At 59.2% G+C, this 57671-nt stretch carries 51 protein-coding genes and 3 pseudogenes (2 of these 54 only partly in view); 24 read left to right on the forward strand and 30 right to left on the reverse strand.

Annotated features, from left to right (window positions below):
* The 3 genes in view from LG376_RS08495 to dapF are tightly spaced (at most 5 nt apart) and all read left to right on the forward strand, a layout consistent with a single transcriptional unit that may run on beyond the window.
* Positions 1-468 carry the 3' portion of a hypothetical protein gene (locus LG376_RS08495; RefSeq protein WP_225746834.1) on the forward strand. The gene continues 132 nt to the left of window position 1, outside the view, so the window shows 468 of its 600 coding nt (coding positions 133-600); its start codon lies beyond the left edge, outside the window; it ends in the stop codon at positions 466-468.
* A complete protein-coding gene (gene miaA, locus LG376_RS08500) occupies positions 468-1364 on the forward strand; it encodes a tRNA (adenosine(37)-N6)-dimethylallyltransferase MiaA (RefSeq protein WP_225746835.1) in 897 nt (298 codons plus the stop codon). Before LG376_RS08495 ends, miaA begins: the two co-directional genes overlap by 1 nt.
* A gap of 5 nt (positions 1365-1369) precedes the next feature.
* A complete protein-coding gene (gene dapF, locus LG376_RS08505) occupies positions 1370-2230 on the forward strand; it encodes a diaminopimelate epimerase (RefSeq protein WP_225746836.1) in 861 nt (286 codons plus the stop codon).
* Between the two features lie 46 nt (positions 2231-2276).
* On the opposite strand, the gene LG376_RS08510 is transcribed toward dapF, so the two are convergent.
* Together LG376_RS08510 and LG376_RS08515 are read right to left on the reverse strand one after the other, a co-directional pair.
* Positions 2277-2888, reverse strand: coding sequence for a hypothetical protein (locus LG376_RS08510; protein ID WP_274705874.1), 612 nt, complete (start codon positions 2886-2888; stop codon positions 2277-2279).
* 36 nt (positions 2889-2924) lie between these two features.
* Positions 2925-3722 (reverse strand): hypothetical protein, encoded by a 798-nt coding sequence (locus LG376_RS08515; protein ID WP_225746838.1) that lies wholly within the window; start codon positions 3720-3722, stop codon positions 2925-2927.
* Positions 3723-3797: 75 nt separating this feature from the next.
* Here LG376_RS08515 and hflX point away from each other — a divergent pair, with 75 nt between their 5' ends.
* From hflX to LG376_RS08530, 3 genes are all read left to right on the forward strand, one after another.
* On the forward strand, positions 3798-5291 hold the full coding sequence (hflX, locus tag LG376_RS08520; RefSeq protein ID WP_225746839.1) for a GTPase HflX: 1494 nt from the start codon (positions 3798-3800) through the stop codon (positions 5289-5291).
* A 31-nt stretch (positions 5292-5322) separates the two neighbouring features.
* A complete protein-coding gene (locus LG376_RS08525; RefSeq protein WP_225746840.1) occupies positions 5323-6603 on the forward strand; it encodes a uracil-xanthine permease family protein in 1281 nt (426 codons plus the stop codon).
* Positions 6604-6734: 131 nt separating this feature from the next.
* The gene (locus LG376_RS08530; protein WP_225746841.1) at positions 6735-7724 is read left to right on the forward strand and encodes an HNH endonuclease signature motif containing protein; all 990 of its coding nucleotides are present in this window, start codon (positions 6735-6737) and stop codon (positions 7722-7724) included.
* A 68-nt stretch (positions 7725-7792) separates the two neighbouring features.
* On the opposite strand, the gene LG376_RS08535 is transcribed toward LG376_RS08530, so the two are convergent.
* The 3 genes from LG376_RS08535 to LG376_RS08545 are packed head-to-tail and all read right to left on the reverse strand — an operon-like array spanning position 7793 to position 11219.
* Complete coding sequence (locus LG376_RS08535) at positions 7793-8062, reverse strand: HPr family phosphocarrier protein (RefSeq protein WP_005325102.1); 270 nt, start codon at positions 8060-8062, stop codon at positions 7793-7795.
* Between the two features lie 54 nt (positions 8063-8116).
* The gene (locus LG376_RS08540) at positions 8117-10240 is read right to left on the reverse strand and encodes a fructose-specific PTS transporter subunit EIIC (RefSeq protein ID WP_225746842.1); all 2124 of its coding nucleotides are present in this window, start codon (positions 10238-10240) and stop codon (positions 8117-8119) included.
* A gap of 13 nt (positions 10241-10253) precedes the next feature.
* Positions 10254-11219, reverse strand: a complete 966-nt coding sequence (locus tag LG376_RS08545; protein ID WP_225746843.1) for a 1-phosphofructokinase family hexose kinase — start codon at positions 11217-11219, stop codon at positions 10254-10256.
* Between the two features lie 198 nt (positions 11220-11417).
* Between LG376_RS08545 and ptsP the strand changes: the two genes are divergently transcribed.
* Entirely contained in the window at positions 11418-13106 is a 1689-nt protein-coding gene (ptsP, locus tag LG376_RS08550; RefSeq protein ID WP_225746844.1) for a phosphoenolpyruvate--protein phosphotransferase, read from the forward strand.
* Positions 13107-13127: 21 nt separating this feature from the next.
* On the opposite strand, the gene LG376_RS08555 is transcribed toward ptsP, so the two are convergent.
* Both LG376_RS08555 and lexA read right to left on the reverse strand, forming a co-directional pair.
* On the reverse strand, positions 13128-13910 hold the full coding sequence (locus tag LG376_RS08555) for a DeoR/GlpR family DNA-binding transcription regulator (RefSeq protein ID WP_049377410.1): 783 nt from the start codon (positions 13908-13910) through the stop codon (positions 13128-13130).
* A gap of 358 nt (positions 13911-14268) precedes the next feature.
* Complete coding sequence (gene lexA, locus LG376_RS08560) at positions 14269-14973, reverse strand: transcriptional repressor LexA (RefSeq protein WP_198493192.1); 705 nt, start codon at positions 14971-14973, stop codon at positions 14269-14271.
* Positions 14974-15703: 730 nt separating this feature from the next.
* Here lexA and nrdR point away from each other — a divergent pair.
* On the forward strand, positions 15704-16162 hold the full coding sequence (gene nrdR / locus LG376_RS08565; protein WP_005328590.1) for a transcriptional regulator NrdR: 459 nt from the start codon (positions 15704-15706) through the stop codon (positions 16160-16162).
* On the opposite strand, the gene hrpA is transcribed toward nrdR, so the two are convergent.
* Positions 16159-20046 (reverse strand): ATP-dependent RNA helicase HrpA, encoded by a 3888-nt coding sequence (hrpA, locus tag LG376_RS08570; RefSeq protein ID WP_225746845.1) that lies wholly within the window; start codon positions 20044-20046, stop codon positions 16159-16161. The genes nrdR and hrpA overlap by 4 nt on opposite strands.
* 106 nt (positions 20047-20152) lie before the next feature.
* Between hrpA and LG376_RS08575 the strand changes: the two genes are divergently transcribed.
* Positions 20153-21061, forward strand: a complete 909-nt coding sequence (locus tag LG376_RS08575) for a hypothetical protein (protein WP_225746846.1) — start codon at positions 20153-20155, stop codon at positions 21059-21061.
* A gap of 88 nt (positions 21062-21149) precedes the next feature.
* Here LG376_RS08575 and LG376_RS08580 read toward each other — a convergent pair whose 3' ends face one another.
* Positions 21150-22094, reverse strand: coding sequence for a hydrogen peroxide-inducible genes activator (locus LG376_RS08580; protein WP_198493189.1), 945 nt, complete (start codon positions 22092-22094; stop codon positions 21150-21152).
* 160 nt (positions 22095-22254) lie between these two features.
* Here LG376_RS08580 and LG376_RS08585 point away from each other — a divergent pair, with 160 nt between their 5' ends.
* Together LG376_RS08585 and LG376_RS08590 are read left to right on the forward strand one after the other, a co-directional pair.
* Positions 22255-22848, forward strand: a complete 594-nt coding sequence (locus tag LG376_RS08585; protein ID WP_023021385.1) for a peroxiredoxin — start codon at positions 22255-22257, stop codon at positions 22846-22848.
* Between the two features lie 97 nt (positions 22849-22945).
* Positions 22946-23470: a carboxymuconolactone decarboxylase family protein gene (locus LG376_RS08590; RefSeq protein WP_049377405.1), complete on the forward strand. Its 525-nt coding sequence runs from the start codon at positions 22946-22948 to the stop codon at positions 23468-23470.
* 89 nt (positions 23471-23559) lie between these two features.
* Here LG376_RS08590 and LG376_RS08595 read toward each other — a convergent pair whose 3' ends face one another.
* Together LG376_RS08595 and LG376_RS08600 are read right to left on the reverse strand one after the other, a co-directional pair.
* The gene (locus LG376_RS08595) at positions 23560-26103 is read right to left on the reverse strand and encodes an RNA helicase (RefSeq protein WP_225746847.1); all 2544 of its coding nucleotides are present in this window, start codon (positions 26101-26103) and stop codon (positions 23560-23562) included.
* A gap of 34 nt (positions 26104-26137) precedes the next feature.
* Positions 26138-27202, reverse strand: coding sequence for a PAC2 family protein (locus LG376_RS08600; protein ID WP_225746848.1), 1065 nt, complete (start codon positions 27200-27202; stop codon positions 26138-26140).
* Positions 27203-27445: 243 nt separating this feature from the next.
* Between LG376_RS08600 and LG376_RS08605 the strand changes: the two genes are divergently transcribed.
* A complete protein-coding gene (locus tag LG376_RS08605; RefSeq protein WP_225746849.1) occupies positions 27446-28531 on the forward strand; it encodes a DUF4192 domain-containing protein in 1086 nt (361 codons plus the stop codon).
* Positions 28532-28544: 13 nt separating this feature from the next.
* Here LG376_RS08605 and galE read toward each other — a convergent pair whose 3' ends face one another.
* The 9 genes from galE to LG376_RS08650 form a co-directional block, all read right to left on the reverse strand.
* Positions 28545-29528, reverse strand: coding sequence for a UDP-glucose 4-epimerase GalE (galE, locus tag LG376_RS08610; protein WP_225746850.1), 984 nt, complete (start codon positions 29526-29528; stop codon positions 28545-28547).
* Positions 29529-29530: 2 nt separating this feature from the next.
* On the reverse strand, positions 29531-30208 hold the full coding sequence (locus tag LG376_RS08615) for a metal-dependent transcriptional regulator (RefSeq protein WP_049377400.1): 678 nt from the start codon (positions 30206-30208) through the stop codon (positions 29531-29533).
* A gap of 222 nt (positions 30209-30430) precedes the next feature.
* Positions 30431-31444 (reverse strand): sigma-70 family RNA polymerase sigma factor, encoded by a 1014-nt coding sequence (locus LG376_RS08620; protein WP_225746851.1) that lies wholly within the window; start codon positions 31442-31444, stop codon positions 30431-30433.
* A 182-nt stretch (positions 31445-31626) separates the two neighbouring features.
* Positions 31627-32421: a helix-turn-helix transcriptional regulator gene (locus LG376_RS08625; RefSeq protein ID WP_350309211.1), complete on the reverse strand. Its 795-nt coding sequence runs from the start codon at positions 32419-32421 to the stop codon at positions 31627-31629.
* A gap of 145 nt (positions 32422-32566) precedes the next feature.
* Positions 32567-33940: an L-serine ammonia-lyase gene (locus LG376_RS08630; RefSeq protein WP_225746853.1), complete on the reverse strand. Its 1374-nt coding sequence runs from the start codon at positions 33938-33940 to the stop codon at positions 32567-32569.
* Positions 33941-33986: 46 nt separating this feature from the next.
* Positions 33987-35402, reverse strand: coding sequence for an HAAAP family serine/threonine permease (locus LG376_RS08635; protein ID WP_225746854.1), 1416 nt, complete (start codon positions 35400-35402; stop codon positions 33987-33989).
* 358 nt (positions 35403-35760) lie between these two features.
* Positions 35761-36204: a D-aminoacyl-tRNA deacylase gene (gene dtd, locus LG376_RS08640; protein ID WP_225746855.1), complete on the reverse strand. Its 444-nt coding sequence runs from the start codon at positions 36202-36204 to the stop codon at positions 35761-35763.
* A gap of 43 nt (positions 36205-36247) precedes the next feature.
* Entirely contained in the window at positions 36248-37819 is a 1572-nt protein-coding gene (locus tag LG376_RS08645) for a class I SAM-dependent methyltransferase (RefSeq protein WP_225746856.1), read from the reverse strand.
* Between the two features lie 15 nt (positions 37820-37834).
* Positions 37835-38209: a DUF3099 domain-containing protein gene (locus LG376_RS08650; protein WP_225746857.1), complete on the reverse strand. Its 375-nt coding sequence runs from the start codon at positions 38207-38209 to the stop codon at positions 37835-37837.
* Between the two features lie 137 nt (positions 38210-38346).
* Here LG376_RS08650 and LG376_RS08655 point away from each other — a divergent pair, with 137 nt between their 5' ends.
* A complete protein-coding gene (locus LG376_RS08655; protein ID WP_005325062.1) occupies positions 38347-38598 on the forward strand; it encodes a DUF3039 domain-containing protein in 252 nt (83 codons plus the stop codon).
* On the forward strand, positions 38595-40361 hold the full coding sequence (locus LG376_RS08660) for a DEAD/DEAH box helicase (protein WP_225746858.1): 1767 nt from the start codon (positions 38595-38597) through the stop codon (positions 40359-40361). The genes LG376_RS08655 and LG376_RS08660 overlap by 4 nt, the downstream gene beginning before the upstream one ends.
* Positions 40362-40409: 48 nt before the next feature.
* Here LG376_RS08660 and LG376_RS08665 read toward each other — a convergent pair whose 3' ends face one another.
* The 3 genes from LG376_RS08665 to ppgK all read right to left on the reverse strand — a co-directional run bounded on the left by LG376_RS08665 (position 40410) and on the right by ppgK (position 44545).
* Positions 40410-41483, reverse strand: coding sequence for an IS30 family transposase (locus LG376_RS08665; protein WP_370633406.1), 1074 nt, complete (start codon positions 41481-41483; stop codon positions 40410-40412).
* Between the two features lie 630 nt (positions 41484-42113).
* On the reverse strand, positions 42114-43586 hold the full coding sequence (locus LG376_RS08670) for an RNA polymerase sigma factor (protein ID WP_005325028.1): 1473 nt from the start codon (positions 43584-43586) through the stop codon (positions 42114-42116).
* 200 nt (positions 43587-43786) lie between these two features.
* The gene (gene ppgK / locus LG376_RS08675; RefSeq protein WP_225746859.1) at positions 43787-44545 is read right to left on the reverse strand and encodes a polyphosphate--glucose phosphotransferase; all 759 of its coding nucleotides are present in this window, start codon (positions 44543-44545) and stop codon (positions 43787-43789) included.
* Here ppgK and LG376_RS08680 point away from each other — a divergent pair.
* Both LG376_RS08680 and LG376_RS08685 read left to right on the forward strand, forming a co-directional pair.
* Positions 44544-45431 carry an inositol monophosphatase family protein gene (locus LG376_RS08680; RefSeq protein WP_370633373.1) on the forward strand — a complete coding sequence of 296 codons (888 nt, stop codon included), beginning with the start codon at positions 44544-44546 and terminating at the stop codon, positions 45429-45431. The two genes, ppgK and LG376_RS08680, sit on opposite strands and share 2 nt — an antisense overlap.
* A 112-nt stretch (positions 45432-45543) precedes the next feature.
* Positions 45544-45834: a DUF4193 domain-containing protein gene (locus LG376_RS08685; RefSeq protein ID WP_049377389.1), complete on the forward strand. Its 291-nt coding sequence runs from the start codon at positions 45544-45546 to the stop codon at positions 45832-45834.
* A gap of 111 nt (positions 45835-45945) precedes the next feature.
* On the opposite strand, the gene LG376_RS08690 is transcribed toward LG376_RS08685, so the two are convergent.
* On the reverse strand, positions 45946-46482 hold the full coding sequence (locus tag LG376_RS08690) for a DUF3093 domain-containing protein (protein ID WP_370633374.1): 537 nt from the start codon (positions 46480-46482) through the stop codon (positions 45946-45948).
* A gap of 64 nt (positions 46483-46546) precedes the next feature.
* Between LG376_RS08690 and dut the strand changes: the two genes are divergently transcribed.
* The 5 genes from dut (at position 46547) to dxs (ending at position 52036) form a co-directional block, all read left to right on the forward strand.
* The gene (gene dut / locus LG376_RS08695) at positions 46547-47020 is read left to right on the forward strand and encodes a dUTP diphosphatase (protein WP_225746861.1); all 474 of its coding nucleotides are present in this window, start codon (positions 46547-46549) and stop codon (positions 47018-47020) included.
* Between the two features lie 48 nt (positions 47021-47068).
* Entirely contained in the window at positions 47069-48016 is a 948-nt protein-coding gene (locus tag LG376_RS08700; protein ID WP_225746862.1) for a DUF3710 domain-containing protein, read from the forward strand.
* 17 nt (positions 48017-48033) lie between these two features.
* Complete coding sequence (locus tag LG376_RS08705) at positions 48034-48756, forward strand: DUF3159 domain-containing protein (protein WP_370633375.1); 723 nt, start codon at positions 48034-48036, stop codon at positions 48754-48756.
* The gene (locus LG376_RS08710) at positions 48749-49972 is read left to right on the forward strand and encodes a class I SAM-dependent RNA methyltransferase (RefSeq protein WP_225746863.1); all 1224 of its coding nucleotides are present in this window, start codon (positions 48749-48751) and stop codon (positions 49970-49972) included. Before LG376_RS08705 ends, LG376_RS08710 begins: the two co-directional genes overlap by 8 nt.
* A 138-nt stretch (positions 49973-50110) precedes the next feature.
* The gene (dxs, locus tag LG376_RS08715) at positions 50111-52036 is read left to right on the forward strand and encodes a 1-deoxy-D-xylulose-5-phosphate synthase (RefSeq protein WP_225746864.1); all 1926 of its coding nucleotides are present in this window, start codon (positions 50111-50113) and stop codon (positions 52034-52036) included.
* Between the two features lie 20 nt (positions 52037-52056).
* On the opposite strand, the gene LG376_RS08720 is transcribed toward dxs, so the two are convergent.
* Positions 52057-52923 carry an HRDC domain-containing protein gene (locus LG376_RS08720; protein ID WP_225746865.1) on the reverse strand — a complete coding sequence of 289 codons (867 nt, stop codon included), beginning with the start codon at positions 52921-52923 and terminating at the stop codon, positions 52057-52059.
* Positions 52892-53362, reverse strand: a complete 471-nt coding sequence (locus tag LG376_RS12690) for a cytochrome c3 family protein (RefSeq protein WP_370633376.1) — start codon at positions 53360-53362, stop codon at positions 52892-52894. The genes LG376_RS08720 and LG376_RS12690 overlap by 32 nt, the downstream gene beginning before the upstream one ends.
* Here LG376_RS12690 and LG376_RS08725 point away from each other — a divergent pair.
* Positions 53309-53518: pseudogene (locus LG376_RS08725) on the forward strand (helix-turn-helix domain-containing protein); the annotation flags it as partial. The gene LG376_RS12690 and the pseudogene LG376_RS08725 overlap by 54 nt on opposite strands.
* Positions 53519-53537: 19 nt before the next feature.
* Positions 53538-54757, forward strand: a pseudogene (locus LG376_RS08730) (IS30-like element IS1513 family transposase).
* Here the strand turns inward: LG376_RS08730 and LG376_RS08735 are convergent.
* Positions 54758-55156 (reverse strand): annotated as a pseudogene (locus LG376_RS08735) (ribonuclease D); the annotation flags it as partial. It lies immediately after the preceding pseudogene.
* Position 55157: 1 nt separating this feature from the next.
* Positions 55158-55817: a DUF3000 domain-containing protein gene (locus LG376_RS08740; RefSeq protein ID WP_370633377.1), complete on the reverse strand. Its 660-nt coding sequence runs from the start codon at positions 55815-55817 to the stop codon at positions 55158-55160.
* A 146-nt stretch (positions 55818-55963) separates the two neighbouring features.
* Between LG376_RS08740 and hemQ the strand changes: the two genes are divergently transcribed.
* Positions 55964-56665, forward strand: coding sequence for a hydrogen peroxide-dependent heme synthase (gene hemQ / locus LG376_RS08745; RefSeq protein ID WP_204608795.1), 702 nt, complete (start codon positions 55964-55966; stop codon positions 56663-56665).
* A gap of 110 nt (positions 56666-56775) precedes the next feature.
* Here the strand turns inward: hemQ and msrB are convergent, their stop codons facing one another.
* Entirely contained in the window at positions 56776-57198 is a 423-nt protein-coding gene (msrB, locus tag LG376_RS08750; RefSeq protein WP_005328550.1) for a peptide-methionine (R)-S-oxide reductase MsrB, read from the reverse strand.
* Between the two features lie 9 nt (positions 57199-57207).
* On the reverse strand, positions 57208-57671 hold the end of the coding sequence (locus tag LG376_RS08755) for a glycosyltransferase family 87 protein (RefSeq protein WP_225746866.1). The gene runs 688 nt beyond the window's last position; the window shows 464 of its 1152 coding nt (coding positions 689-1152); the start codon falls outside the window, past its right edge; the stop codon is at positions 57208-57210.

Raw genomic sequence — 57671 nt, forward strand, 5'->3', positions numbered from 1 at the left:
GAAGTAGATATCGTCGGCAGCCAAGATAAGCGCTGGTATACCGCCCATACCGGTAGCTTACGGGCCTGGGGTGCGGCCACGGACCTAGGCGGCGGCACCTTTCTTCCGGAGATCATGGCCCGGTACGTGCTGCACAGCGTGCCACAGCTTAATGCCCGCGCTAGCCGGGAGCACATCGGCCAGCCGGATCCGGCGGCGCTCACTATCGTTGTGGCAGATGGCAGCGCGGGTCTGACCGAGCGCGCCCCCTTGGCGCTCGTTCCCGGTGCCCAGGAAGCGCACGAGTGGTGCGAGGAGGTGCTAATGGGGGCGTCGGCAAGCAAGGCAGGCGAGTGGCTGTCCCAGCGCGGTGTGGTAGAGCCCGCGCTGTGGGAGGAGTTAGCAGGACTACAACCAAAGAAGGCGCAGTTGCTGGCCACCGACGCCACCCTGGGTGTTGGCCGCTACGTTGCAGGGTGGGAGGTCTAATGCGCCCAATTGCAGTCTTTGGACCTACCGCGTCTGGCAAATCCTCACTGGGGCTCGCACTTGCGCATGAACTAGACGGCGAGGTGGTCAACGTCGATTCCATGCAGCTCTACCGCGGTATGGACATTGGCACCGCCAAGCTCACCCCGGCCGAGCGCGAGGGAATCCCGCACCACCAGCTCGATGTGTGGGACGTGACCGAGACCGCTTCTGTGGCCCGCTACCAGCGCGATGCCATCGCGGACGTGGAAGGCATCATGGCCCGCGGCAAGACGCCAATCCTCGTCGGCGGCTCCATGCTTTATGCCCAAGCGCTTGTCGACGACTGGCAGTTCCCACCCACCGACCCCGCCGTCCGCGCCAAGTATGAGGCCCGGCGCGTAGAAATCGGTACCGATGCCCTGCACGAGGAGCTAGCGCAGGTGGATCCGGCCGCAGCCGCCATCATTGAAGATAAGGACCCACGTCGCACAGTGCGCGCCTTGGAGGTCATCGAACTGACCGGTAAACCTTATAAGGCTAGCCAACCGCCGAAGGACGCTCCGCCGCGGTGGGGCACCCGTTTGCTCGGCCTGCGCACTACCGCAGATTGGCTTAATCCGCGCATCGAGCTACGCACGCGCCAGATGTTTGAGCGCGGGCTCATCGAGGAAGTCGAGCGTCTCCAATCCCAAGGCTTGGTGGCCGATTCCACGGCCGGGCGCGCCATAGGCTATGCGCAGGTATTCCAAGCCCAGTGTGGCGAACTTACGTGGAATGAGGCCGTCGAGCGCACAATTACCGGGACACGGCGCTACGTGCGCCGCCAACGTTCCTGGTTCAACCGCGATAAGCGGATCATGTGGCTGGATGCCGCGGGCGATACGACCGCCCAGGCGCTGCGCGCGCTAGGGTAGGGAGCATGAAATTTGCCAAGGGTCATGGAACTGAGAACGACTTTGTCATCGTCGAGGACCACGCGGCCGCCACGCCGCTTGCCCCCGAGCGCGTAGCGGCGCTGTGCGATCGCCGCGCCGGTATCGGCGGCGATGGTGTGCTGCGCGTCGTGCGCGCGGATGCCTTGCTCGCGGCCGGGGAAATCGAGTCGCTGGCCGAGGGCATCGCGTCCAATGACTGGTTCATGGATTACCGCAACGCCGACGGTTCCGTGGCCGAAATGTGCGGCAATGGCACCCGCGTTTTCGCCCACTGGCTGCGCTCGCGCGGCCTGGTGGAAGAAGACGAGTTCACCATCGGTACCCGCGCCGGCGCCAAGCGCGTGACGGTGTACTCGTGCGATGAGCATGCGGCTGAGGTCACCGTGGAGATGGGACCGGCCGAAGTAACGGGTGTATCTACCGCGTCTATGGCCGGGGAGAGCTACGCCGGTCTAGGCGTTGACATGGGCAACCCGCACCTCGCGGCCGTGGTGCCAGGGCTGGACGCCGAGGGCCTTGCAGCCAAGACTTTCGAGCAGCCCATCATTGATGATTCTTTCTTCCCCGCCGGTGTGAATGTTGAGGTCGTGACCCCGCTGCGCGATGGCCACGTGCATATGCGCGTCTTTGAGCGCGGGGTAGGAGAGACCCGCTCTTGCGGCACCGGTACCGTGGCGGCCGCGACCGCCGCGCTTGCCGACGCCGCCGTTGACCACACCACCACCCCTCACGGCACCGTGCACGTACACGTCCCCGGCGGGGAAGTGACGGTGGACGTCTACGAGGGTGGTTCGCGCCTGACCGGCCCGTCCGCCATCGTCGCCACCGGCGAGACCTCCCTTTAGACCGCGTCGGGCCCGACGCGCGCGGTGCGCGGTGCGGGGTGAGTGCTTAGGCGCTGCGCCCTTCGCCTTCCTCTTTCTCGAATGCTTGCTCTTCGAGGGCTTGGCGGCGCAGGGCGCGATTTTTTACTTCGTTCTTTTCATACTTCGGCCCGAGCGCAAAAGCGGCGCGGCGGGCCGATAGCCATGTTTCCTTGAGCTCGCGAGCCCGTCCATCGGTCACCTTCAGCAAGGATTCCAGCTCGTTGGTGCTGACCTCTTCCGCGTTGACGCGCAGGTTCAACCGGCGCAGGAACCGTCGGGCGCCCGAAATTTCATAGTGGAAGGCTTCGATGGTGGGGTCGGAGCAATCCAGATCTAAAAGCGCCGGCCGGTAGAGCGTGCGGTCCGCGATCTTCTCGGCCGCCTCGGAGGACCGGAAGTCTTCGTACTCCGCCAAGACGTCCTCAATATCTTCGGCAGAGAGCCGAATAGAGCTGCGCAGCGCCGCCTGCTCCGAGGCATCCGGCCGTGCGTGGAGCATAAGCAGTGCCGCCGCGATAAGTAGTGCCGCGATGAAAACCCCGGGAAGTTTTAGGGTTGCCACAACCGCCACTGATCCGACCAGGATCAGCGCGAGAACCAGCACCCGCCGGTTTCTCGCATTTTCCGGAAAAGGCATCCACACAGCTATTCCACCAGGCCTTTGCGTCAGTTCTTAGTGGCCGCCGCAGCCGCAGCCACCAGAGCCACAACCGCAGCCAGCGCCGTCGCCGCAGCCACCGCTGGGCATTTCAATAGAAGCCGTCAGCAAGGCGGTGCCGGCCACGATAGAGTCCTTGGCCGGTAGCTCGTCGCCCCCCGCAGGCAGGCAGAGATCAAAGGGGAAAAGGCCATCCATGACGAGGTGGGCGAATTTCTCGCCGGTTAGCTCATTGGTACGCCACTCGGATTCCATGACGCGGGCCGCAAAGGTAGCGGCTGGGGTAGGAACCTCCGCGCCAGAGCCGGAGGAGATAACCTTCGCTCCTGCGGACTCAAAGAGCGCCGGGAATTCGCCCTCGGCCGCCTCATAGGCAGCGGCAGACTCGTAGGTGCGGACATCAAGGCCCATGGCGGTGAGGGAGATTTGCTGCCATTGCTGCAAGGGTTCGTCGGCAAGCAAAGGCCCCTGCGCCAAGTTCGCGGTGGCCTGGGCGATGGTGGTGCCGAAAGGATCGATAATCTCCAGCAGGGCGAGGACATCGTTGACCATCTCCACGTGGGCGAACCCCTGCGTAACGGCATTGAAGCCAATGAAAGTAGCAAAAGGTTCCACCGCGAGGATATTGAGCTGCGCGCCCGATGGATCGGTGAACTGAATCAGCTGACCACCGCGTACCTCGCCGGTAACGGCCAAGCGATCGCTAGCGATAGCGGCCTCGACGGCATCCTGCCAACGTTCGAAATTGAGGCCGATGGCCTGCATCTCGGTATTCTGCTTCACCCCAGTGTCCTTAACGTTCATGCCCGCCATTGTATCGCCTTGCGCAGCCAGCTAAGAATCCGCAATTCCCGCTTTCGGCCGCAACATGCCAAAATGAAAGGTAGTATGACCGAATTTTCCCAGCACAATAACGACGATCTCCTTGCCCGCGCATTCCGCGATAATGACGCCCCGGCCGCACCAGAGGCGACGCCCACCACCGGTGACCTTGACCTGGCAGAGCGCAACGCCTTCCGTCGCGTTACCCGTGAGACCACCATTCGCGCCGAGGACACCACCGATGGCTATGAGGTGGAGTACCGTAAGCTGCGCCTCGAGCGCGTCATCTTGGTTGGCGTGTGGACCGAAGGCACCGTGGCCGAAGTCGAAGCCACCATGGACGAGCTCGCGGCGCTGACCGAGACCGCCGGCGCCGAAGTAGTAGAGATGATCTACCAAAAGCGCGATAAGCCTGATCCCGGCACCTTCATTGGTTCCGGCAAGGTCAAGGAATTGCGCGATATCGTCGAGGCCACCGGCGCCGATACCGTGGTATGTGATGGCGAGCTCAACCCCGGCCAGCTCACCGCTCTCGAACGCGCGCTTAACACCAAGGTCATTGACCGCACGATGCTCATCCTTGACATCTTTGCCCAGCACGCCAAGTCCAAAGAGGGCAAGGCACAGGTCTCCTTGGCGCAGCTGGAATACCTCTATACCCATACCCGTGGTTGGGGCGGCAACCTTTCGCGCCAGGCGGGCGGCCGCGCCGGCTCCAACGGCGGTGTGGGCCTGCGTGGTCCCGGTGAGACCAAGATCGAGACGGATCGCCGTCGCATCCGCACGGAGATGGCTCGGTTGCGCAGGGAGCTGCGCGCTATGAAGACCGCCCGTGAGGTCAAGCGTTCCAAGCGCCAGCGCTCAACCATCGCGCAGATAGCCATTGCCGGTTACACCAATGCTGGAAAGTCCTCGCTCATCAACGCCATGACCGGCGCCGGCGTGCTGGTGGAGGACGCACTTTTTGCCACCTTGGATCCCACCACCCGCCGTGCCACGCTTGCCGACGGCCGCCAAGTCGTCTTCACCGACACCGTCGGGTTTGTCCGCCACCTGCCCACGCAGCTGGTCGAGGCCTTCAAATCCACCCTGGAAGAGGTACTTGCCGCCGATATTATGTTGCACGTGGTCGATGGCTCTGACCCATTCCCGCTCAAGCAGATTGAGGCGGTCAACCAGGTCATCTATGACATTGTGTCCGAAACCGGCGAGCAGGCCCCGCCCGAGATCATCGTGATCAATAAAATCGACCAGGCCGACCCGCTGGTGCTCGCCGAGCTGCGTCACGTACTCGACCACGAGGACGTCGTCTACGTATCCGCGCGCACGGGCGAGGGAATCGACGAGCTTACCGCGCGCGTAGAGCTCTTTCTCAACGCCCGCGATAGCCACGTCAAGCTGCAGGTTCCCTTTACCCGCGGCGATGTGGTGGCCCGCGTCCACGCCGAGGGTACGGTGCGCCACGAGGAGTACACGGCTGATGGCACGCTTGTCGACGTCCGCCTGCCCGCACCCACCGCCCGCGAACTCGCCGAATTCATCGTGGAGGAAGTTTCCTAAAACCAGCCCGGGTGATCCATAATTAAGGCTCGTGAGCTTAAAAGGTTGGACCGTCCACGGAGACGGTAAAAGGATTGCACCGGGCGCGGTCGTAGCGCCGGAAGAACGACTCAGCTGGGGCCGAACCATCGGCATCGGAATGCAGCACGTGGTGGCCATGTTCGGCGCTACGCTTTTGGTTCCCACCTTGACCGGATTCCCCGTCAATACGACGCTGCTCTTTTCCGGCCTTGGCACAATTTTGTTTCTGCTTATCACGCGCAACCGGTTGCCGTCTTACCTCGGCTCCTCGTTCGCGTTCATCGCACCGCTTTCGGCGTCGCAGCAGTACGGCATCGCCGCGCAAGCGGGCTCCATTTTGGTCACCGGCCTCGTCTTGGCCGCGGTGGGTGTGGCAGTCAAAATCGCCGGCCGCCGCGTCCTGGACGCCGTCATGCCGCCGGCCGTGACCGGTGCGATCGTGGCCCTCATCGGGCTCAACCTGGCGCCGAATGCGACCGAGAACTTCGCCTCCCAGCCGCTCGTGGCCGCCGTGACGCTACTCGTCATCCTGCTGGCCACCGTCGCCGGCCGCGGCATGGTCTCGCGCCTGTCCATCCTGCTCGGCGTGGTCGTCGGCTGGGTCTTCGCGGCGTTGACCGGCAACCTCGGCGATGACGCCGTGGCGGCCATCGATGCCGCCCCGTGGGTGGGCCTGCCGGAATTCCACGCGCCTTCTTTCAACGTCTCCGCCATTGCCGTGGCGCTTCCCGTGCTGGTAGTTCTCATCGCGGAAAACGTCGGCCACGTCAAGGCCGTCTCCGAGATGACAAAGCGCGATCTCGATGACCTGGCCGGTGACGCCCTGATTGCCGATGGCCTCGCGTCCACCCTTGCCGGCGGCTTCGGTGGCTCCGGTACCACGACCTACGCCGAAAATATCGGCGTGATGGCCGCAACGCGTGTGTATTCCACCGCCGCCTACTGGGTAGCAGCCTTTACCGCTATCCTTTTGGCCTTCGTGCCGAAGTTTGGTGCGCTGATCTTTACCATCCCTACCGGCGTTCTCGGCGGCGCTTGCATCGTGCTGTATGGACTCATCGGCATGCTGGGTGTGCGCATCTGGATGGATAATAAGGTTAATTTCAATAACCCGGTCAACCTGACTGCGGCCGCGGTGGCGCTTATCGCGGGCATCGGCAACCTGACCCTCACTGTAGGCGGGGTCTCCCTCGAGGGCATTGCGTGGGGCTCGGTTGGCATCATCGTGGCCTATCCGATTATGAAAAAGCTCTACGATTCCGTCGGCGAGGGACACGGCGCCAAGTACTAATTTTCAACCTGTGAATAACTGCCCGTCGCGCGCCCGCGGCGGGCAGTTTTGTTGACGGGCCAACGCGGGTTATCCACAGCGGACCGATATGCGGCTCGCACGGGCCTGCGGGTGCTGTTTAACTCAGCGGCATGACCGCATTAGACGCATACTTAAACGCTGTGGGCGCCGGCATGGACATTATCGCCGCCGTTCAGGGGCTCAGCGATCGTGAGCTGATCGCGCGAGGCGCCTCAGATATAGCCGCGCGCGACCTGCTGCGTTTATGCGATACCTACTTCGGCCGGTGCGGCTTTGCTGCCAAACAGCGAGCGGCGCGGCAGACTCGGCATTCCCTCGATGTGCTACTGCTGATTGAAAAATACGCCTTGCGCTTGCCGACGCAGCGCGATGCCTGGACCCTACGCACCGAACTGTGTGCCTTTCGCGGCAGCGCCACCGCCCTGGAAAAGCGTGCCCGCGCTTTGGTACGCGAACTGCGACCGCGCCGCGCGCCCGAAAAGGGAGTACGAATTACCCGCCGCTCCGGCGGCCCGTGGTCACTGACCATTACCGGGGATTCGGCCGATGTGGCGGATATGCACGCTGCATTGGATGCCAATAAGCCGCTGGAATCTGCCAAAGACCTCTTCTTTGGCAAGGCGGATGCGTCGCGCACAACGGTGACGACGCAGGTGGTTCTCACTCTTGACGAGCTCGACCGCGTAGTAGACGGAGGCGGCGAGGAAATCACCCTCCAACTCACCAATGGCGCTCGAATCACCGGAGCCGAGCTTGTCGCGCGGACACTGAGCGACCACGGCTATGTCACGCTCGTCCATCCCCATGAGGGCCCGGTCAACCTCTACCGGACCTCGCGCGTAGCCAACGACAAGCAGCGGCTCATGGCGGCTGCGGTCAACCCGGTATGCCCGTGGGAGAGCTGTAACTATCCTGCCGACAAGTGCCAGATTCACCACCTCAAAGCCTGGAAGCATGGCGGCGAGACCAACGCTGCGAACCTTGCGACATGCTGTCCCTATCACAACGGCGTCAATGATGATGACCCCAACGCCCCGCCGCGACGAGGCCGGCTAGCCCGGGTGCGTGGGCAGGTGACGTGGGTGCCACCGTGGGGATAGGTGGCGTCGGCAAGCGAAAAGCTCCCCACCCTTGCGGCGGGGAGCCTAAAGTCGAACCGTTTTAGGACTTAGGAAGCGTCTAGGTCCTTCTCGATGAGAGCAGCAATCTTTTCCACTGCTTCTTCGTTTTCGGAGGTGACGGTAACCTCATCGCCCTGTTCTGCACCAAGAGCCATGATCATCAGGGAAGAGGCAGCGTCGGTCTCATCCTCATCATCGTCACCGACCAGGTTAAGGAAGATATCCTCATCGAACTCGCCAGCAGCGTCCGCGATAATGGATGCGGGACGTGCGTGTAGGCCTACGGAGGAGCCAACCTTTACAGTCTTGGAAGCCATGGAAAATATCCTTTCTTACGGGGATTTTTAAAGTCCAGTGTACGAGTGTTTGGTTTATGCTGCCACGTTCTGGGCGGCTTCTTCGACGGCCTTGTTAGGCCAGAACTGCTTCATCGCCAGCACCGCCGCAGTGGAGACAACCACGCCGGCCGCAATGGCCACGAGGTAGCCCCAGAACGGGTCAATGGCGAAGAAGACGAACACGCCGCCGTGCGGGGCACGGGAACCGACCGACAGGGCCATCGAAATTGCGCCCGTCACCGCGCCGCCGGCCATCATCGAAGGGATGACGCGGAACGGATCGGCCGCCGCAAAGGGGATGGCACCCTCTGAGACGAAGGACAGACCCAGCAGCCAGGCGGACTTGCCGTTCTCCTGCTCGGCCGGTGTAAACAGAGATTTGCGGATAAACGTAGCCAGAGACAGCGCAATCGGTGCGACCATGCCGGAAGCCATGACGGCGGCCATGATCTGCATGGAGGATTCGTCACCGGTAGACAGCCCGGCCGTCGCGAAGAGGTAGGCAGCCTTATTGACTGGGCCGCCCAGGTCGAAGCACATCATCAAGCCGAGGATGATGCCAAGGAGCACGGCCGAGGAGCCGGACATGGACGATAGCCAATTTTGCAGGCCGTCCATGATGGCTGCCAACGGTGCACCCAGCAGCAGGTACATTGCAAGGCCGACGATTAGCGAGGTAAGCAGCGGGATAATGACGACCGGCATGAGCGAGCCCAGCCAGCGTGGCACTTTCCAATTGCCAATCCACATGGCGATAAAGCCCGCCAGAAGACCAGTTACCAGGCCACCGATGAACCCAGCGCCCAAGGTGACTGCGATCGCGCCGCCCGCGAAGCCCGGGGCGATGCCCGGACGGCCGGCGAGCGCGTAGGCGATATAGCCCGACAGCGCGGCGACAATAAAGCCCATAGCCGCTTGGCCGACGGCGAAGAGAACAGCGCCGAGATAGAGCAAGAACCCGGAGCGCTCGAAGTGCATGAGTTCGCCGTCAACGGTCACGTCATGGCCGGGGAGGTTGCCGAGCGAAAAGTCCGTCGATAGTGCTTGCCAACCATTTGCCATATCGGCACCACCGAAAAGGAAGCCGAGGGCGAGCAGCAGACCACCGGCCGCGACGAACGGGACCATATAAGACACGCCGGTCATAATGGCTTGCTGGATGCGCTTGCCCCAACCGAGAGACTTGCCTTCTTCTTCCGCATCGGCACGGGTAGCGGTGCCGGAGACTTTGTGCGAGTGGGGGTTGTGCGCGGCAGCGACGGCCTCATCGAGCATGGTGCCGGGTTCATTGATGGCGCGCTTGACGCCGGATTCGATTACCGGCTTGCCAGCGAAGCGCTCGCGATCGCGCACGCCGACGTCCGTGGCGAAGATAACTGCATCGGCCGCGTCGATGGTGGCTTGAGAGACAGACTCATTATTTGACGAGCCTTGGGTCTCTACGGTCAGCGAGACGTCGTCACGCTCGGCTGCGGTCTGGGTCAGCGCGTCGGCGGCCATGTAGGTGTGGGCGATGCCGGTGGGGCAGGCGGTGATGGCCACGATGCGGGTGACATCGGCCGAAGATTCTGCGTTGGTAGGGGTTGCGGCCGAGGGCGCGGCAGCGGAGGAGCCGGCGGCACTGGCACCGGCACCGGTTGCGGCAGTGCCGGCAGTAGCGCCCTGGGCGGCCGGTTCTTCGGCTGGCTTCTTCTTTGGCTTTTCGGCATTTACTACGTCCAGCACAAGCCGAACGATTTCTTCCTTGGTGGGTGCGTTGCGAAGTGCCTCGAGGAAGTCCTTGCGCACAAGGGCGCGGGCCAACTTGGACAAAATCTTCAAGTGGGCTTTGCCGCCGCCGGCCGGAGCGGCGATGAGGAAGACGAGCTGAGCGTCGCCGTCGGGGCCGGAGAAATCCACGCCGCGGCTCAGACGAGCGAATGCGAGGGTAGGTTCGGTCACGGCCTCGGAGCGGCAGTGTGGAATGGCGACTCCGCCAGGGACGCCGGTACCGGCCTTGGCCTCGCGGTCAATGGCGGGCTGTGCCAAACCGGCGATGTCGGTGGCTCGGCCGGTGTCATGGACCAGCGTGGCCAGGTTGGTGATGACGGAGTCAACGCTGTCGCCGAAGTCGGCGTCGAGCGCGACTAGGTCGGTAGTGATGAGGTCGGAAGCCATGTTTAGGCACTCCTTAGGCTAGCGAGTTTACGGGGGTATGTGCGATATCGAGTTCTTCTGGGCGGGGGAATTGGGTGCCTTGTTTGGATGCAGCCGCAGTTCCGTAGGCCACCGACTGCGCGAGGCTATCGGCCGGCGACTTACCTGCGGTGCGGCCGAGGAGGTATCCGGCGAGCGCGGCGTCACCGGCGCCTACGGTGGATTTCACCGGTGCTGGCGGGGGAGTTGCAGCCCAAGCGCCGTCCGCGGTAACCAGCACCGCGCCGGCACCGCCAAGAGTGACGAGTACTTCTGCGATGCCCTGCTTGACGACGTCCCGGGCCGCCCGAACAACCCCCGAATACTCGCCGCGTGCGGCCTGGTCTTCCAGTTCGCGGCCGTCGGTTCCGGTGAGCTGGCCGAGCTCTAATCCATTGGGCTTAATGAGATCCGGCGCAGCAGAATTGAGGCTTTCGCCAATGGCCTGCATTGGGGCATCTGACGTATCGACGGCAATGCGAGCCTGTGGTGCGGCCGCGCGGACCGCGGAGATGAGATCGCAATACCAATCGGTGTTAACGCCACGCGGCAGGGAGCCGGCTAGTACCACCCAGTCGGAGGCAAGGGCGCGGGCGGTGAGCTCGGAGGTAATGGCGTGGGAGTCGGCGTCGGAAAGCACAGGGCCTGGACCGTTGACCTTGGTGGTAGTGCCATCAGGCTCTGTGATGGTGGTATTGACGCGAATTGTGCCATCCATGTGGATTGCAGAGGAAGGCAGCCCGGCCGAGTGGATGAGAGTTAGGAAAGAATCGGAGTCGTGGGCCGGGAAAAGAGCCAAGGATTGCTCGCCGGCCAAGTGCACGGCATGGGTGACGTTTACACCCTTGCCGCCAGCAACCTGTGTGACCTCGCTGGCGCGGTGGACATCACCGGAGGTCAATGGCTCGCTGAGCACAAGGGTGGCGTCGATACTGGGATTGGGGGTCAGCGTGAGAATCAAGTTGTCCCTTTCGCAGGTTGTATATTGGGGCCGAATGCCGTTGGAGAGAACCTCGCGGGCATGGCCCGCCCTTAAATGTTGATTCTTGTCCGATTGTGTCCGAAAGTCAACAGAATTTCTGTGGTATACATTGCTTTTCTATCCGATTTGTGGTGTTCTGGAAGTTAATAAACCGCTATCTTCGAAGGAAGTACGCTCATGGAAAACGCGTCTGAGTCCACAATCAAAGGAACCGGTGTCGTTGCCGGAGTCGCCTACGCCGAAGCCGTGTGGGTCCGCCCTCGCCCGGCTCTGCCTACCGAGGGAAGCATTGACCCAGAGCAAGCGAGCGATTCTGAATACGACCGCTTCCTTGCGGCCGTAGATACTGTCGCTGGCCGCTTGGAGCAGCGAGCTGCTGCCGCGGAAGGTCAGGCTGCGGAAGTTCTGACCGCAACGGCCGGCATGGTCAAGGACCGTGGTTGGCATAAGGCGGTGCGCAAGAATATCCGCACCGGCCGGAATGCGGAATTCGCCACTGTCGGTGCCACCGATAAGTTTGTCACCATGTTCGAGGCCGCTGGCGGCGTGATGGCAGAGCGCACCACTGACTTGAAGGACGTGCGCGACCGCGTAATCGCAGAGCTGCGCGGCGAGGACGAGCCGGGCCTGCCGCTCGTAGACGGCGAGGCCGTGCTGTTCGCGGACGATTTGGCCCCGGCCGATACCGCGACGCTGGATACCAAGCACATCAAGGCCCTTGTCACCGAGCTTGGTGGACCTACCAGCCATACGGCCATCATCGCCCGTCAGTTGGATATTCCATGCATCGTTGCTGTGGGCGCCGCGCTTAGCGATATTGAAAGCGGCACGTTGGTATTCGTCGATGGTGCAGTAGGCGCCGTCACCCTTGGGGCCGATGAAGAGGCTTCCACAAAGGCAGTGGCCGAGTACCGCGAGCGTGCGGCACGCGTTGCCCAATGGCGCGGCCCGGCTGAAACCAAGGACGGTCACCGTGTGCAGCTGCTTGCCAACGTCGCTGATGGCAACGCCGCCCGCATTGCTTCGGATTCGCAGGCAGAAGGCATTGGCCTCTACCGCACGGAGCTGTCGTTCCTCTCGGCCAGTGAAGAGCCCAGCGTTGATGAGCAGGCAAAGATTTACGGCAAGGTCTTTAATGCCTTTCCTGAATCAAAGGTTGTCGTACGTACGCTGGATGCCGGATCCGATAAGCCTATCTCTTATGCCACGCTAAGCTCCGAGGAAAACCCAGCATTGGGTGTTCGTGGCCTGCGTATAGCACGCGATAATGAGGCTCTGCTGACCCGCCAGCTGGATGCGATTGCGCAGGCGGCTGAGGCTCGCGATGACAAAGCATCTACTTGGGTCATGGCTCCTATGGTTGCCACCTCTACCGAGGCCCAGTGGTTTGCTAGCCTGTGCCGCGAGCGCGGCCTGACTGCCGGCGCCATGATCGAGGTTCCGGCCGCAGCGCTTATGGCGGATAAAATCATGCCGCACCTTGATTTCGTGTCCATCGGCACCAATGACCTGACTCAGTACACTATGGCTGCAGATCGCCTGTCGCCACAGCTGGCCTACCTGACCGACCCGTGGCAGCCGGCTGTGCTGCGGCTCATTCAGCACACCTGCATCGTGGGCCAGGCCAATAACGTCGCGGTGGGCGTGTGCGGTGAGGCAGCAGCCGACCCGATGTTGGCCTGCGTGCTTACCGGTTTGGGCGTAAATTCGCTATCCGCAGCGTCGACGGCGGTAGCAGGCGTCGGCGCGCAGCTGGCAGAAGTTACCTTGGAACAGTGCCAACAGCTTGCCGAGGTGGCACTGGATGCGGAAAGCCCTGACGCTGCCCGTACCGCAGTGGTAGAACGCATGGAGTCCTTCGCCTAAAGTAGGCGAAGGATCGGGGGATTATTCGCTGGCGAGCACGACCTCAATTTCGCGCTCGCGCAACGCTTCCACGAAAGAATCGGGGGCAGCGGCGTCCGTAATGACGACGTCAATATCGGCGGCAGACGCGAAACTTACCAAATAGTCATTGCCCAGCTTGCTGGAGTCACACATGACCACTACCTTGTGGGCATTGGTGACAAAGGCGGACTTGATGGCTGCCTCTTGGGAGTCGGCCGTCGACAAGCCATGGTCCAGGGTTAGGGCATTGGTGCCGATAAAGGCGACGTCGGCACGCATTAAAGCTATGGTGCGCAGCGCGGTATCGCCAACGACGGCTTGGGTAATCGCGCGGACCGTACCGCCAAGTAGCTGGACGTCAGGCACGCCATTGCCCGCTAGCGACAGGGCGATGGGCAGGCTATTGGAGACAATATTAAACTGCGCCTGCGGGTATTGCTGTCCAATGAGCTCCGCGAACGCGTTAATGGTGGTGCCTGCGTCCAAGAAAATGCTGCCGCCGCCCTGGGGGAGAAAATCTAGGGCCGCGCGGGCGATAGCCGCTTTTGCGCCGGAGGCGGACCGCTGGCGGGTATCCAGGGTAAGCTCCGCGGTCTGGAAGGATTGGGAGGCTACTGCGCCGCCATGCACGCGATGGACGATACCCTCACGGTCAAGCACTGCAAGGTCGCGGCGAATGGTCTCGGCCGTAACTTCGAAGCGTTCTGAGAGCTCAGTGACGTTAACGCGGCCTTCAACGGCGGTGAGGGAAGCGATTTGGCGACGCCGCTCTTCTGCGTACATGATTCCTCCTTGAATCTAGAGACATCGCGTCATGGCGTGGGGGTAAAAGTTGCCACTTTATGCGGAAATGAAAATCCGGCGATGTTGTTTTGCTTAGTCCATTGTCTCAAAAATCGGGAATAAACGGACTAAAGCAAAAATTTGCACAGCTGCATTGTGGATCTGACGCTCTGAAATGCCTGGTTAGAAGGAAAAGTGGGAAAGTGGGATTTTCGTCTCTTTTGGTGTCCGGGTCCGAATTGGAGCAAAAATGGGGGTAGCAGCAAATGGGCCGCGTCAACGAAGGGGGAACATAGATAGACCCCGCGAGGCCATGCTCGGCCCTTGCGGGGTTATAGAATCTGCGTCGGGTGAGTGGTTAAAGCTTACGGAATACCGATACAACCTTGCCCATGATTTCCGCATCATCGCCGTTGATGGGAGCGTAGGCCTCATTGTGGGGAAGCAGCCACACGCCGGAGGAATCGCGGTGGAACTCCTTGACGGTAGCTTCAGATCCTTCGAGCAGGGCGGCCACGAACTCGCCTTCCTCTGCAACTGACTGGGAACGAATAATTACCCAGTCGCCGTCAAGGATGCCGGCATCCTGCATCGAGTCGCCGACTACTTGCAGCATATAAAGATCGCCGCCACCGACCACCTCGTCAGGCATTGGGAAGTATGTGTCGACGTTTTCCTCTGCGGTAATGGGTGCTCCCGCAGCGATACGGCCGACCACAGGAATATAAGAAACGGCACCTGCATCCTCGGGAATTTGCTGCTCAGGCTTAGCCGGCTTGCGGCCGGGCTTTTTGGCGCCATCATCCGTATTAAGGTGACGAACATCTACGGCACGCGGCTTATTAGGGTCTCGTCGCAAAAACCCTTTCTCTTCCAATTGTTTTAGCTGATAGGCAACCGATGATGTGGACTGTAGACCCGCTGCGTCACCAATTTCGCGAATGCTTGGTGGGTAACCACGCAACATAACGGCGTCACTAATGACATTGAGAATGCGTCGCTGGCGGTCAGATAGGGAGGCGTAATCGGTCTTCTCGGTGGTCTTCTTTGGCTTGCGGCCCATTGCTGGCTCCTCGGAGGGGATCGGGTGGGTTTATAGGTGGTCTGTTAGCTCGCGGCGCTGAAAAGTTGCCACACGTCATTTGTAGCACGAAAAGTACAGATGTTCGAGATTTTCGCGTTGGGGTGGACAAGTATTCGAAGCGATGCTATAAATCGAACGTACCGACTAAATCGAACATTATGGCGACTGGATATCATGGCGTGTCGCATGAGGTGCCTACGGTGGGGTCAGTCGTCGAAAGGAAAGTTATGTCTCTGCTGCTCAATTCTCGCAATAACCTGGTAACTCGCAACGCTAGCGAACCCGTAGTGGTGCCTTCTGCGGCCGTATGGGATGTGGAGCGTGGCTACGGTTCTGCGGTCCGCAGTACCGCAAACTCTTGGTATGTTCGAACTCTTCGTGTGGAAGATTGCACGACCTATCGTTCGAACCGTACGTCGACCGGAAGGTCTGGAAACAGATCGAATAGGGGTCGAAACAGCGTGGGTGAGTCGAACACAGGTAACTACGCATTGGGCGCAGTGTTTGGTGTAGCGGTCTTTGTGGGTACTTTGTTAGGCGGACTAGCTAGCACTGAAGGAAGCAGTGCACCGCAACCGCCGGCCTCTAATGTGCAACAAGTAGAGGCTGCAGTAACACGCTAGGGGGAACGATGGGGCGAAGCCCAGTGGTCGAACGGAATTGAAGGTGAGTAAACTACTGGCGTAACAACGTCAGTGAAAGGACCACTGTGTATTGCCCCTTTTGTCACAATGAGCAATCCCGCGTCATCGACTCGCGTGTGGTCGATGCTGGAGCGTCGATTCGTCGCCGGCGCGAGTGTGCTTCGTGCAAGGGGCGCTTTACCACGGTTGAGAAGGCCGTGTTGCTTGTGGTGAAGAGAAACGGTCTGGCCGAGCCCTTCAGCAGAGATAAATTGATTCGCGGCGTGCGCCGTGCCTGCCAGGGGCGAGATGTAAGCGACGATGCCCTGAAGAAGCTGGCGCAAGAAGTAGAGGAGACCGTGCGCAGTCATGGCTCCTCGCAGGTCAACGCGAACGAGATTGGCCTGGCCATCCTGGAACCACTGCGGGACCTTGATGAGGTGGCCTATCTGCGCTTTGCCTCTGTATATAAATCCTTTGAAAGCGCAGATGACTTTGAATCCGAGATTCGGCTGATGCGAAGGCGCGATCGCGAGGACTTTTAACGCAGTTTGTCCACCGCCTTTTGGATACGGCGGAGTGAAACGGCGTGGGCTGTGCCAAGGCGCTGAGCGAAAAGAGAAACTCGAAGTTCCTCGATCATCCAGTGCACGTCCTTGACCTCGCGGGTCTTTTCACGGCCGGCCGGGAGGCTGCGAAGGCGGTTGGATAGGTAGGCCTTGGCGTTGTCTACCTCGGCTTGGCGGTCCGCATCGCGGTCCGGGTCAAGGTTCATGTCCTCTAGGCGAATTCGCATGGCTTGGATATATCGCGGTAGATGACGCAGATGGGACATTCCGTGGACAGTGATGGCGTTTCGGGGTAGGAGGAAGTCCAGTTGTGCGCGCATGTCATCGATTGCTGGACCGTCCCAATGAGCGAGTTCCGCTCGCAGGTTGGAGTACTCGGCGAGTCCTGGGGCAATAGCTACTACTGCCTGGCGTACGCGGCCTGGGACTTGGGGCTTGACGGTGTCTTTAAGCTTCTGGAACGCTGCGGGGGTGCGGACAGGTCCGCCGGCTTCCATCATCAGGTCGCGGATCGCGGCGACGCGGGCGTCGTTGACAAGACCGTCGGCGCCGCCGTGCGGATAGGAATCGACGGCGACGCGCTGTTGCAATGGCAGGCCCTTGACCATTTGGGAGGCGTTGACGGATATCTCACGCATGAGGAGCGTAAGTGTGGTCGTGACCATGGCGGCGTCTGCGGCGGCCTTGGTGGGATGGACCTTGAGTTCGACGCCCTCCTTGGTAGCGACCAGGGCAGGGTAGGCGGTGACCTCGTGGCCGTCGACGGTGGTCTTGACCGTGTCATCGATGGTGCCGAGGGTGTCGTCGGTCCATTCGCTGACGGCGGTGGACTCGGAGGTGCGCGAGACGCGAGATACGGAGGACTTGATGTGTCCGGCCTGACGTCGGACGAGCGCCGCGAGGTCGCGGTCGGAGTCGACGATTTTGCCGCGCTTATCGATGGCCCCGTAATTCATCCGCAGGTGGGCGGGTAGCTTGCTGACCTGGAAGTCGGTGGCGTTGATTCCTTGACCACCGAGTTCGCGGAGGACGTCGGCAAGCTGCTGGGTGATGGGTCCTTCATAAGGGATGAGGCGGTCGATGGCGCGCTCGGCAAACTCGGGCGCGGGTACGACGGTGCGGCGCAGGGCCTTGGGCAGGCTCCGGATAAGCTCGGTGACGAGCTCGAGGCGCAGACCCGGAACGAGCCAATCGAAGTCTTCGGTATCCAAGCCGGCGAGCATAGGAATGGGAACCATTACGGTGACGCCGTCGAGAGGATCGCCGGGCTCGAACTTGTAGGTCAGTTCGTAATCGATAGAACCCTTGCGCCAGTGGTCGGGGAAGGATTCCTCGGTGACCTCGTGGGAGTCATCGATGAGCTTAGTGGGATCGAAATCCAGCAGATCCGGGGTGCGGCGGCGCTCCTTTTTCCACCACGAGTCAAAGTGGCGGCCGGTGGTTACCTTTGCTGGAATGCGCTGGTCATAGAAATCGAAGAGCGTGCCTTCGTCCACGATGAGGCCGCGGCGGCGGGCCTTTTCTTCGTATGCGGCGGCGTCGTCAAGCGCTTGGGCGTTGGCCTTGAAGAAGGCGTGGTGGGTGTTCCAGTCGCCGGCGATAAGGGCGTTGCGGATGAACATATCGCGGGCAGCGGTGGGATCGACGCGGTGGTAGGGCACGGTTCGGTCGGCCACGATGGGCACGCCGTAGAGCGTGGATTTTTGGTGCGCGATGGCGGCGGCGCGCTTGCGAGACCAGGTGGGCTCGGAGTAGTTGTGCTTGAGCAGGTCTGCACCGAGCTTTTCCACCCAGGCGGGATCGATGGCGGCGACATCGCGCGCCCAGAGGCGGGAAGTTTCTACCAGCTCGGCAGCCATGAGGAATTCGGGAGGCTTTTTAGCCAGGGCGGAGCCAGGGAATACCAGGAAGCGGGTGTTGCGCGCGCCTTGGAATTCTTTGGAGTTGCCATCGCGGGCGCCGATATTGGATAGCAGGCCCGAAAGGAGGGACATGTGTATGTCATCGGAGCGGCGCTCGGTGCCTTCCTGGTAGGTCCAACCTAGCTGCTTGGCGACATCCTTGAGCTGGCGTACCAAGTCAAACCACTCCCGGATGCGCATGTAGTGGAGGAACTCCTGTTTCATGCGCTTGCGGAACTTATTGCCGGATTGTTCGTTGCGGGTTTGCTTGATGTAATCCCATAGTTTGAGCATGGACAAGAAATCCGAGGTCTTGTCCTTGAAGCGGGCGTGGGCTTGGTCGGCCTGGGCTTGGAAGTCGAGGGGGCGTTCGCGCACATCCTGGATGGTCATGGCGGCAACGATGACCATGACATCATCGAGGCATCCGTTGGTATTGGCTTCAATGAGCATGCGTGCCATGCGCGGATCCAGTGGGATGCGGGCGAGATCGCGGCCGATGGTGGTGAGCGAGGGCTTGTCCTGCTTGTCGTGGAGGGCGCCGAGCTCGTGGAGGAGCGTGAGACCATCGCGGATGGCCTTGTGCTCGGGAGGTTGGATGAAGGGGAATTGTTCGATATCACCGAGCTTGAGCGAAACCATTTGGAGGATGACACTCGCGAGATTGGTGCGCAGGATTTCTGGGTCGGTGAACTCGGGACGGCTTTCAAAATCCTGTTCGCTGTAGAGGCGGATGGCGATGCCGTCCGCAACGCGGCCGCAACGGCCGGAGCGCTGGTTGGCGGAGGCCTGCGAGATGGGCTCGATGGGCAACCGCTGGACCTTGGTGCGCGTGGAATACCGCGAGATGCGGGCGGTGCCGGTATCGACGACATAGCGGATACCGGGCACGGTAAGCGAGGTTTCGGCGATATTGGTGGCCAAGACGATGCGGCGGCCACGGTGTTCGCTGAAAACGCGGTGCTGTTCTTGGTTAGATAGGCGGCCAAAGAGGGGAGTGACCTCGACGTTTTTCCATTTTTTGCCTTCGATGGCCTCCATGGCATCGCGGATATCTCGCTCGCTAGGGAAGAAACACAGGATATCGCCGCTGCCTTCGCGCATGAGCTCTTCGATGGCCTCGGTCAAGCCATCGAGCGGGTCTTGGTCCACGACTTTTCCGCCGGCCTCGAATTCGAGTGGCCGGTAGCGGATTTCTACGGGGTAGGTGCGTCCGGAGACCTCGATAATGGGGGCGGGGTTGCCGTCGGCGTCGGCAAAGTGGGCGGCGAAGCTTTCTGGGTCGATGGTTGCGGAGGTGATGATCACCTTGAGGTCGGGACGCTTGGGCAATAGGCGCTTCAAGTAGCCCAAGAGGAAGTCGATATTGAGCGAGCGTTCGTGGGCCTCATCGATGATGATGGTGTCGTACTTATTGAGGAAGCGGTCGCGTTGCATCTCGGCGAGCAGAATGCCGTCGGTCATAAGCTTGACGGCGGTGGTCTCAGAGACGCGGTCATCGAAGCGGATGGCGTAGCCAACGGACTCGCCGATTTTCTGGTCCAATTCCGCGGCGATGCGTTCGGCCACGGTGCGCGCTGCAATACGGCGCGGCTGGGTATGGCCGATGAACCCGCGCCGGCCGCGACCTAGCTCGAGGCAGATTTTCGGGATCTGGGTGGTCTTACCAGAACCGGTCTCACCAGCGATGATGACGACCTGGTTGTCCCGAATGGCCTCGGCGATATCGTCCTTGCGGGCGGTGACGGGGAGGGCGTCGGGGTAGGTGATGGCGGGAACGGCGGCGTCGGTAAGTGCGACGCGCTCGGCCGCGGCATGGATATCAGCGCCGATTTCTTGCAGCGCTTTAGGGGCACGGGCCTTCTTGAGGCGGCGACGGAAGGACCGGGCTTCAGAGAGGGTGACATTGTCGAGTGCAGCGAAAAGTTCATCGCGGGAAGGGGTTTCATTCATAGTCATGACTAGGCACAGAGTTTACCTGCCCGCCAGAAATGAGGAAAAAGTTGTTAAGGTGAAAATACTTATCCATGCACAGATTCGCATTCCTTAAGGAGGAACCCCGGTTATGACGAACCCGTATTCGGGTGGGAATGATGATTTTCCGCGCTACGAACCGACCGATCACCCCGAGGACCGTCCAAACTACGGACAGCTTCCGTCTTATGATGGCAGCCATGAAGAAAATACCCAAGGCTACGTGGGCTATCAAGCAGGCCAGCGGCCGTTTACCGGTAAAGTCTCCGCAATAGATGCGGTTTCTTGGGCTTTTAGGACTGTCTTTGGGAATTGGAAGCTGTGGATTCTAGGAGCACTAGCGCTTTTTGTTCTAAGTATCGTTTTTGTCGCCGTTGCAGGCGGCATCAATGCCGCGAGCTACTCCGGTACGGGTGAGCCAACTGCGGGCTCTTCGGTTTCTCAGCTCATCTCGACTGTCCTAAGCCTTGTATTGTCGCTGGTAATTATGCGTCTGGCGCTTTTCCAGATTGATGATTCTCGCACCGGGTGGGGCTATCTGTTTAAGAACGTACGCTGGTGGCAGCCGCTGGTCATCATGCTCGTCATCGGAGCGGTGGCGAGCCTCATTGCATTCGCTGCAGTAGGTGGAACTGTCTATGGGTTGCTTAACGACGCCGAGAATATGACGGAGGACGAAGCAGTTGCGGCAGTATTAAGCGTCATGGGCATCATGGGCGTGCTTTTGCTCATTAGCTTCTTTATCCAACCATTCTTCTCGCTGATGCAATGGTTCGCGGCCGACGGCGATGGCGTTGGTGACGCCGTGAAGAAGGGCTTTCAGGCAGGTAAGAACAATTACGGTCAGCTGCTACTGCTTTCCATTTTGAACTTTTTCATCATTGTGGCCGGCTTCTTGCTTTTGGGCATTGGCCTCATTGTGGCGTATCCGGTTACGCTCTTAGCACAGGCGCATATGTTCCGCCAGTGTGCTGGGCGCAATACGCTCCCGCAGGCGTAGCGCACCATAGTTAAAGGCCACCGTTCCAGTTAGGGGCGGTGGCCTTTGGTGTGCTTGGCGACGCCCCCGTGGGGCTTGCCGCAAGCGGCTACTGTCGGGAGCGCTCAATCGCCTTGTTATAGGCGGCGGTGATGAGCGTGCCGAATTCGCGGAACTCCTCGGCGCGAGCTGCGGAGGAACGGAACACGAGACCCACCTCGCGTTCGGCGGTGACATCGGAGGCAAAGTGGGCGATGGCGACGTCCTTGCCATGGCATTCGGTGGCGAGGGCGGATTCGGGGACGAGGGTGCAGCCCAGCCCGCCCATGACCAGCTGCATGATGGTGGTCAGGGAGGAAGCGCGGGTGACGGAATTGGTGGCCTCGGCCGGGTTGATATTGGCATGGCGGCAAAGATCGACTACCTGGTCGCGCAAGCAGTGGCCGTCGTCAAGCAGCAGCAAATCCAGGTCCTTGAGTTCCGCAAGCTTGACATCCTCACGGCCAGCGATGGGGTGATCGGGCGGGCAGACAATGGAGAATTGCTCCGTGTAAAGCGGGCTATCGACCATGCCGGTGGCCTCGGATGGAAGGGCCATGATGGCAAGGTCCAAGTTACCGTTGCGCAGGCGGGTAATGAGGTGCTGGGTTTGCTCCTCGACGAAACGCGGCTCGAGATCCGGGTAAGCCTCCGCAAGCATGGAGAGCAGATCGGGGAGGATGTAAGGGGCGATGGTGGGGATAACGCCGATGGTCAGTGGGCCGGCAAGGGTGCCGTTGGCGCCGCGAGCGTTGGCCAGGAAGGTATCGGCTGCTTCAAGCGTTGCCTTGGCGTAGGGGAGGAGGGTCTCACCGGCCGAGGTGACGATGACCTTGCGGGTGGAGCGCTCGATAAGCTGCAAGCCCAATCCCTGTTCGAGGGCAACGAGACCCTGGGAGAGGGAGGGCTGGGAAATTTCGAGTTTGGCAGCTGCGGTACCAAAGTGCTTGTTTTCCGCAACGGTGACGAAGGTGCGCAGCTGAGCAAGTGTAGGGCGATACTCTTTATTATTCATGCCTATTACTCTAACACTTACCTATAGGATTTGCTATTGACGCGAGCGGAAAAGATGGTATAACTGATCGTGTTGGGCCGGATGCGGTCCTGCCCCGCTGCTTGTACGCCAAGCGGCAGGAAACTTAGAGGAAAAGCCTTTGCTAAAGGAGTTGAAGACTATGCCTATTTTGACCGTCGGCGAAAAGTTCCCAGAGTTCAACCTCACCGCCCTGACCGGTGGCGACCTGCACGACGTCAACGCTAACCAGCCGGAGGACTACTTCGAGCAGGTATCCCTGGACAAGTACGAGGGCAAGTGGAAGGTGGTCTTTTTCTACCCGAAGGACTTCACCTTCGTCTGCCCGACCGAGATCGCTGCCTTTGGCAAGCTGGACGAGGAGTTCCAGGACCGCGATACCCAGATCCTTGGCGGCTCCACCGATAACGAGTTCGCTCACTTCAACTGGCGCGCAACTCACCCAGAGCTGAAGGAAGTTCCTTTCCCGATGTTCTCTGACGTGCGCCACGACCTCATCCGTGCACTGGGTGTAGAAAACGCTGATGGCGTTGCTGACCGTGCTACCTTCATCATCGACCCGGATGGCGTTATCCAGTTCGTCTCCGTTACCCCGGATGCTGTTGGCCGTAACGTAGACGAGGTTCTGCGTGTGCTCGACGCCCTGCAGTCCGAAGAGGTTTGCGCTTGCAACTGGGAGAAGAACGACCCAACCAAGAACATCAACAAGATGGACGTCGTTCAGTCCGCGCTCTAAATCTCACTGAGATGCAGGTTTACCCCGCTTTCGTGGCGGGGTTTCCTTTTAAATCCAATGCAGAAAACTCCTATCAAAACCGCAAAGGAAAAAAGTTATGTCTATTGATAATCTGAAGTCTTCCCTGCCGGAGTACGCCAAGGACCAGAAGCTCAACCTGGGCGCCCTGACCCGTTCCAAGGACCTGGACGAGGAGCAGCTCTGGGGCTGCCTGCTGGCATCGGCTGCCGCAACCCGCAATGACACCGTGCTTTCTGAGATTGCGGAGGAAGCAAAGGAGCACCTGTCTGAGGAAGCTATCGAGGCAGCTTACGGCGCAGCCACCGTTATGGCTATGAACAACGTTGCCTACCGCGCCAAGGGTTGGTTGGGCGATGACTACGCACAGGTTAAGTTCGGCCTGCGCATGAACATCATCTCCAAGCCAGGCGTGGACAAGGCCAACTTCGAGCTGTGGAATACCGCAGTCTCCGCCATCAATGGCTGCGAGCACTGCCTGGGTGCTCACGCTCACGAGCTCAACGAGGCTGGTCTGAGCAAGGAGCAGGTCTGGGAGGCCGTCAAGGTTGCGGCCGTTGTCCAGGCTGTGGCACAGGCTGTCCAGATTGAGGCCGCACGCTAAAATAGCCGGCTTTTAGCCGCCCTCGCGCTTGCCGACGTCCCTCTTATTCTGGGGCGTGGCAGCCAGGGCGGCTTTGTCGTTTTCGCAGGCTAGTACTCCACGCGCAGGTCCGACAGCCGGACTTCGCCGGCCTCATCGGAGGCATCGAGATCTACCGTAGCGACGAACTGGTAGGCGTGATCGCCGTCTGGGTCCTTGATGATCTGGCGCACGGACCACGCACGCGAGTCAGTATCGCTTAGGCGGAAATACTCCGGGCCGCGGGCCTCGGGGCCGGAATCGATGTCATCATACTCATCGAAGTAATCATCTAGGATAGCGCCGAAGTCTGGCACCTCGTCCAAGTAATCGAGCAGCTCCGCTAAGCGGTCTTCCTTTTCCAAAGCAAAGAGCTGCACCAAGCGGAACATGTAATTGCGCACCATGATGGTAAAGGCGCGGCGATTGGCCGTGAGCGCGGTGGGGTCCTCCACGCCAAAGGCCAGCTCGCGGTCCACCGTATCTTGGTCGATGGGGGAGTCTTCGCCGGCCATTTGCGCCCATTCGTCGACAAGCGAGGAATCCACCTGGCGAATAAGCTCACCTAGCCAGACAACGATATCTTCAAGCTCTGGAGTGTTGTACTCGTCCGGAATGGATTGCTTAAGAGTGCGCCAGGCGTCGGTCAGGTAGCGCAAAATCACGCCCTCGGAGCGGGCCAAGCCGTAGGTGGCGACCAGATCCGAGAAGGTCATCGCATTCTCGAGCATGTCGCGCACCACGGACTTGGGTCGCAGCTCAAACTCCTTGACCCACGCATTGGTCTCAGCGAAAGTATCGTAGGCCTGCTCCAATAGCTCCTCGAGCGGCTTCGGCCAAGTGATATCCTCCACGATATTCATGCGGTCGGTGTAGTCCACCCCGTCCGCCTTCAGCGCGGCGATCTCTTCGCCGCGGCGCTGCTTCTGCTGGGCAATGAGCACCTGGCGCGGGTCATCTAGGATGGCCTCAAAAACTGAAATAACGTCCAGGCTATAGGTCTCCGCTTCCGGGTCCAGCAGCGAGAGCGCCGCCAAGGCGAATGGGCCCAGCGGCTGATTGAGCGCAAAGTCACGCGGCAGCTCTCGCACCAAATGGTAGGGGCGGCCGTAGATATCCAATCCCTTGGTGGACTTTTGCACCACGCCGGAATCCACTAGCCCGCGGAAGAGATCGAGTGCGGTGAGGATGTCCTTATTCTGCTTGCTGCGGTTATCGTGGTTGTCTCGCAGCAGGTGGCGCATGTGGTCATAGCCATTGCCGTGGCGCGCCAAGACGTTGAGCAGCATGGAATTAGAAACGCGGAACTGAGAGGTCAGCTGTTCCGGTTCCGCCTCAGTAAGGCGCGCGAAAGTCTTCTCGGACCAGGACACCTCGCCCTCTCGGGCGGACTTTTTCTTGAGCTTCTTCAAGCGTTTGGGGTCGTCGCCGATGCGGCGGCGTTCCTTGGCATTTTCGATCTCGTGCTCGGGGGCCTCGACCACCACAGTGCCCTCGGTGTCATAGCCGGCGCGGCCGGCGCGGCCGGCAATCTGGTGGAATTCGCGCGATTTGAGGATGCGTTGGCGCTGGCCGTCGAACTTGGCAAGCCCAGTCATCAGCACGGTGCGGATGGGCACGTTAATGCCCACACCCAGGGTATCGGTGCCGCAAATGACCTTAAGCAGGCCCTTTTGTGCCAGGCGCTCTACCAATCGGCGGTATTTGGGCAGCATGCCCGCGTGGTGGATGCCGATGCCCTTGCGCAGCAGCTTGGATAGATCCTTGCCAAAGGCGGTGGTGAAGCGGAACCCACCGATTTCCTGGGCAATCGCTTCCTTTTCTTCCTTAGTGATAATCCCCGAAAGTGAGGTCAACGCCTGCGCGCGCTCGGCCGCTTCACGCTGCGAGAAGTGCACCACGTAGATGGGTGCCTTCTTATCGGCCAAGAGCTCCTCGATGGTCTCGTGCACCGCGCTAAAGACATAGGAAAAATCAAGTGGCACAGGCCGCGTGGTGCCGGCGACGAGGTTGGTGGCGCGGCCGGTGCGGCGGGTGAGATCCTCATCTAGCCACTGAGTATCGCCCAGAGTGGCCGACATGAGCAGGAACTGCGCCTTCGACAACTCCAGCAGCGGCACCTGCCATGCCCATCCGCGGTCCGGTTCGGAGTAGTAGTGGAACTCGTCCATCACTACCTGGTCGATATTGGCCTCGGCGCCATCGCGCAGCGCAATATTGGCCACAATCTCGGCGGTGGCGGCGATGATGGGGGCATTGCCATTAACGGTGGCGTCGCCAGTCATCATGCCCACATTCTCGGCGCCGAAGATATCGCACAGAGCAAAGAACTTCTCGCTCACAAGGGCCTTGATCGGTGCGGTATAGAAACTGCGCTGGCCACGAGCTAGGGCAATGAAGTGCGCAGCATTAGCCACCATGGACTTTCCCGAGCCCGTAGGGGTAGCGAGGATAACATTATCGCCGGCCAAAATACCGAGCGAGGCTTCTTCCTGAGCTTGGTACAAATTGATACCCCGGCCGGTGGTCCACGAGGTAAAGGTATCCCAAATTGCCTCGTCTACGAGGGACTCGGGTACTTCCGTTAAATCTGGCAGCAGCTGAGATAAGTTCACCCCCACCACCTTAGCGGCGATGGGGGCGGGTTAGTTAGATATCGTCACCTAAGTCGCCCTCGCCCGAAGCAGAATCAGGGCCATCCTTCCCATCATCGGACTGTGGGCCTTCCTCCTCGGCGGAATCTTCGCGGTCATCGATCTCGGTATTGATAATCTGCTGGCTTTCTTCTTCATCCAAGGAAGCCAAGAATGCTTGGAATTCCTCGCTGAGTTCCTCACCGGTAGGCATGGGCTCCTCGCCAGGCATGATCGCCTGCGGATGCTCCTTGCGGTAGCGCTCCATATAAGCGTCATACTGCTGCTCGAGTTGTTGGACTACGCCTTCAATCTCATCCGAGCCACCAACTTGTTCCTCCAGTTGGTTTTCCACGCGAGAAATGTCGGCCTCAATGCTGCCCAAAGGAATATTCAGGCGCGCCGCCCGGGCCACCGCATCCAGCAACTGGTACGTGGCCTGCGGATAAGGCGAAGCGGCCAAGTAATGCGGCACGTGGACGGTATATCCAGCCACGGTGCGGTGCTTATCCGCCAGAGCCTTTTCCAGATACAGCGCGGCGGAGCCTGGCACCATCATGGTGGAATCCATCGAGAGCATGTGCTCGGTCAAGCGGGAGGAGGTGCCATGGGCCGTAACCACCGTAGGGCGGGTATGCGGCACCGGCATCGGCGCGGCATAGAGCATGATGGTGTTTTCAATATTGAACTTTTCCACCAGCTTCACCACGGCCGTAGTGAACGCCTCCCAGCGCATGTCTGGCTCAGGGCCAGACAGCAGTAGGAAAGTCTTGCCGGAATTATCGCGCAGGACCTTAATGCCAAGATCCATAGACTCGATTTCCAGCGCCCGATCCTTATCAATCGTGATGGCTGGGCGGCGCGAGCGGTAATCAATCAGCTCATCAGAGTTAAACGATGCCAGCTGACGGCCTTCCAAAGCGGCCTTCAGGTGGTCAGCACTTGCTTCAATGGCCTGGCCAGCGTCAGCATAGCCGTGCATGGCAACAATCATGGTGGGGCCTTGTCCGTCACCGGAATCATCCCTAATCACCGGAGCCGGATATTCCAGCTCATACATGCGGCGATCTTCTTCGTGCATGTTGTGTTACCTCCTTGCTTTCTCACCTACCCCAACGCCGCGTGCGTGCGTACTATTCCCGCGCGCACCGCGAGGTTAAATAAACAATTGTGCCCCAAACCGCTGCGCATTGCCAGCGCAATCCCGGGCGGGGTGTGGAAAGCCGCTTGCCGACGCTCCCCTTCACCCCACCTATCCACAGATCCCCACCATCTAGCCCTTGGTGGCCTATGCATAGTTGCGCGCGTGGTTGAAGCTGGGGCTATGGACATCACAACACCAACTCAGCCCATCCGTACGCCCGGCGATATCCTCGCCAATATTCCAGGAATCCTCGGATTCTTTCCCACCGAATCAGTTATCCTCATCTCCATCCAACCCAGCCAGCGCGGATACAGCATCGGACCAGTAGCCCGCCTCGATCTGCACGATGTGCCTGGTGCCCTTCACGAAGTGATGGATGCGTTTCACTGCGGAAATCCCGAAATCATTTTCTGTTTCGTGCTCTCCCAGCGCGAGGAAGGCGAGCTCTGGGACATTCTGCAGTCCCTTTATCATTTCCAAGACCGGACAGGTATGGGCATCGATGCCTGCTGGCTGTCCGAAGAACTCTCCACCAATACCGCCTATGACCTCATCTTTGGCCACGCCACAGAAGGCGGCGAGGGCCCGCTGCAGAACTGGATGGAAGGAACCATACCCGCCATCTCGACGAGCCACACGATGCGCGCCTGCGTGAATAATGGCATGCTTCCGGAACTTAGCCGTCATGACATGGTCCAACGCTTTAAGGACCCGAACCCCTACTTTGGGGAAGAAGAGATTAGGGCCATGGAGCGATGCGCCGAAGAGATTGCCCGCCAATTGCGCGCCGGGCACGGGTATGGCACTACAGATCCAGTGCAGGTGGTCAAACACCTTATTGCCGATGCCCGCTATGTGCTCAGCGAGGTCGAATCGCTGGAGGAAACCCTAGAAAATGAAGAATTGTTGTGTGTGGCAGCCATGTGGATGTCTACCACCTGGACCCGCGACCTAGTCATTACGGAGCTCGTCTCCGCGCCGCAGGAAGCAGGTGACCTGTTATTGGCGGTAGCGCGTACATTCCAGGGGCCTATTCGCTACAACGCCCTAGCTTTGTATGCTGCTAGCCAGGTGTCCGACGGATTCGGAATCTATGCCGGTCCTGCGCTTTCCGTAGTAGTAGAAGAGGCGCCCCATCACAATTTGGGGCGCCTCATAGCGCAGGGATATCGCAGCGGCATGGGAAAGCGGTTGGTCTCCAGCCTATGCCATGGTTGCGAGCTAGCCCGCGAGGCAGCGGGGCTTCGCGTCGACAGCCCCGCCTAACACGCGCGGCGTTCTAGGAGCGCTTCGCCGAATGTGCCTTAACGCCGAGCTGTCGGGTGAAGTTCCACGCGTCGGTGACGATGGTTTCCAGGTCCGTACGGGTGGGATTCCACCCGAGTTCGCGCTGAATCTTCTCAGAGGAAGCGATGAGCGTAGCTGGGTCGCCTGCGCGGCGCGGGGCCACCTCAGCCGGAATGTCGTGGCCGGTGACCTTGCGGCACATTTCGATGACCTGCTTGACGGAGTACCCTTCGCCAGAACCCAAGTTGTAAATGCGGTGGGCGCCAGATTCATTCGACTCGAGGGCAAGTACGTGGGCGTCGGCTAGATCGCGGATATGGATGTAGTCACGCACTGGGGTGCCGTCTGTGGTATCCCAGTCATCACCGAACATGAAAATCTTATCCCGGTGGCCCAAAGCAACTTGCAACACGATGGGGATGAGGTGGGTTTCTACCTCGCGGTTCTCGCCAATATTTCCGTAGGCACCAGCCACATTGAAATAGCGCAGCGAGGTAGCGCCCAGGCCGTAGGCGTGGGCAAAGGACGTGATCATGTAGTCGATGGCCAGCTTGGTCGCACCATACGGATTGGTGGGCTGGGTTGGCATGTCTTCCGTAATCGGGACCTGGTCAGGCTCACCGTAGGTTGCAGCGGTGGAGGAAAAGACGAGGTTTTTGACGTCGTTATCCCGCATGGCATTAAGCAGCATCAGGGTAGTAACTACGTTGTGCTGCCAGTACTCATCTGGTTTTTCCACGGATTCGCCCACCAAGGAGCGTGCAGCGAAGTGAATGACGCCTTCGAAGCCACCTTCGCCCAGGACATCGGCAGCCTTGTCCGCGACGTCGCCCTCGATGAGGCGGGCTTCCGGAACGGCCTCACGGTTGCCGGTGGAGAAATTATCGATGATGGTTACGTCATGGCCCTGCTCGACTAATACTGCGGCGCAGACGCTGCCCACGTAGCCGGCGCCACCGGTGATGAGAAGCTTCATGGCTATACCTCCACGCGCACTGCGTGCGCCAAATCGTCGGAAAGCACGACGCTGCCACCTTCCGGTGTCGACAGTGTAATCGTGCCGCTGTTATTGACCACAGACACCTTGGCGCCCACTCGGATCCCAGCATCGGTGAGTTCTTGGAAGGTGCCATCATCAACCTGCAGGATTTCATTGACCTGGATGACGGTCGCGGAGACTTGCTCGCCATTGGGGAGATCGACCGCGCGGGTGCCCTGGTCCGGCTGAGTAACATCGAAGCCAAGTGCAGATAGCGCCGGAATAGGATTGCCAAAAGGCGACCGCGTCGGATCATCGAGAACGGCGACCATGCGCTTTTCCACCTCTTCGCTCATCACATGCTCCCACCGGCAGGCCTCGTCGTGAACCTTGGCAATGTCGAGCCCCAGGACGTCGGTAAGCAAACGCTCTGCCAACCGGTGCTTGCGCATGACTGCGGTAGCTAGGTCGCGGCCCTTGTCCGTGAGATCCAAGCTGCGGTCGGTGCGCACGTGCAAAAGGCCATCGCGCTCCATGCGAGCTACAGTCTGAGAAACCGTAGGCCCAGACTGCTCCAAACGCTCCGCAATGCGGGCGCGTAGGGGAGTAATGCCTTCTTCCTCTAGCTCGTAGATGGTCCGCAGATACATCTCCGTTGTATCAACTAGGTCCCTCACGTGGGCATACCTTTCTGTGTGAATACAGTTACGCGGCTATAGTCCCGCCCAAGAACGGGAAAGTGCTTTCTAGACTCTGCAGTCCAGATTAGCCTACCCAAGGCTTGGCTCGCCGCTAGGAACCAAGCCGATGTCTTATCAACGCCAAACCCCGAGCCCATGGCGGTACGTTGCCAAATGGACCCGGGGAGAGGATGTGCTGCCAAATGCGGTAGGCGTGGATTACAAAGCGTACTCGCGCAGGCGATCGGCGCGGTTTCCATCGCGCAGCTTTGCCATGACTTCGCGCTCAATCTGGCGTACACGCTCGCGTGAAAGGCCGAAGCGGCGGCCTATCTGATCCAAGGTGCGCGGAACACCATCATCGAGGCCATAACGCAGGCGGATGACATCCTGCTCGCGCTTTTCCAAGGTGTCAATCACGCCGCGGATATCAGAGTGGCGCATAGATGCGACGACCGCGGTTTCAGCATCGGTAGCTTCTGCATCTTCAATGAAATCGCCCAAAGGAGCTTCTTCATCGGTACCTACCGGCATATCGAGAGAGACCGGATCGCGTGACTGGCGCAGCAGCATTTCAATCTTGTTCTCGTCAATACCGGATTCTTCCGAAAGCTCCTCGTTAGTAGCTTCGCGGCCCAAGGATTGATACATCTCGCGCTTAATGCGGGAAAGCTTGTTAACCTGCTCAACCAAGTGGACTGGGAGGCGAATGGTGCGGGACTGGTCAGCCATGCCGCGGGTAATCGCCTGACGGATCCACCAAGTGGCATAAGTGGAGAACTTGAAGCCCTTGGCATAATCGAACTTCTCCATTGCGCGGATAAGGCCTAGGTTGCCCTCTTGGATGAGATCCAGCAGTGGCATACCGCGGCCGGTGTAGCGCTTTGCCAGCGAGACAACGAGGCGCAGGTTGGCTTCGAGCAGGTGGGAGCGTGCCTTCTTGCCTTCGCGGGCGAGGATCTTAAGGTCGCGCTTTTCTGCGCGGGTGAGCTTCTCTGCGTTATTGAGCTTGTACTCCGCGTACAGTCCAACCTCGATGGTCTGAGCGAGTTCTACCTCATCTTCCGCGCTGAGCAGTGCGGTCTTGCCAATGCCGTTGAGATAAACGCGGACGAGGTCGGCAGAAGGATTATCGTTGGTTTGGTTGCGGCGAGATCCGCGGTCTACTTCCTGTTCTTCATCAGTAGTGGCACTTGAAGTGCCCTTGGCGGTGGTGGCAGATGTCTTCGTCATAGTGAAGCCTCCTGAATTTGTCGCCGGTTTCACAAAGTACAACGGAGTCTTAAGCGATTTAGTTCCCGGTGCGGAGAGAAATATTAAAAACAGTTGTTCCCCGTGGTACAACTCCACCTTTTCGGGGGAGAGGTACCACGGGGAACGGTTACGAGCTGCGAATAGCTTGGAATGTGGAACTACTATCCACGCACCTGGACGAGGTAGCGGTAGATAGTCGGTTCAGATACGCCTAGGCGCGTCGCTGCCGCGGCGATTCCTCCTTTAAGGAGGAAAAATCCTGCATCCTCAAGGTCAGAAACCACCTCGAGGCGCTCTTCGCGCTGCATGCGAGGAACTGGCGTGCTCTGGTTGGAAATCGCAGAGTCCAGCATGGAATCCAGAAGGTGCTCCACGTTAGAACGCAGAGACTCGCTTACTTCTTCGTTTTCTGGCTTTTGCGCAGTCTCCTCGGTTTTTTCTGTAACCGGGTCTGGTACCGCTACGGGGCGTTGAGGTTGCTCCTCCGTGCCGGGATAGCCGCCGAAAGCCTTGGACTTATCAAATGCGGGATCATCTGCGTTGCCGATAAGTGCGGCGGCAGCATCGCGAATGTGTACCAACTCGGAGACATCAACATTGATGCACAGCATTCCTCGCATATGGCCGGAGTCATCGCGGATGAAGTAGCTTGAAGAGCGGCAAATCTTGCCTTCCGCATTGACGGCGCGGTAGCCGGTCATCATGGGGATTGCTGCGGCATCGCCTTGTTTCATAAACCACAGTGCGAAGTCGGTCACGGGGCCGCCTAGCTGCCGGCCGGAGATGTGGCCGTTGGCGATGGCCATGATGGATTTATCGGGAACGTCGAGATCGTGGAGTACGATTTCGGTGTTTGGGCCCATTGCCTTACCGAGGAATTCGACGAGGGGAATGTACTGCTCGAGGAAGTTTTCTTCGGAGGCATTGCCGCTAGGGAAGTTCATTAGCTGAAGCATGTCCTTTAATTCCTGTCAGGTTATAGAGAAGATATCACACGGAAGCGAATAGGCGGAAGGGGGGGGTAGCGCCAACAAAGCCGGGTGAACACAAGCGGCTTAGCGCTGTGCTCACCCGGCTCATCGCTTCTTTACAGGGTGGTCTCTATCCACACACCGGAACTGGCGGGTGAACTGCTAGGGCCAGGCCACCTTGTGAGGTTTCCCTGTACTTGGCGTTCATATCCTTACCAGTCTTATACATGGTCCAGATGACTTCGTCCAAAGAAACGCATGGCTTGCTCTCGCGCTCCAGCGCCATGCGAGCGCTGGTGATGGAGTCAACGGCAGCGACAGCGTTGCGCTCAATGCAGGGTACCTGAACCTGTCCAAGGACTGGGTCACAGGTCAGGCCCAGCTTGTGCTCCATGCCAATCTCGGCTGCAATGCAAACCTGCTCTGGGGTAGCGCCCATGAGCTGGGCGAGACCGCCAGCAGCCATGGAGCACGCTACACCAACCTCACCCTGGCAGCCGACCTCAGCGCCAGAGATGGAAGCGTTCATCTTGTACAGGGAAGCAATCTGGTTGCAGGCGAAAATGTAATCAGCAAACATCTCGGTGGTAACGGGCTCAACGAACTTGTCGTAGTAAGCCAGTACTGCCGGGACAACGCCGCAGGCGCCGTTCGTAGGTGCGGTGACAACGCGGCCGCAGGATGCATTCTCTTCAGAGATAGCCAGTGCGAACATATTGACCCAGCTGAGGATGTTCAGGCCATCGTGCGGTTCAGACTGCTCCAGGCGGCGCCTGAGGGCAGCGGCGCGGCGGGGGACAAGCAGGGAGCCTGGGAGTGGGCCATCGGTAGCGGAGCCGCGTTTGATGCCGGTGTACATGACATCGCGAACCTTGCGTAGGTGCTCGTTGACCTCATCTTCGGAGCGCAGTGCCAGCTCGTTGGCAAGTCCAAGCTCCGGAAGGGTCATGTTGTTCTTCTCGCACAGCTCGAGCATCTCTGCGGCGCTGGCGTATGGGAAGGGGATATCAACCTTGGCGTCGGTGCGCTTGGCAAAGTCTTCCTGCTTGACGATGAAACCGCCGCCGACTGAGTAGTAGGTCTTGTGCAGGATGTCTTCCTCGCCGGCGAAGGCGATAAGACACATGCCGTTCTCGTGCATCGGGAGGTACTCATCGTGGAAGTAGAAGCCGCCGTCCTTGGGGAATTCTACCTCGTGGGAGCCGCCCAGCATGAGCTTCTCGCTGCTGCGGACGTTCTTCATGAACTCGGAGATGCCGTCGATATCAACCGTCTCTGGCTCTTCACCAGCGAGGCCGAGGAGGATGGCCTTGTCGGTGGAGTGGCCGATGCCCGTGAGGGAGAGGGAGCCGTAGACATTTGCCTGAACTCGAGTGACCTTGTCAAAGAGGTCTTTTTCCTTGAGTTCGTCCACGAAAGCTTTGCCGGCTTTCATTGGGCCAAGGGTGTGTGAGCTTGAGGGGCCGATGCCAATCTTGAACATATCGAAGATGCTGATGAACATTGTTCTTTCCTTGAATCCTCTGCGATTTTCTCGTCTGCGGCGGTGCTTAGAAGGCCTGGACGATGGAGTAGATGATGGTTGCTAGGGCGACGAGGCCCATGAAGAAGACGAAGTAGTTGGAAGCCTTGCCCTTGTAGCGCTTCAGTGCCGGAACCTTGTGGATGGCGACCATTGGGATGATGAAGAGCATGATGGCAATCGTCGGGCCACACAGGGTTTCAATCATGCCCAGGATGGATGGGTCAGCCCAGGCGACGAGCCAAGCGGTGACCAGCATGAAGATGAGGGTGATGGTATCGAGCTTGTGGGCGGACTCTGCGTCGTCCTTGCTTGCGTTCTTGCTGCCCTTGATGACGAGACCCTCGAAGCCTTCGGCTGCGCCGAGGTAGTGGCCGAGGAAGGACTTAGCAACTGCAATCATGGCGATGATTGGGGCAATCCACTGGATAAGTGGGTTATCGAAGTGGTTGGCCAGGTAGGACAGGATGGTGATGTTTTGTGCCTTAGCGTCTGCCATGTCAGCCGGGGAGAGGCTCAGAGCGCAGGAGAAGACGAAGAACATGACCACGACGACCATGAGGATTTCTGCGCGGAGCAAGGTCTTGCGGGACTTGGCCTCGGCGAACTTGCCGTAGGTCTGGCGGCGGTCAACGGCGAAGGAGGAAATCATCGGGGAGTGGTTGAAGGAGAAGACCATAACCGGAACCAGCAGCATCAGGGTAACGCCCATGCTGTGGCCAGAAGCCTCGCGAGCAACGTTGAGGTCGAAGGAATCAAAGAGCGCGGTATTCCACTTCGGGATGAGGTAAAGGGAAAGTAGAACCAGGATGCCGATGAATGGGTAGACCAAGTAGGACATGACGTGAACTACGACGTCCTTGCCCATGCGGACGATTAGGATGAGGCCGCCCACCAGCAGTAGGGAGGTAAGCCAGCGGTCCGGCGGGGTGATTCCGAGCTGGTGCTCCAAGAAGGAGTTGACCGTGTTGGTGATGGTTACCGAGTAAACCAGCAGGATGGGGTAGACCGACAGGAAGTACAGGATGTTCATCAGAACGCCGGCCTTCTTGCCAAAGTGTTCCTCGACGACGTCCGTGAGGTCACCGTCTGGCTTGGAGCTAGAAAGTACCAAGCGGGTCATCCCGCGGTGAGCCCAGTAGGTCATGGGCAGTGCTACCACCGTCATGATGAGCAGCGGGATGATGCCGCCGATACCGGCGTTGATGGGGAGGAAGAGGACGCCGGCGCCGATTGCGGTGCCGAACAGGGAGAGCATCCATACGGTGTCTTCCTTATTCCACTTCGGTGCACCCTTCTGGCCATCAAACGGAGTGTCAATGCCAGGGGCTGGTGCGGATTCTTTGGAGGAGGGAGCTGCCTTGGAGGTCTTGAGGTCCTCAGGCATCTCAGCCTGGTTTTCTGGGTGCTGGGCTTTGTTGCGCCGCTTGATTGAGTGGGACATTTTCTTTCCTACATCTAGTTGGTCGGCCGAAGCGTTTGGGCTTCTGCAACCATGATTGAGAAAATCTTTCTCACTCAATTTTGCGTTTGTAGGACTTTGAGAAACTGTCTCTCATCCTGCATATCCAGCCCTTTTGCTTCGCTGTGCCTTCAGTATAGAACAAAATCTTGCAGAGTGATAATAAATTATTGCACTGCGAGTAGGGCATTTATCACTCTCTGAGGATTTGCATTCCGTAGCGCTTTATGGCTTGCTCGACACAAAATCTAAAAAAGTGGTTTAAGTCACGAAATCGTTTGTAAAAGGGCCTGCTTAACACGATTTTCAGTTCTCGTGGGGCGGAAATAGAGGGTGCGGGCTAGGTCTCTACTAAGACGGTGAAAGGTCCTTCGTTCACAGAGGAAACGCGCATTTTAGCCCCGAATTGGCCTGTTTCAACTGATACGCCGCGTTCCCTGAGGTTCGTAATAATCGCCGCGATGACCGGTTCGGCTTCGGGGCCTGGAGCGGCATCCGCCCACGAAGGGCGCCGCCCTTTGGCAGTGCGGCCGTACAAAGTAAATTGGCTCACCACAAGCACAGGCGCTCCGGCATCAATGACTGACACCTCGCCATCAAGAATGCGCAGTTCTGCAATCTTGCGTGCCATCTTCTCAGCGCGGGGACGCCAATCATCCATATCCTCGCGCGAGACCCCAATTAGAGCGAGAAGGCCACCGGTTTCGGGGCAATCGATGGCACCCACGGTTTCTCCATCGACGGTTACTGTGGCCTCCGATACCCGAGTCAAAACTGCGCGCATGGTTTACTTCTCCTTATATAACGAGTGGGGGGACAGTGTGGATCTAGCTGAGGTCCGGCGAATCGGTATCCAAGAGGAGATCAGCTGGGATAAGCAGGCCATGTCGGACCATATCGATCACGGCGGGTAGAGCAGCAGTAGTAAGTTCTGCTTCGTCGAATCCGTGCGCCGCCGCATACAGGCCAATGGTTTCTTCCAGGTTCAAGCCCTGTGGGTTGAGTCCGGCGACTATGGCTGCGATGTGTTCATCTACTTCGTGGCTCCAGCGCGGACCGTCGGTGCGAGTAAGGCGTAGAGCGGCTCGTGTAAAGCCCTGGCCCAATTGCCCATCTGGGGTGCTGATATCTTCGCGTGCCAGCCCTGGGCGTACGTGGAAGTGCTTTCCCTGTAGCTCGCCGGGTACAAGGTCGCGCAACCACGCCACACGGGCAAAAAATTCTTCTACTTCAGGTCCAAGTGGGTCGCTAAAGGTCTGCGGCATATCTTCGGCCAAGATATCGGCAGGTTCATCGTCGCCGATGCGTTGGATAGCGACAAATCCAAAGCCAATGCCATTGACCTCATGTTGCTGGAAATGTTCCAGCCAGGCGCGTGAGCGTTCTTGTCCTTCAGACGAGCGTACATCCAGGGATTCGTCCTCGAGCCAGGTGGACACATAGAGTGCGGGATCGGCTACGTCGCGCTGAATGATCCAGGCGGCAATTCCTTTGTCCGGCAGCCAGGAAGCAACGCGTTGCTGCCAGGTCTCGCCGCTGGTGTGTACCCAAGCGGCCAGAAGGTGAGCAGTTCCGCCAGGGGTTAGGTGGTCGGCGGCCCGAGAGACAACCAGCTCGCTGGCACCGTCCAGATTTAACCCGGAATCGCGGTAGACGTGGCCAACTTCGGGAAGACCAACGACAAAAGGTGGGTTAGCTACGAGGCGGTCAAAGCGGCGGCCGGCTACGGGGTCGAACCACGAACCTTGCAGCAATTCCACTTTCTTGCTTTCGCCAGTAGCGGCGATGGTAGCCTCGGCCAACTCCAACGCACGCTCATGCACGTCGGTGGCGGTAATCTTTTCAGCGCAATCGAGCTGCCCCAGCAATTGAACGCCCGAGCCAGTGCCTAGGTCTAAGAGGCTGCCCACTGGGCTTACTGGCGTGGATTGCAGCAGCGAAAGGCTTGCCGCACCAACGCCAAGCACATGGTCTGGGCCGGGTACGTGGTCGACCAAGGAGGCGTCGACGTCGGAGAAGATGAGACGGTTGGCGCCAACGATGATGTGGGGGCGGATATCGAGGGCAATGTAGGCCTTGCCATGGGCGTCGGCAAGCGCAACATTGGCATCCAGCAACTGGGTAGCCAGGCGCGCACCTACCGCCTCGCCTAAAAGCGTCGCCGGTAGGTGTTCATGCAGGAGGAAGAAGCGGATCAATAGATCCAATTGAGATTCGCTGTGCGCGGCGAGCGCAACTGGTGCGGGTTCGCCGCGGAAGAGGGCCTCGGTAACTTCCGGACCTAGGTGCCCGGCTATGCCATCGGTAGTAAAACCGGCGGCGGTAAAGACATCGGAAAGCTCTTCGGCCAGCTTGGCTAGCGCGGTGGCATCAAAGTCGGGGCCAAAAGCGGTCGTCATGAAAGCAGGAATCCTTTACTTTTCTTCGTGATCGATGATGTCGTGGTGTGCCTCAATAGGTCGGGCGGTGCCGCCGGATACCTGTGGGGCGTGGGCTTGGTTATAAAGCTGCCGGTTCATGGCTGGCTTGTACACGTTTTTCTCGCGCTTATCCTTCTTTTCACCTCGGCCGTTGCCAATCACCACTGCTATCCAAGGGAGGGGAAACGTCACGCCCACAATGATGGCGGCTAGAAGCCACCAATGCATATAGAGGAAAAAGCCGGCGATGAGCAGGGAAGGAACGCGCAAAAACTGGAAGAGTCCGTACCGAATTTCGCGGCGCTTGCGGTCCTGGCCAGGCGTGAGCTTGGCATCTGTGATGAGATAGCGCTCTTTTTTGCCAAACAACCTAGACTCGGCTCCCCTCGTGCGCGTCGGCGTTCCCTCGATAAGGGGAGAGGGGCGCAGCGGCTGGCGTGCATGACGTGTACATGTTCTCCAAGGGTAGCTGCCTGACTCGCAAAGTTCGATGCCGATGCGGCAAAATGGAGTGCGTGACTACGACTACGAAGACAATTGAACGGCCAGATATTCGTGAAGACACTTCGACGACGGATAATGACACGCCGAAGTTCTTCCACTACGTCAAAAAGGATCACATCCTCGATTCCGCGGTGAACGGCAAGTATGTCGTTGCGCTGTGCGGCGAAACATTCCCGGTGACCAAGCAGGCAAAGCCGGGTTCTCCGGTGTGCCCCGATTGTGAGCGTGTGTATAAGGGTCTGCGCCGCAAGTGAGGACTTTTAAGAAGACTAACCTTCGCGCCTGGCAGCAATCCGCCCTCGATAAATTCCTCGCCACTAAGCCGCAAGACTTCATGGCGGTGGCGACCCCAGGCGCCGGTAAAACTACCTTCGCGCTGCGTATCGCGACGGAACTTATGGAAGACCGTACTGTCGAGCGCGTAATCGTGGTGGTGCCTACCGAACACCTCAAGACCCAGTGGTCTAGCGCTGCCGCACGCGTAGGTCTGGCTCTAGATCCGGCGTTTAGCAATTCCTCCGCCGTCAATCCTTCTATGGACGGCATTGTGGTGACCTATGCGCAGGTGGGCATGCATCCCTTTAAGCACCGCGCGGTTGCCTCTGCTCGGCGCACGTTGGTGATTTTGGATGAGATCCACCATGCCGGCGACGCTAAGAGCTGGGGCGATGGCGTCAAGGAAGCCTATGACGATGTCAATCACCGCCTGGCCTTGACCGGTACGCCTTTCCGCTCCGACGACTCGCCCATTCCATTCGTCCAGTACGTGGACGATGGGGAGGGGCACAAGGTATCCCGCTCGGACCATACCTATGGCTATGGCGATGCGCTTGCCGACGGCGTCGTGCGCCCCGTTGTCTTTCTTTCTTACTCTGGCGAAGCCCGCTGGCGCGATTCGGCCGGTGAGGAACATGCAGCCCGTTTGGGCGACATTATGAATGCGGAGCAAACCGCCCGAGCGTGGCGCACCGCTTTGGACCCCAAGGGCGAGTGGATTCCTGCGGTGCTGCAGGCGGCGCATACCCGCCTGATGCAAATGCGGCGCAATATGCCGGATGCCGGCGGCCTGGTGCTGGCTTCGGATACGACGACTGCACGCGCGTATGCCAAGATCCTCAAACAGCTTTCTAATACGCCAGTGTCGGTGATTTTGTCTGATGATCCGGGCTCCTCGGACCGTATTCAGGAGTTTTCTGAGTCCACCGATGAGTGGATGGTGGCAGTCCGCATGGTGTCCGAGGGCGTCGACGTCCCGCGCCTAGCGGTGGGCGTTTATGCTACCTCGGCATCGACCCCGCTCTTTTTCGCCCAGGCCATCGGCCGCTTCGTGCGCTCGCGCATGCCGGGCGAGACGGCATCGGTTTTCCTTCCTTCGGTTCCTGTCCTGCTGGGCTTGGCCGAAAATATGGAAAAGTCCCGCGACCACGTCTTGGGTGAAGAAAAGCCCGACAAGGAAGGCTGGGATGACGATCTGCTAGAGCAGGCGAATCAGAAAAAGACCGAACCAGACATGCTGGAGAAGTCTTATGAGTCGCTTGGTGCTGAAGCAGAGTTTTCGGGACTGCTCTACAACGGTTCTCAGTTCAATACCGGGGATATGACCACCGATGAGGAAGCAGACTTCCTTGGCATTCCCGGGCTACTTGATGCGGACCAAGTCAAAGATTTGCTGCGCAAGAAGCAATCCGAGGAAATGGACCGGCGCGAAGCGGAGGAAAAGGCGCGACGTGCCGCTGAGGCGGAGGAAGCTCACCGCCGCAAGCTCTACGGCATGGACTATGCGCCGGCCTCACGGAAGAAGTCTATGGAGTCTGAGTCCAGCGACACCGGAGTTGTCGATGAGCTAGGCCAGCTGCGCAAAGAGCTCAATACGGTCGTCTCCATCGCTGCCCAGCGCTCGGGCCGCCCTCATGGTGCTATCCATACCGAGGTGCGCAAGGCCTGTGGCGGCCCGCCCACCGCGCTGTGCAATGCCGAGCAGCTGCGCGAGCGCATCGAATACCTGCGCAAGTGGTAGAACGGCCATGGTGGTTAGGGCGGATTCTAGTGGTCGTGGAAACACGTCTTATGTTTCGGTTGAGTTTATCAGTGCGGCCATTTTCTCGGCTGGTGTTTGAAAGCCCAGGGTTTTGCGGGGGCGGCGGTTGAGTTGCATGGCGACGAATTCTAGGTCGGCTGCACTATGGACGCTTAGGTCTGTTCCTTTAGGGAAGTACTGCCTTAGTAGTCCATTGGTGTTTTCATTGGTGCCTCGCTGCCACGGCGAACCAGGATCGCAGAAGAACACGGGACAGTTTGTAGCTACAGAAAAGGCCTTATGGCAGGCCATTTCACTTCCCTGATCCCAGGTAAGTGATCCTTTGAGATGGTCTGGCAAGGTAGCAATCGCTTTAGTAAGTGCTTCATTTACTTCGGTAGCACTATGCCCATGAGGTAGATGCAGCAAGATGACATAGCGCGTGGTTCGCTCTACTAGCGTGCCAATTGCAGACTTATTACCTGCGCCTAAGATGAGGTCGCCTTCCCAATGACCTGGTACTGCTCGGTCGTCTACTTCTGCTGGCCGGTCGGAAATCATCACCATAGGGTCAACAAACCGCTTGCGGGCACTGCGCGTGCCACGAGGTCGACGTTGGGCGTGACCGCGCCGCAGTGCAGCAGCGACTTCCTTTTTCAACTCGCCTTTAGCCTGGAAATACAAAGACTGATAAATCGTTTCAGGACACACGTACATAGTCTCATCACCGGGATAGCGACTGCGCAACCTCCCAGAAATCTGCTCTGGCGAGTACCTATCTTTTACCATTTCCCAGATCACCGTGCGCAAGCGTGGATTGGCATCAATCTTGCGCTTTTTCGGTCTAAACCTACGCAACACCGATTTACGGTGCGCATGCGTGGGAAGATACACCCCAAATTCATCCCGGTTGCGTTTAAGCTCCTTGCTGATAGTGCCAGCAGAGCGCTGAAGACGCCGAGCTATCTCGCGTACACCTTTGCCTTGCCGGTCAAGATCAAAGATGAGCTCGCGCTCTTCTACCGACAAATAGCGCGAAGAAATACGCCTATCGATACGCTCTTGCGGAATAACCTGGACTGGAACTGCTTGGCGACCATCAACGTACTCAATTACCTGCATAAGCCTGTTATACAGCGCCACATCCGGGCCAGCCGGGACAAAAGGCACACGCCCCGCAGAAAGCTTGATGACACCTTTGTCCATATCAGCAGCATCACGCGGATGAATGCCACAGGCTAAAGCGGCATCTTTGCGCCCTAAAGCATTTACACGCAGTTGCAGATAACTACACCGGCGAGTTGTTGCCGCAGCTTTGCGGCCATGTGGATTGCGCTTCCACAAACCAAGCTCAATACCGATGCGATATACCGGAGAAGAGCCTATAGAAAGCTGGCGCGCAATATCCATCGGTGCCACACCTTCCAGCCACAACCGAGCTATTTCCTGACTGTCAGCCGAGCTAATACGCCTACAGCGCTTGCGCGGCAAGTCCAACTCACCAGCCAGCCGATAAGCTACCGACTCTGGTAAACAAACCACCCCAGCAGCCGCCCGTATTGAACTACCAGCCCGAACCAACGACGCAAACCGCGCCACAACAGCAGAATCCGGAACCCATTTCGACTCCACACAATCACCTAACCCATGTCAGGTGTTTCCACGACCGCTAGAAATCAAGTAGAGAGTAGTTACACAGAAAGCCCGCACCGAAATTGGTGCGGGCTTTCTACGTTTCTGCAGCTGCAGCGATTAGTCGAGGTAGTCGCGCAGAACCTGCGAACGAGATGGGTGGCGCAGCTTCGACATCGTCTTGGACTCGATCTGGCGAATACGCTCGCGGGTCACTCCGTAGACTTGGCCAATCTCGTCTAAAGTGCGCGGCATACCGTCGGTCAAGCCGAAGCGGAGGCGAACCACGCCGGCTTCACGCTCGGACAGGGTAGTCAGCACGTCTTGCAGCTGATCCTGCAGCAAGGTGAAGGAGACGGCGTCGACCGCAATGACGGCCTCGGAGTCCTCGATGAAGTCACCCAACTGGGAGTCGCCTTCGTCACCGATGGTCTGATCCAAGGAAATGGGCTCGCGGGCGTACTGCTGGATTTCGAGCACCTTCTCCTCGGTGATATCCATCTCCTTCGCCAGCTCCTGCGGGGTAGGCTCGCGGCCCAAGTCCTGCAAGAGCTCGCGCTGGATGCGGCCCAGCTTGTTGATGACCTCCACCATGTGCACTGGGATGCGGATGGTACGAGCTTGGTCAGCCATGGCGCGGGTAATGGCCTGGCGGATCCACCAGGTGGCGTAAGTGGAGAACTTATAGCCCTTGGTGTAATCGAACTTCTCCACCGCGCGAATAAGACCCAAGTTGCCTTCCTGAATGAGATCCAAGAAAGCCATGCCACGGCCGGTGTAGCGCTTCGCCAAGGAAACCACCAGACGCAGGTTGGCCTCCAGAAGGTGGTTCTTGGCCTTGCGGCCATCGCGGGCGATGCTGCGCAGGTCGCGCTTTTCCATGGGGGAGAGCTTGGCGGCCTTATCGCCTTCGGCGCGGGCCTTTTCCATCTCATCCATGCGGTGCTGTGCGTACAGGCCAGCCTCGATGCGCTTGGCCAGGGAAACCTCTTGCTCGGCGTTGAGCAGGGCGACCTTACCAATCTGCTTGAGGTAGGCGCGGACGGAGTCGGCAGAGGCGGTTAGCTGCGCATCCTTGCGTGCCTGACGCAGCGCAGCGGACTCTTCCTCGTCCCAGACGGAAGAGGAGTCTTCCTCTTCTTCCTCATCGTCGTCGTCCAAATCCTCTTCGAGGTCATCGTCCTCGAGGTCTTCGCCAGCGTCGAAGTCATCATCGTCTTCGATGTCCGCATTGGTGGGATCGAAGTCGACGTCTTCGTCGTGCTCGTCCTCCTCGAGCTCCTCTTCTGCTTCCGGCTGTGCCTGCTTTTCGGACTCGGCTGGGGATTCCTGCTTCTTTGCCGCGGATTTGCGGACCGTCTTCTTAGTGGCCTTTTTGGCAGACTTCTTAGTGGTCTTCTTGGCCGACTTTTTGGCGGTCTTCTTCGCAGTCTTCTTGGCTGTTTTCTTAGCGGTCTTTTTGGCCGTCTTCTTAGCCGTCTTTTTCGCGGTTTTCTTTGCCGTCTTCTTGGCGGTCTTCTTTGCAGGAGTAGATGCCTCAGCGGCGTTTTCGCCCTCGCCGAGTGCCTGGTCTGAAGATTCAGTGGCTGCCACGTACGCCCTTTCGACTAACTTCTTGATTGAAACAGCTCAGTGCGCCCTAGTGGGGCGCTCGTGCATCAGTGTGATGTTAACGCGTTGTGGCCTTAAGCAGGCCAGACACGCCCTAGAGCTATTTAACTTAGGATCGACCGCCCAGTATAGAGGATCTTTCCAATCTGCCGGTGGATAGGGTCACCTGCAGTGCGTAAATACTACGGTTTCAAACCGTCTACCGCCGCCATCGCAGCTCCGACAATTCCCGCGCGATTGCGCAGTTGTGCAGGCATGACGGGGGTTTCAATATCAAGGTGTGGGCCCCACTTTTCAAACTTGCGGGAAATCCCACCCCCAATGAGGAAGGCCTGCGGGTTAAAGAGCTTTTCATACTCCGCGAGGACCTTGTTGAGTCGCTTAGTCCACTGCTTGTATTTGAGTTCCTCGCGGTCCTTCACGGCCGAGGACGCAATTTTCTCAGCCTCGTCATCGCCCACCGTGAGGTGCCCCAGTTCGGTATTAGGGAACAACTGGCCGTCCAGGAAGAAGGCCGAGCCGATACCGGTGCCGAGGGTTAGGAAGATAACGGAGCCCTGCTTGGCGATGTCCTCTCCGTAGGCAACCTCGGCTAGTCCCGCCGCGTCGGCGTCGTTAAGCACGGCAAAATCCGCATCCAGGTAGTCCGCGAAGAGCTCTGTGGCGTTGACCCCAATCCAGTCCTTGGAAATATTTGCCGCAGTCTCGACTTCCTGGTTGCGAACCACGGAAGGCAGGGTGATGCCAACGGGGCCGTCCCACTGTTTTTCCTGCACGATGTGGGCTACCACCTTGGCAACATCGTGCGGCGTAGATGGCTGTGGGGTGGCGATCTTCATGCGTTCACCCACGAATTCGCCGGTGGCAAGGTCCACCTCAGCGCCTTTAATGCCGGAGCCGCCGATATCGATGCCGAAGGAATGGCCAGAAAGAGTAGTCATGCCCGATAGTCTAGAAGAAGGCACAATAGTTGGCATGACTGAGCAGATCGATTTTCTCCACTTGCGGGATTTTGCCGTTTCTACCGCCACGCGGGCTGCGGAATTAATTACTGCGCGGCGCGCAGAACTCGTAGCAGGCGACGGCATCGCGGCGCATACTCACACCAAGTCCAGCGACGTAGATCCAGTAACGGAGGTCGATACCGCGACAGAGGAGTTCATTGCCACCACCATCCGCACCCAACGCCCCGGGGACGGAATCTTTGGCGAAGAAGGCGCCAATGTGGAATCGACGAGTGGTGTTACCTGGATTGTCGATCCGATTGACGGCACCGTGAATTTCCTCTACGGGGTGCCGGACTACGCCGTATCCATTGGTGCAGAATACCAAGGGCACCTCGTAGCTGGCGCGGTGGTCAACGTAGCACGCGGGCGCACCTATGCTGCCGCAGCCGGCCAAGGCGCCACGGTCACCGGCCCAGACGGAATTGAGCACGCACTGCGGTGTGGCCAGACACAAGATCCTGCGTTGGCCTTGGTAGCCACCGGCTTTGGCTACGAAGCTGACCGGCGAGCAGCCCAAGCCGAGCTCCTTACCAAGCTCCTGCCTAATGTGCGTGATATTCGCCGCATCGGCGCTGCCGCGCTCGACCTATGCAGGGTGGCAGAGGGAACCGTTGATGCCTACTTTGAGCACGGCATCAATGCGTGGGATTTCGCTGCTGGGGCAATCATTGCTCGCGAGGCAGGTGCGGTAGTGCGCCATCCAAGCTTTGATAAAGGCTCCGCTGACGGTGAACTTACCTGGGCCGCGGGGGCAGATTTGGCCCCCGCATTCGAAAAGCTTTTAGCAGCGCACAGGGCCACGGACGTGCTGCGGGGGTAATAGTTTCCCACGCCGGCAAGCGGTGAGATGACATCGAGCCATTTGTGCTTTACTATGCGCGATCGATAAATACCCATTCCTTAAAGCAACTTGACCATTAGGGGCGTGCATTATGGCCACCGATTATGACGCACCGCGCCGGCGCGCGGAAGATGAACTCGAAACTGACTCTCTAGAAGGACTCAAAGCCGCTGAGGGCGATAACAACGGCATGGACGATGACGGAGAAATCGTCGAAGCCTTCCAGCCGCCATCAGTAGACCTCACGGGCGAGGAGCTTAATGTTGAGGTAGTTCCACGTCAGGAAAATGAGTTTACCTGCGGCTCGTGTTTCCTGGTGCAGTCCAATAAGCGTTACTCCCACGAAGAGGACGGCCAGCCAATCTGCAAGGATTGCGCCTAAAGGAATACGCAGCAGAAACGAAACCCCGCACTTGGCAATTTTCTACGTGCCGAGTGCGGGGTTTGCTGTTGCAGCCACCACATTCTCTGTGGTGTGCGAAGTCAATAAAGATTAGTGCTGTTCCGGAACGAAAGCGTGGAGCAAAGCCTCCGGATCCTTCGAGGCGATGAGCCAATAAGGAGTATCGTCCTCTGGATCATTGAGCACCATCATGGCGTGCTCATCCACCCAAGCGTGGGAGACCAAAAACGCCGCGGGATCGAACTGCGGGCCCAGGGCATTGCGCCGCGCAGATTTGGGAACGGTGATAGACCGCGAGACGACGTCGTTAGGCAATTGGGCATCTTTGACCGTGAGCCAACGCGTTCCGTCCGGGTCGCGCTCTACCTTGATGACTGTATTGGACCAGGTAATAAGTACCCACACGGCGATAGCACCAAGGAGGATCGCGGGAATAATGGTCCACCACATGGAGCGATTGAGGCCAGCGGTAGCGGAAGTAAGCCCCACGATGGCGGCTGCAAAAAGCCAAAAATACCAAGGGACCCATTGGCGTTCGCGGTAGAGCACCTGAGGAGCCACCGTGCCCTGTGCCGAAGCGGCGCTTGACGGTGCCGGAGTTGCGGAAGTAGCAGATGTATCAGACACGTCTAGTCAGTCTAGACCACACGCGCCGCAGAATGAACCTTCCAAGGCAGGTAGGATTGGCCAGGTGACTGACTCGATTCCGCATTCTCAACCAGAAAGCCCCTTTGGGGACGTTAAAGTCAAGCGCCTGGATAAGGAGCTTCCGTTGCCGCACCGCGCCCACCGTGGTGACGCCGGTGCGGACCTCTATGCAGCTGAAGCTCTTACCCTGCAACCCGGCGAGCGCGCCCTCGTCGGCACCGGGATTGCTATTGCGCTGCCACTAGGAACGGTCGGTTTAATTCACCCGCGCTCCGGACTAGCCGCCAAGCAAGGGCTTTCCATTGTCAATACCCCGGGCACGGTAGATGCCGATTACCGCGGGGAGATCAAGGTCTGCCTCATCAATCACGACCGGCGCACTCCCATTGAGATCGAACGCGGAATGCGCATCGCTCAGCTCGTGGTCCAGCGCGTAGAGCTGGTGGGGTTTGCTGAGGTTGCAGAATTGGATGACACCGTCCGCGGAGCCGGCGGCTATGGCTCTACCGGTGCGTAGTTCAAGCAGTAGAGACTCAACGAAACTTTTAGAAAGGACGTAGCACCCATGGGAATCTGGCCCTTTGGCAAGAAGAACGACGAAGAAAAGAAGGCTCAGGAAAAGCCTGCAGCACAAAGCGAAAAGTCGGCGGACCCCACGTCCGCGGATGCGGAGGCGCAGGAGACCTATGCTCCAGTAGGCGACACCGCAGCAGATGCCGCGGCGGCTTCTGGCAATGAACCCCGCGAATTCGCCCATGATGCCATCAATGGCCAGACTGGCCCCTTTGATGGCGACTCCGTCGATATCGAGACCTTCGATTTCAGCGACTTTTCCATTGGCGTATTAGATCTGGGGTCCCTGCGTATCCCCCTGCCAAAGGAATCCCAGGTACAAGTGGAAATGGGCGAACAAGGCCCACGAATGCTGCACATCGTGACCAAGGTAGGCCGAATTACTCCCGTAGCCTTTGCCGCCCCACGTAAGCCGGGCCAGTGGGCAGAATCCGTGGAGGAAATCAAGGAGGGCATGAGCCGCGACGGACTTACCGTTACTACCGAGCCAGGCCCTTGGGGTGCTGAGGTCGTGGGCAAGAACGACAACGGTCAGGTCCGCGTTATCGGCGCAGATGGTCCGCGCTGGATGCTGCGCATGACCCTGGCCGCGCCGGCCGGTTTGGAAGCAGACCTAGCAGACATGGCCCGCGAGGTTGCTGCCCGTACCTTCGTCTACCGCGGGGAAGACCCCATCCTGGCGGGAAATGCTTTGCCGGTCATCATGCCCGAGCAGCTCGTAGAGCAGGTCAAGCAGGCAATGGACCAGCGCCAGCAAGAACAGCGGGCAGCCGCTAATGCTCAACACCACCCAGAAAACGGCGGGGGCGGCCCCGACCCTGCGGCAGAAGCAGAGGCGGAGCAACACTTGCGCGATTTGGGCGGTACCCCACAACAGGGTGAGAATGGATCGTCCCCGCAGAATCCCGATGAGGGCTCTGCACCTGATTCCAAGAACTAGGCAAAGCAGTAAACCACGTGACACATTCTTCCTCGCCGCAACCTTCCCCGGACGCTAAGAACCTGGACTCTGAGGAGTCTGCTGCCGAACCCACCCTGCTGGAGCAGATGGGTGGCATATCAGGGCTCGTGTCGGCCACCTTGCCGGTCATTGTGCTGATTCCTGTCAATAATTTCTTTGGGCTGGGGCCAGCCTTGGCGGCGGCGCTCGGCGTGGCCGTTGTTATTGCACTCTGGAGGGTTGTCCGTAAAGAGACCCTGCAGCCGGCCATATCGGGTCTGCTGGGAGTGGCTCTTTGCGCTGCCATCGCCTGGTTTACCGGTGACGCCAAAGGGTATTTCTTGTACGGCATCTGGATGTCGTTGGCACTGTGCATTGCCGCGGTACTATCAATCCTTTTTCGATGGCCCGCTGTGGGTGTCATCTGGAAGGGGATCAATGGCGAGGAAATGCAGTGGCAAAAGGTTCCAGAGGCGCGCCGGGCTTATGCCATCGCTACTGGTGGGTGGGCGGTCATCTTCCTGGCCCGTTTTGTTGTTCAGCGCGCCATTTATGATGCGGATGCAACCACGGCCTTAGGGGTGACCCGAATCCTGATGGGGTGGCCATTGACGCTTCTAGTTACGGCGCTGACCGTGTGGATGGTGCGCCGCGCGGATGCAGCCGTTGACGCAGCGGCGGGCGCAGGTGAGCACACTAACGCAGAACGAGAACAAAAGTCTGAGGCAGAAAATGACTGAATCAACGATGAGCCGTGGCGATAGTCTTGAGGTCACCATTGACCGCATGGCGCACGGCGGGGAAGGAATTGGCCAGGCGCCGGATGGGCGAGTGGTATTCGTCCCTCGCGCTTTTCCTGGCGACGTCGTAAAAGCTACGGCCGGCCGTATAAAGAAGTCGTTCATTAAGGCAGAGCTGGAAAGCGTACTAAGCCCTGGGGCGTTGCGCGTTCCTTCGTCATGTCCTGCGGCCGCGCAAGGAGCAGGCTGCTGTGATTTCGCCGAGCTGGATCCCGCGGCCGAAACCGGAATCAAGGCAGAGATCTTGTCGGAACAGCTGCGCCGCACCGGCGTTGTCACCGGCGAGGAACTGAAAATTGAGCAGCACACCCTAGAGCCGGTTCGGGGATGGCGCACGCGGGTGAGGTGGGGCGTCGACAAGCAAGGGCGCGCCGGAACCCGTCAGCGTCGGTCCAATGAGCTTGTTACGGGCGCTGCGTGTACGCAGCTGGCTCCGGGATTGGCAGAGGGGCTCGTTGGAGAGGACGCGCGCCGGTTTACCCCAGGTGCTGAGATCATCGCTGTTCTTGATGGCGAGGGCAACCGCCACGTGGTAGAAACCCGCAAGGCCCCGCGCGGGCGCCGTGTGGAGACCATCCGTGAGGTAATAGAAGGCAGCGGCAAGGTGCACGAGCATGTCGACGGGCGGACGTTTAGCTTTCCTGCTACCGCCTTCTGGCAGGCCCACAGCCACGCACCAGCCGCGTATACCGATCTGATAGCGGAGTGGCTCGGGGGCCGCGAGTACCAAGAGCACACCGGCTGGGATCTCTACGGTGGCGTTGGCCTCTTCGTTCCAGTATTGGCCCACGCCGTGCAGGGCAAGGTTATCTCCGTGGATTACTCACCGGCGGCTACGGCCGGGGAACAGGCCAGCCTGGCGGACTGCGACGTGGAAGTAAAATCAGCGAAGGTCGAACACGTCGCCGCACAGCTTCCCAAGCCTGGCGCTGTAGTCCTTGATCCGCCGCGCACCGGAGCAGGGGAGGACGTGATTCGTTCTGTGGCGGCAGCTGCACCCCAGGCGGTCGTTCACGTGGGATGTGACCCCGCCACCCTCGCGCGCGACTTGGGATACTGGAACCAGCACGGATACGGAATAGAAAAGATGGCACTCATTAACGCGTTCCCCGGAACGCACCACTTTGAAACGATTGCTCTCATTACCCCTGCCTAATGAGCCTTTAAAGCTCCGAGGCGGGGTGCGGCACGTTGCCGCGCCGTTCTCGGAACATTGACCGATATAATATTCACCGCCCGCCGCGGGTACGGTAGAAAAGAAGAACTAAGCACAGAAGGAGTTGAAGGCCGCTCCATGACTATCTTGGATACCATTAACTCGCCGCAGGACCTCAAAGCACTGTCTGCAGATAAGCTTGAGGAGCTGGCGGCAGAGATTCGGCAGCGCCTCATTGACAAGGTCTCCGTCACGGGCGGACATCTGGGGCCTAACTTGGGCGTGGTGGAACTGACTATTGCGTTGCACCGCGTATTTGATTCTCCGCGCGAGCCGATTATTTTTGACACTTCGCACCAGTCCTATGTGCATAAGATGTTGACTGGGCGCACGGATCAATTCGATACCTTGCGGCAAAAGGACGGCCTGTCGGGGTATACGGACCGCGGCGAATCCGAGCATGACTGGACCGAGTCCTCCCACGCTTCGGCGTCGCTGTCTACGGTCGATGGCTTGTCTAAGGCCTTCAAGATTCGCGGCGACGGTCACCGCAATGTCATCGGTGTCGTCGGCGATGGCGCCCTCACCGGCGGCATGTGCTGGGAGGCGTTAAACAATATCTCTGAGGATAAGAGGCGCAATGCGGTCATCGTGGTCAATGACAACGGCCGTAGCTATTCGCCCACTATCGGTGGCATTTCCGAAAACCTAGGCCGCATCCGCTCCCAGCACGGTTATGACGAGCTCATGGAACAGGGTAAGCGCCGCCTGAAGCAAATGGGATGGGTAGGCGAGCGTGCCTTTGATGCCTTGCACGCCATGAAGGAAGGCGTCAAGTCCACCGTCTTGCCTACCGAGATGTTTCCGGAACTGGGCATGAAGTACATCGGCCCCATCAACGGGCACGATATCGATAGCCTGGTGCATGCCCTGACTTATGCCCGCGATTATGACGGGCCCATCATCGTGCACGTGGTTACCGAAAAGGGCCACGGTTTTGCCCCGGCCGTCAATGAGCCGAAGGACCAGATGCACTCCACCGGTGCTATCGATCCGGTCACCGGTGTGGCTAAGGGCACCAAGCAACCTGGCTGGACGGCCGCCTTCTCAGAGGAGCTGGTAGCCGCTGCCGAAAAGCGCGATGACATCGTGGCCATTACCGCTGCTATGGCCGGTCCTACTGGGCTCGCTCCCTTTCAAGAGCGCTTCCCAGAGCGATTCTTTGATGTGGGAATTGCCGAGCAGCACGCAATGACCTCTGCCTCTGGTCTGGCGCTTGGCGGGATGCACCCCGTCGTGGCGGTGTATTCCACCTTCTTAAACCGCGCCGTGGATCAGGTCATTATGGATATTGCGCTGCTAAAGCTGCCGGTAACCATCGTGCTTGACCGCTCTGGGGTTACCGGTTCCGATGGCGCTTCGCACAATGGCGTGTGGGATATGGCGCTCATGAGCATTGTGCCAGGAATGCATATTGCCGCCCCGCGCGATGGCGCGCGCCTGCGGGAGCTCTTCCGGGAGTCTCTAGAGATTGAATCTGGCCCGTCCGTAGTCCGCTTCCCTAAGGGCAATCTGCTGCCGGATATGGAAGCGGTGGATACGTTGGGCGATGGTGTAGACATCCTGCACTATGGCGAAGCCGATGCCGGCGAGGACACCCCTGAGGTGCTCATCGTTTCCATCGGCGCCATGTCCGCTCGCAGCATCGAGGCTGCAAAGCTGCTCGGCGAGCAGGGCGTGAACGTTACCGTTATTGACCCGCGTTGGGTAGCGCCGGTGGCAAGCTCTGTGGTGGCTCTCGCCGCTGACCACGACTTGGTGGTTACTGCAGAAGACGGCCTTGTACGCGGCGGTATTGGTTCCATGATTTCGGAGGCCCTCAGCGCAGCTGAGGTCGATACTCCTGTGCGCCGACTCGGCGTTCCGGGTTACTTCCCTAAGCACGGCTCCCGCGGCGAGGTTTTGGAAGAATTTGGGCTAACGCCGGAGCTTATGGCGGCGTCGATAAGCGAGTGGCTAGAAAACCTCACTGCTGATGCCAACGCGCGAGGAGAAGAGAACTAAATCTAGCCTGCTAAATATTCCTAGAAAAGACCGTCCACGATAATCGGGGCGGTCATTTCTATTTGCCATTCGCGCGCGCCCTCTGCGCGGAGGAAGGCAGCGACGTCGCCTGGCTGGCGAATGGCGCCGGCGACTGAATCAGGTCCGCGGTGGCGCTTATCGGCGCGCACACCTACCTTCGCCCATACCGCTGCACGCAAAGCGGCAGGGCGGATGAGGAGTTCGGATGGCATACCGAATTCAGTGGCGAGATCGGCGATGTCCGCGCGGATAGTTTGGTATGTCTCCCATAGGTCCGGGTAGTCCTTGGCCCAGATGGTTTTGGAAGGAACCGGTTGTGGGGCGCGATGGACGCGAGGCCGCTGCTGCGGGGGAACGGCGCGCGCCTGGTGAAGCACAGCCAGCCACCGGGCGGTCGCGCCCTTGCGCCGGCGGGGAAATCCCTTGACTCGGGTAAGATCGCTGGCGGTGGTGGGAAGGGCGCGCGCAATTTCTACCAGCGTCTTATTCGCTAATACCCGGCCGGGCGCAGTGTCCGTGCGCCGAGCGATAGCGTCACGCTTAAACCACAGCGCTCGAGCAGCAGCGAGCTGGCTGCCGCTGCGCAAACTGGAGATGCCCTTCAGATCGCGCCACGTGTGCGGCTGGGGAGCGAAGTCTCCGGAATGTTCTTGGACTATGGCGGAAAATTCCTCTAAAGCCCAGTCCATCTTGTCTTGTTCGGCCAGAATGTCGCGCAGGGCTTCGGCTAGCTCGAGGAGCAGTTCCACATCGAGCGCAGCGTATGCCTTGAGTTCCTCGCTCAGCTGCGGGGTGGACCAGTCGGCGTCGCCGTAGCCCTTTTCCAATTCGACGTCAAAAAGCTCTGCGACCATACGTGCTGTCAAGGGGTGAATGCGCCACTTCGACCGGGAGGTAGTTGTGACGCGTTGGACTCCGAAGGATGTTAAGGATGCTGCTGTTGAGCGCGTGGTGGCAGGCGAGGCAGTTAGCCTGGTCGCGCGTGATGTGGNCCGTGCTGTCAAGGGGTGAATGCGCCACTTCGACCGGGAGGTAGTTGTGACGCGTTGGACTCCGAAGGATGTTAAGGATGCTGCTGTTGAGCGCGTGGTGGCAGGCGAGGCAGTTAGCCTGGTCGCGCGTGATGTGGGTGTAGGCCCCGAATCGGTTTACGGTTGGTTGAGGGTAAGAGGTGTCGAACCTCCAGGCAGGCGTGCGAGTCGTTTGCGTGATCCGTTTGTCCGTGAGGCTGTTGGGTTGGTGCGTGCAGGTATGTCGATCAGTCAAGCAGCACAGACTGTTGGAATATCGACTGGCTTGCTTCACAGCAGGTTAAAGAAAGCTGGTGTAATCGAAGTGCGGCCTAGACGCGCCCACTTGTCACCTGATAAACGTGCCCAGGCCGTGGAGCGAGTGCTTGCTGGTGAGAGCTGTCAGACAGTGGCTGATGCTATCGGTGTGCATCCTTCTACCGTGTATGGGTGGATAAGGAAGCAGCGGTATGCGAAGTTACGCCGGCAGCGACATCGTCGAACGCCTGATGAGGCGGTGGTGTCTTTGCCAGATACAGGCAAGAAGCTGGGTAAAGATTCTGTTATGCCAGCACCGATGAAAACTCAAGCCGTTGATGGATTTCCTAGCGGCGTATTCGACAAACACGCCTTAGTAGGGCGTGGTCGCAGGCTTACTGTTGAAGACCGTGTTGCTATTGAAGCGGGATGTCGTGTCGGTGATTCGGCACGAGCCATCGCGCAGAAAATAAATAGGCACCACAGTGTCGTCGCTCGTGAAATCACCCGTAATGGTTGGAAGATCGTCGATGAGGACGGCACAGAGCAGCTGCGGTATAACGCCCACAACGCTGCTGTTTCTACTGCTGGTCGGATGGTGCGGCCAAAACTACGCAAGCTCGATGAAAGCCCAACGCTTCGGGGTGTAGTAGTCGATTGCCTTGCCCGCAGGTGGTCACCTGGGCGCATTAGTGCATGGCTTGAGCATGCTTTCAGCGATGATGAAAGCATGCGTATTTCCCACGAAGCGATCTACAGTGCCTTATACATTCAAGGCAAAGGCAGCCTGCGAGCCGAGCTTGAAGAAGTCATGAAGACTAAAGACGTACTTATCCGCGGCGGCTCAACACGCAAGCGTCGTGCCCGAAACGCTGGCGTGTTAACCGGTCGCCCTTGGATCAAAGGTGCTGAGATCACCCACCGCAGCCCGGAAGCTGATGACAGGGCTATTCCCGGGCACTGGGAGGGCGACCTTGTTATTGGTAAAGGTGGCAAAAGCGCGCTGATTACCCTAGTAGAGCGCACCAGCCGTTACACCCTGCTTGGACACCTTCCCGATGAGCACAGTTCACACACCGTGGTCGCAACCCTGCAGGACATGGTCAAAGACCTCAACACCGAGCAGCTAAAGACCATCACATGGGACCAAGGCGCAGAAATGGCTGTCACAGCACAAGTCCAGATTAAAGACGGCTGCCAGGTGTTTTTCTGTGAACCGCACTCACCGTGGCAGAGACCAACCAACGAGAACACCAACGGCGAGATCAGGCGCAGGTTCTACAAAAAGGGCACCGACTTTGCCACCGTCACACCCGAACATGTCGCGTGGGTGCAAAATGAGCTCAACGAAACACCCCGACAAATCCTCGGCGGCGCAACCCCACGTGAAATACTTAACGAACTATTCAAGCGTGGCGCATCCACCGCTTGATTCCGCCATAGTGCCCAGATTGGGCCGTTCAAATCCCGCGAGCCGCGCCGCCAGTTCCGTGTCAAAGATGGAGCCAGGAAAAAGACCGAGCCACCCGAGACAAGGCAAATCCGAATGGGCGGCGTGAAGAATCCATACCGTGCCGTTGAGCACTGGGGCAAGGGCGGCCGTGAGCTCCTCGCGGTGGCCCTCAGGGGCAAAAAGCATCGTGCCCGCGCCGCGGCGGCGAATTTGCACTACGAAGGCGCGATCATCATAGCGATAGCCGGAGGCGCGCTCGGTATCGATGGCAAAGGGGCCCGTACCCGCGGCTAGGCGGGCTGCGGCAGCGGTGAATTCCTCCGGGCTGGCAAGAACCGGCGGGATGCCCTCGAGTGGCCGGCTGCGCAATTCTGGCATATTAGCGGCCGAGCTCGGTGACGCCCTCAGGGGGAAGTCCGGCAACGTTGGCCAATACCTGGGCAAAAGCCTGGACGTGGGGTGCGAGGTCGAGGCCTTCGGCAGTCCACGAAGCACGCATTTCGATTTGATAGGCGCGCGGTGGGCCGCCAATCTCGCCAAAACGCACGGACGCAGTGGAAGTGACGGTGCCGCCCAAATTGGTGTGGCCGGCACCCTCCTTTTCTAAGCCTTCGTTGAGCCATTGCCACGCCACATCGGGCAAGAGCGGATCGCCGGCTACGGCGTCGTCCATATCGGCCTGAATATACGCCACAAGGCGCATGGCACCCTCCCAAGCTTCCTCAGCGCCCGGATCGTGGAGCAGGATGAGGCGACCAAAGGCGTCGCCCTCTGCATCGGTGGGCACGATGTCTGGGGTGTCTTCGTTTCCCACTTCGAGGCCGATTGCGTGGCTAAACGGCGCAAGGCGTTGCGGTGGGCGAATGGAGCCTAGGGTTATCTCAGGGCGCAGGTCGGCCGCGTGCATGGACTCCACTGCTTGGGTGAAAGCGGCGGGGGTAGCTGGCTCGTGGCTTTCCGCCTGCCCGTGCAAAGGGGTAGGGGCGGAGGCCTCGGCGCTGCGTGGGGTGGTCGATTCGGAATTGCTCACGACGTTCAAGCTATAGTTTCGCGGCCTCTAGCTGGGGGAGGCGCGCCGATGCGTGGGCGTGTCGTCCTCCTCGCGGCCGAGAAGTGACAAGGTTTCATATCCAACTTATGATGGATATGTTCGTAAACCGAGAGGCTTCTGCAAAGGAGAACACAATGGCGAAGCTTGACTACAAAGAACTCAACGCGGTTCAGCAATATTCCCAGCACGCAGTTTTTAAGGTGATTCCGGGCGCGCTCGGCACCGAGCGAGCGGAGATCATCGCCCAAGCGCAGGAGTTCTTTGCCGGCGTGGAAAAAGCCGGAAAGGTAACCGTGCGCGGCATTTACGACCTCACGGCTATGCGCGATTCCGCCGACTTCATGATCTGGTGGCACGCCGAGGAATTCTCTGACCTGCAAAAGGTCTTCGGGGACTTCCGCCGCGAGACCACTCTGGGCCAGGTAAGCGAAGTGACCTGGGTAGGCAATGCCTTGCACCGTCCAGCAGAGTTCAATAAGTCCCACCTACCCTCCTTCATCATGGGCGAGGAGCCCAAGGAGTGGATCTCGGTATACCCCTTCGTGCGCTCTTATGACTGGTACACCATGGACGATGAAAAGCGCCGCCGCATCCTCATGGAGCACGGTATGCAGGCGCGCGACTACCCCGATGTGCGCGCAAATACCGTCCCAGCCTTTGCCCTGGGTGACTATGAGTGGATTTTGGCCTTCGAGGCGGACGAGCTCCACCGCATCGTCGACCTGATGTACCTGATGCGCTACACCGAGGCCCGCCACCACGTGCGCGAGGAGATTCCCTTCCACACCGGCCGCCGCGTCAAGGACGTAGCAGAGCTCATTGCAGTACTGCCCTAAAAGAAACGCCGCCTAGCAGTAACCCTGCTTGGCGACGTCCCTTTGTTGCGCCCTGTCACTAGCCTGCAAGTTAGGCTGCCGACGGGGCGCTCTTTCTTGTGCATGCCACCTTAGGCGGTGCCACCTTCTACCGGCTTTTCCTCCAAGTCCAGGCAGATGGAGTTGATGCAATAGCGCAAGTCGGTGGGGGTATCGTAGCCCTCGCCTTCAAAGACGTGCCCCAGGTGAGACTCGCAGTTGGCGCACAGAACTTCTACGCGGCGCATGCCTAGCGAATTGTCTTCGCGCTCAATGATTTTGTCCCCTGCGAGTGGGGAGAAGAAGGAAGGCCAGCCGCAGTGGGACTCAAACTTTTCCGTAGAGCGGAAAAGCTCGGTTCCACACGCGCGGCAAGAATAGACCCCCTCGGTGGTGGTATTGGTGTACTCGCCTACGTGGGGCGGCTCGGTGCCGGCTTCGCGCAGGACATAGTATTCCTCGGGGCTTAAGCGCTGGCGCCATTCGGTATCGGCAATGAGCTTGAAATCGGTCATGGGCCGAGTCTAAACCGTGCTGCGCGCGGCACGCCACCAGCCGGCGACCGTAGCGAAAATTGCGACGATAAGCAGCGCCCATCCCACCGTGGCCGTGAAAAAATTCATCCACCGACCAGCATCCGGGTGCGCTGTAGACGCCCAGGAAACGGGAGCCAAATAGAGAAAGGCCGCAAACCACGCACCCGCAGAATGGAAAACCGATCGCTTGAGCACAACGGTAAACATCAATGGGAATAACCACATGGAGTAATACTGTTGGCCAAGGGAAGATAGGAAGAAGATACCCACCATGATCGCCCCGCTGGTCGTCAGTGCCCACAAGGTCGGATCGGAGTTGCGCCAGCGCAAAAGCCCGAGAATCGCTGCGGCCGAAAGCGCGGCAAATATCAACCAGATGGTCCAATACAGTCCCGCGCCAAAGTCAACGTAGGCGTGGAAGCCTGCCCAGGAAGAATTGGCATAGTCACGGG

Source organism: Corynebacterium sp. Marseille-P4611 (assembly GCF_916618765.1).
Classification (GTDB): domain Bacteria; phylum Actinomycetota; class Actinomycetes; order Mycobacteriales; family Mycobacteriaceae; genus Corynebacterium; species Corynebacterium marquesiae.

Coding starts and splice junctions, on each gene's coding strand:
- LG376_RS08540 (WP_225746842.1), bottom strand. CDS start 10,240: ATGGCTTCCGACCTCATCACTACCGACCTAGTCGCGCTCGACGCCGAC.
- dxs (WP_225746864.1), top strand. CDS start 50,111: ATGACTATCTTGGATACCATTAACTCGCCGCAGGACCTCAAAGCACTG.
- LG376_RS08655 (WP_005325062.1), top strand. CDS start 38,347: ATGGAGTGCGTGACTACGACTACGAAGACAATTGAACGGCCAGATATT.
- ppgK (WP_225746859.1), bottom strand. CDS start 44,545: ATGACTACTCTTTCTGGCCATTCCTTCGGCATCGATATCGGCGGCTCC.
- LG376_RS08665 (WP_370633406.1), bottom strand. CDS start 41,483: ATGCAGGTAATTGAGTACGTTGATGGTCGCCAAGCAGTTCCAGTCCAG.
- miaA (WP_225746835.1), top strand. CDS start 468: ATGCGCCCAATTGCAGTCTTTGGACCTACCGCGTCTGGCAAATCCTCA.
- LG376_RS08555 (WP_049377410.1), bottom strand. CDS start 13,910: ATGTACGCAGAAGAGCGGCGTCGCCAAATCGCTTCCCTCACCGCCGTT.
- LG376_RS08600 (WP_225746848.1), bottom strand. CDS start 27,202: ATGCACGAAGAAGATCGCCGCATGTATGAGCTGGAATATCCGGCTCCG.
- LG376_RS08710 (WP_225746863.1), top strand. CDS start 48,749: ATGACTGAATCAACGATGAGCCGTGGCGATAGTCTTGAGGTCACCATT.
- hrpA (WP_225746845.1), bottom strand. CDS start 20,046: ATGACTATGAATGAAACCCCTTCCCGCGATGAACTTTTCGCTGCACTC.
- LG376_RS08625 (WP_350309211.1), bottom strand. CDS start 32,421: ATGCTTCAGCTAATGAACTTCCCTAGCGGCAATGCCTCCGAAGAAAAC.
- lexA (WP_198493192.1), bottom strand. CDS start 14,973: ATGGGCCGCAAGCCAAAGAAGACCACCGAGAAGACCGATTACGCCTCC.
- hflX (WP_225746839.1), top strand. CDS start 3,798: ATGACCGAATTTTCCCAGCACAATAACGACGATCTCCTTGCCCGCGCA.
- dtd (WP_225746855.1), bottom strand. CDS start 36,204: ATGCGCGCAGTTTTGACTCGGGTATCGGAGGCCACAGTAACCGTCGAT.
- galE (WP_225746850.1), bottom strand. CDS start 29,528: ATGAAGCTTCTCATCACCGGTGGCGCCGGCTACGTGGGCAGCGTCTGC.
- LG376_RS08590 (WP_049377405.1), top strand. CDS start 22,946: ATGTCTATTGATAATCTGAAGTCTTCCCTGCCGGAGTACGCCAAGGAC.
- LG376_RS08620 (WP_225746851.1), bottom strand. CDS start 31,444: ATGACGAAGACATCTGCCACCACCGCCAAGGGCACTTCAAGTGCCACT.
- LG376_RS08645 (WP_225746856.1), bottom strand. CDS start 37,819: ATGACGACCGCTTTTGGCCCCGACTTTGATGCCACCGCGCTAGCCAAG.
- LG376_RS08605 (WP_225746849.1), top strand. CDS start 27,446: ATGGACATCACAACACCAACTCAGCCCATCCGTACGCCCGGCGATATC.
- LG376_RS08580 (WP_198493189.1), bottom strand. CDS start 22,094: ATGAATAATAAAGAGTATCGCCCTACACTTGCTCAGCTGCGCACCTTC.
- dapF (WP_225746836.1), top strand. CDS start 1,370: ATGAAATTTGCCAAGGGTCATGGAACTGAGAACGACTTTGTCATCGTC.
- LG376_RS08685 (WP_049377389.1), top strand. CDS start 45,544: ATGGCCACCGATTATGACGCACCGCGCCGGCGCGCGGAAGATGAACTC.
- LG376_RS08575 (WP_225746846.1), top strand. CDS start 20,153: ATGACGAACCCGTATTCGGGTGGGAATGATGATTTTCCGCGCTACGAA.
- LG376_RS08700 (WP_225746862.1), top strand. CDS start 47,069: ATGGGAATCTGGCCCTTTGGCAAGAAGAACGACGAAGAAAAGAAGGCT.
- LG376_RS08510 (WP_274705874.1), bottom strand. CDS start 2,888: ATGCCTTTTCCGGAAAATGCGAGAAACCGGCGGGTGCTGGTTCTCGCG.
- LG376_RS08535 (WP_005325102.1), bottom strand. CDS start 8,062: ATGGCTTCCAAGACTGTAAAGGTTGGCTCCTCCGTAGGCCTACACGCA.
- LG376_RS08530 (WP_225746841.1), top strand. CDS start 6,735: ATGACCGCATTAGACGCATACTTAAACGCTGTGGGCGCCGGCATGGAC.
- hemQ (WP_204608795.1), top strand. CDS start 55,964: ATGGCGAAGCTTGACTACAAAGAACTCAACGCGGTTCAGCAATATTCC.
- ptsP (WP_225746844.1), top strand. CDS start 11,418: ATGGAAAACGCGTCTGAGTCCACAATCAAAGGAACCGGTGTCGTTGCC.
- LG376_RS08680 (WP_370633373.1), top strand. CDS start 44,544: ATGCCCGATAGTCTAGAAGAAGGCACAATAGTTGGCATGACTGAGCAG.
- msrB (WP_005328550.1), bottom strand. CDS start 57,198: ATGACCGATTTCAAGCTCATTGCCGATACCGAATGGCGCCAGCGCTTA.
- LG376_RS08585 (WP_023021385.1), top strand. CDS start 22,255: ATGCCTATTTTGACCGTCGGCGAAAAGTTCCCAGAGTTCAACCTCACC.
- LG376_RS08630 (WP_225746853.1), bottom strand. CDS start 33,940: ATGTTCATCAGCATCTTCGATATGTTCAAGATTGGCATCGGCCCCTCA.
- LG376_RS08635 (WP_225746854.1), bottom strand. CDS start 35,402: ATGTCCCACTCAATCAAGCGGCGCAACAAAGCCCAGCACCCAGAAAAC.
- LG376_RS08515 (WP_225746838.1), bottom strand. CDS start 3,722: ATGGCGGGCATGAACGTTAAGGACACTGGGGTGAAGCAGAATACCGAG.